Consider the following 57,671-nt stretch of genomic DNA (forward strand, 5'->3'; position numbering starts at 1 on the left):
GTTCGGCCGGGGGAGCGAAGACCTCGGGCATCCGCACCCCGGCGAGTTCGCCGAGCAGCTCCTGGAACAGGTCGGTGAAGAAGCTGGTCGCCACCCCGCCGTTGGTCAGCAGCGCGGCCACGACCCCGCTGCCGGGCACGACCCGCAGGTACGAGAACTGCCCGCCCGAAGCGCCGTCGTGCCCGTAGCCGGGAACGCCGTCCCAGTCGTACAGCGCCCAGCCATGGCCCCAGCCGGTCGCCATGAAGGACCAGGTGTCCAGGCAACTTGCGACCTGCTGCCGCATCAAGGCCGCCGATCCGGCGGACAGCACGCGCGTGCCGTCGGGCGCGACACCGTCGTCGAGGTGCATCCGGGCGAAGCGCACGACATCGGCGGCGGTGACGAGGACCCGGCCGTACGGTCCGGCCGAGCGCGGCATCATGTCCCACGCCGGCGCCGGTTCCGGATCGGTGCCCAGCTCACCGAGGTGGCTCATCGCCACCCGGAACCGCAGCGCCTCCTCCGGCAAGGTCATCGACTGTTCCAGACCCAGTGGCGTGAACAGCCGGTCGCGCAGCGCGTCGTCCCAGGTCTGGCCGGTGAGCACCTCCACGATCCGGCCGAGGATGGCGTATCCGGTGCTGCTGTAGGAGATCACCGTCTCCGGCGGGCAGTCCTGGCCGACGTCGGCGCAGGCTTCGACGTACCGCGCGAGGCAGTCGTCACCGCGGCCGGTGTCCAGGGTGAAGTCCCCGGCGATCCCGCTGGTGTGGCTGAGCAACTGACCGATCGTCACGGTCTTCGCGACTTCGGCGTCGGCGACCGCGAAGCCCGGCAGCACGTCGGCGACCCTGGTGTCCAGCCGCAGTTCCCCGGCGTCGACCAGCTGCATCACCAGCGTCGCGGTGTACACCTTGGCGACCGAACCGGACTGGAACACCGAGTCCGTGGTCACCTCCACGCCGGTCCCGCGGTGCAGCACCCCGCTGGCCAGTTCGTGGAGTTCGCCGTCCACGAACACCGCCAGCGCCGCCCCCGGCACGTGGTGTCCGGTGCGCAGCGCGTCGAAGCGCGCCTGCCAGTGAGCGTGGTCGAACGGCATCTCGTCCCCCTTGGTCTTTTCCCCGTTCTAGCAGGGGAGCGAAGTCGCCCGCCGGTCACTGACAGAAGATGTCAGTGATGGGCGGGCAGCATCAGCGGCGTGAACGATTTCGATTTCCTGCTCGGGTCCTGGAACGTGACCAACCGGCGGCTCAAGACGATCCTGTCCGGCGCCGGCGACTGGGTCGAGTTCCCGGGCACCAGCATTTCGCGGTCCCTTTTCGACGGTGGCGGGAACACCGACGAGATCATCTTCCCGACCCTGGGCACCCGGGGGTTCACCCTCCGGTTGTTCGACGTCGAGCGGCAGCAGTGGGCGCTCTACTGGTCCAACAGCCAGACCGGCCGCCTCTTCCCGCCGGTTCTGGGCACCTTCACCGACGGCCGCGGCGACTTCTACGGCGACGACGAGCACGAGGGCAGGCCGATCAGGGCGCACTACACCTGGTCGGGCATCACCCCGGACTCGGCGCGGTGGGAACAGGAGTTCTCCGCCGACGGCGGCCGGACCTGGGAGTCCAACTGGGTCATGGAGTTCGCCCGGGCCTGAGGGCGCGCGGGGTCACTTCCGCCAGAAGAGGTGGTGGGTGACCCCGCTCGGGCTGGGCACGACGTCGACGTGGAAGCGGTCGCGCAACTCGTCGGGGGACTCCCAGAGCCGCGAACCGGCGCCGAGCTTCGTCTCCGCCACCGCCACGTGCAGGGTGTCGACGAGGTCGGCGTCGAGGAAGGCGCGGATGGTGGCCGCGCCGCCGCCGAGGCGGACGTCCTTGCCCTGCGCCGCTTCCTTCGCCCGCTCGAGCACGGCGGCCAGGTCACCGCCGACGAAGTGGAAGGTGGTGTCGGACAGGGTGAACGACGGCCGCTCGTGGTGGGTCAGCACGAAGACCGGGGTGTGGAACGGCGGCTCGTCGCCCCACCAGCCGAGCCAGTCGTGGTTCTCCCACGGGCCCCGCTGCGGGCCGAACTTGTTGCGGCCCATGATCTCCGCGCCGATGTTGTGGTGGAAGTCCCGGGTGAGGTAGTCGTCGAGGCCGCGGCTGCCGCCCGGCTCGGTGCGGTTGGGCCAGCTCGCCGTGGCCCCGGCCCAGGCGAAGATCTCGCCGGGGTCGGCGTGGCCGAACGGCCGCTCCAGGCTCTGGCCCTCCCCGGCGCCGTAGCCGTCGGATGAAACGTTGAAGTTCTGGACTCTCAGCAGCTGGCTCATGCGTTTTCCTCCGGAAGTCGCTGTTCGAAGAAGCAGACTCCACCGGAGAACCGGACTCATCGCGCTACGGGTGAGACGTGGATCACACCTTGAGGGGCCGATCACGCATGGCGGGCAGGACCGGGGTCAGCACGGCGATCGCGAGCATGAACACCGCGATGCCGACGAACGCGTCGCCGTAGTGCGACGCCAGCGTCGCGGGCGTGCCGGAGGTGCCGCTGCCGGTCACCGTCAGCAACACGGCCAGCCCGAACGCGCCGCCGAACTGCCGGGTGGTGTTCATCAGCCCGGAGGCGGCGCCGGCGTCGAGCGGCCCGACGCCGGAGGTGACCGTCCTGGCCAGCGGCGTGCCGACCAGCCCGCCGCCGATGGAGATCAGCACCGCCGGGCCGAGGATGCCGCCGAGGTAGGCGCTGTCCGGGGTGAGCAGGCTCTGCCACCAGAACCCGAGCGCGCCGATCGCCGCGCCCGCGGCGATGAGCACCCTGGCCTGCACGCGCCGCATCAGCCACGGCACCACCCGCAGGCCCACCACCAGCATCACCAGCGCGTGCGGCACGAACCCGAGCCCGGCCTGCGCGGCGCTGTACCCGAGCACGTGCTGCATGCTCAGGGTGAGGAAGAACCACACCGGGACCTGGCTCGCCCCGGCCAGCAGCATGGCCAGGTTGCCCCAGCCGACGCCGGGCAGGCCCAACAGCCGCGGCGGGATCAGCGGTGACGCGGCGAACTTCGCCTCGACCACCACGAACGCGAGCAGCGCGACCAGCCCGCCCGCCAGCGGCACCGCCACCGCGGCCTCGCCCCAGCCGTGCTCGTGGGTCTGCGAGACGCCGAGGGTGAGCAGCGTCAGCCCGGCCGTGGCCAGCACCGCACCCGGCAGGTCGAGCCGGACGCGGCCCCACGGCGTCTGTGCGGGCCGGGCGAGCACGCGCGCGGCCAGGAACAGCACCGGGATGCCGATCGGCACGTTGACCAGCAGCACCGACCGCCACGACAGGAACTCGGTGAACACCCCGCCGAGCAGGTTGCCCGAGGCCCCGCCGACCAGCGCCACCGCGGTGGAGATGGTCAGCGCCCGCGTCCGCCGCGGCCCCTCGGGGAACGAGGTGGTCAGCATGGTGACCGCCAGCGGCGCGAGCACGGCCGCGCCCGCGCCCTGCCCGGCCCGCGCCGCGATCAGCATCGCCGGTGACGTGGCCAGCCCGCCGATCAGGCTGGTCACGGTGAACACCGCCAGGCCGCCGAGGAACACCCGCCGATGGCCGTGGATGTCGGCGAGCCTGCCGCCGAAGAGCAACAGCCCGGCGAAGGCCAGCGTGTAGCTGTTGACCACCCACTGCAGGCTCGCCGGGGCGAAGCCCAGTTCCGCCCGCACCGACGGCAGCGCCACGGTGATCACCGACGTGTCGAACACGACCAGGAAGTGCGCCGTGCACGCCAGTACCAGCGCGGTGGTCGCGGTGCCGGTCTTGCCGGCTCCGCCGGACCCGGAAGCCCCCCGGACGCTGGTCACCGGGCGGCGGCGGTCTTCCGGATGTTGATGTAGTTGCCACCGATCCAGTCGTCGAAGGTGGCGGTCTCGGCCGGGATGCTGACGTCGAACCCGCACTCCCTGGCCCGCGGCACCGAGAAGCGGAAGTCCCCGTTGGGGCGCAGGAAGAACACGCTGGAGGTGCGGCTGCTGCCCACCCGCTTGTCCGCGCCGGGCGCGGCCACGTGGTGCTTGGGCGCCTTGATCGCGCCGTCGGCCACCAGCGTCGCCACCGCGCCGCAGAACACCAGCACCGCGCCCGGCTGCGCCGGGATGTCCACATAGGACCCGTCCACCTCGACCTGCAGGCTGACGAACCCGTTCGCGCACGGGGTCTGGTGGATCAGGGTGACGATCGAGAGGTCGTAGTGCGGGGCCATCCGCAGCGGCTGCTCCTCGGCCACCCGGTCCTCGGGGACCTCGGGGAAGTAGCGCAGGCGCAGCAGCGGTTCGCAGTCGAGGAAGGCGTCCATGCCGCCCTGGGGCTCCGCTCCGACCGAGGTCAGCACCTGCCGCGCGACGTCCTGCGAGGCGCGGTACATCCGCGCGAAGTAGTCCTCCCACGCCTTCTCGAACTCCGCGCTGGGGAACAGGTTGTCCGCGGTGCCCATCGAGTACGACATCGAGTAGTCGGTGTACTTGCCGGTGTTCGTGATCTGCGCGGTGCTCTCGGACTCCAGCCCGGCGTACCCGCGCCGGATGGTCGGGATCGGCGTCATCACCGCCTTCTTCTCGGCCTCGGTGCCGTGGTCGAAGAAGTCCACCGCGACTTCCCGCGCCGAGGCGTGGTCGGCTTCGGCGAGCCCGGTGCCCTTGAGGTAGAACACGCCCTTCTCGCGCAGGCAGTGGCGGAACTCCTCCTGGTGCAGGCCCTCGCGCAGCTCGGCCAGATCGAAGGTCGGCACGGTCGCGTCCGTCATGTGCTCAGCTCCTTAAGCGCCTCCGCCAGGCGCTCGACGTCGGTTTCGGTGTTGTAGAAATGCGTGGACACCCGCAGCAGCGGGCCATCCGGCCGGTCGAGCACCGGCACGTCGATCCGGAAGCGGTCCCACAGGCCGTGGCGCAGTCCGGCGGTGTCCGTGCCCGGCGGCAGCCGGAACGCGGTCATCGCACCGGACAGCCCGGGGTGCTCCGGGGTCACCGGTTCCAGGCCGTGCCGGCCGCTGAGGCGCTCGCGGGTGAAAGCCGCCAGCTCCCGCATGCGTTCCCGCACGCGTTCGTGCCCGAACCCGGCCTGGAAGTCGATCGCCGACGGCACCGCGAGCCACGGGCACAGGTCCCGCGTGCCCTCGCATTCGAGGTTGCGCAGGCGGTCGGTGCTGCCGAACTGGTTGCGCTCGTCGGAGGCGTTTTCGCCGTCGGGGCGATAACCCCAGCTCACCTGCGGCGGGCGGAGCACGCCCGCCTGGTCCTCGGCGAAGTGCAGGAAGCCGACGCCGGTGGGCGCCAGCAGCCACTTGTGCCCGCTGCCCGCGTAGTAATCGCAAGGCAGGGCCACCAGGTCCAGTTCGGTGAACCCGGGGGCCTGCGCGCCGTCGACTACGGTCAGGATGCCGCGGCGGCGGGCCTCTTCGCACAGCCGCGCGGCGGGCAGGACCAACCCGGTGGGCGAGATCACGTGGCTGAAGAAGAGGAGCCGGGTGCGCGGGCCCATCGCGGCCGTGGCCGCCTCGACGACCTCTTCGGGGTCCAGTGGTTGAACCGGGAGGTGAAAGGTCCGGACCACCAGGCCCTGGTGTCGTGCCACCCGCTCCCAGCACCACCGCATGGGGGCGTACTCCTGGTCCGAAAGCAGGATTTCCCCGCCCGCGGCCAGGTGTGGCTGTACCGACGAGGCCACCAGGTTGACCGCGCCGGTCACGTTGGTGGCGAAGGCCAGCCGCTCCGGCCGTGCGCCGAGGTAGCCGGCCAGGCGCTCGCGCGCGGTCCACAGCAGCGGCGGCAACTGCCGCGAGAGGAAGTCCATCGGCCCGGCGGCCATCCGCGTGCGCAGCGCGGTGACCCGGTCGAACACCGGACGGGGGAGCGGACCGCAGGAACCGGCGTTGAGAGAGGTCACCGCGGGATCGAGCGACACCTGCTCACGGGCGTTCGCCCAGGCGGTCGCGACCATGCGCAGGTCTCCCCGAAGAGTATAAGGACTTGCAGGCGGAAAAATGGTCGGCCGGGCATTCGGCTAAAGCACGGAGCGCCGCAGCCGGTATGTGCGGATGAAAGCATTCCCCAGGCGGCGCGGTGCCCGCAGCCGATGTGGAAAGGCTACCAGCCGTCGTCGCGGGTTGGCAAAGAAAAACCGCCCGGTATGGCGTAGCGCACCCCGGGAGCCGGGTGGCCCATCTGTGAAAATCCCTTGTGTGTCAAGGATTGCCGCGCTCCATCCGACGAAGGTCGGGGTCACGGGCGAGGTGGGCGGTAGTCACTCCAATGGCGGTTCACGGACCGGCTCGCGCTGTTAGCCTCGGTCCTGTGGCGAGTTCACCGCTACCCGTTGATGTGCGCTGATCATTTTCGCGGCGGCTTCCTTCGGCGTCAACCGGGCAAGCAAAACCGATTAATCACGGAGCATTGTCGAGCAGTATTGTCGAGCATTGTCGAGCAACCGGGTGGCGGCCGAACGCCGCCCGACCGAATTCGCCGACCCGGCCTTTCACCGTCCGTGCGCCCCGCTGCGTCCGGACGGGTGGCGGGGTCCCCCGAACGGCCCTTCTTTCCGACCACCACTGACACACGCTGGGGGACAGCAATGGTTCTCGAGATGCCCGCCGCCCGCGTACCGGCGGGCCCGGACGCTCGCGACGTGCGCCAGGCGCTCGCCCGCCACGTGCTCACCGACGGCTACGACCTGGTGCTCGACCTCGAGGCGAGTACGGGTCCCTGGCTCGTCGACGCCGTCACCGGTACCCGCTACCTCGACCTGTTCTCATTCTTCGCCTCCGCGCCACTCGGGATCAACCCGTCCTGCATCGTGGACGACCCGGCCTTCGTCGGCGAACTCGCCGCGGCCGCGGTGAACAAGCCGTCGAACCCCGACGTCTACACCGTGCCCTACGCCAAGTTCGTCACCACCTTCGCCCGCGTGCTCGGTGATCCGCTGCTCCCGCACCTGTTCTTCGTGGACGGTGGCGCGCTGGCGGTGGAGAACGCGCTGAAGGCGGCGTTCGACTGGAAGGCGCAGAAACTCGGGCTGGACGACCGCGCGGTGAACCGGCTGCAGGTCCTGCACCTGGAGCGCTCGTTCCACGGCCGCAGCGGCTACACCATGTCGCTGACGAACACCGACCCGTCGAAGACCGCGCGCTACCCCAAGTTCGACTGGCCGCGCATCCCCGCCCCCGCGCTGGAGCACCCGCTGACCGCGCACGCCGAGGCGAACCGGGAGGCCGAGCGCCGGGCGCTCGAAGCGGCGGAGGAGGCGTTCCGGGCCGCGGACGGCATGATCGCCTGCTTCCTCGCCGAACCCATCCAGGGCGAGGGCGGCGACAACCACTTCAGCGCCGAGTTCCTCCAGGCGATGCAGGACCTCTGCCACCGCCACGACGCGTTGTTCGTGCTCGACGAGGTGCAGAGCGGGTGCGGGCTGACCGGCACCGCCTGGGCCTACCAGCAACTGGGCCTGCGCCCGGACCTGGTGGCCTTCGGCAAGAAGACCCAGGTGTGCGGGGTGATGGGCGGCGGCCGGATCGGCGAGGTCCAGGACAACGTGTTCGCCGTGTCCTCCCGGATCAGCTCGACCTGGGGCGGCAACCTGGCCGACATGGTCCGCGCCACCCGGGTGCTGGAGACCATCGAGCGCACGAGCCTGCTGGAATCGGTGGTGCAACGCGGGAAGTACCTGCGCGACGGGCTGGAAGAACTGGCCGAGCGGCATCCCGAGGTGGTCACCAACGCCCGCGGCCGCGGCCTGATGTGCGCGGTGGACCTGCCGGACGCCGAGCGGCGTGACGCGGTCCTGCGCCGGATGTACACCGGGCACCAGGTGATCGCGCTGCCGTGCGGGACGCGCGGCCTGCGCTTCCGGCCCCCGCTGACGATCACCGAGAGCGAGCTGGACCAGGGCCTCGAAGCGCTGGCGGCCAGCCTCGCACCCCGCGGCTGACGCGATCAGAAATCTCCCGCCACGAACCCGGCGAGCTCGACGAGAAGACGAGAAGGAATTCCCTCGATGACGTCAGCACGACACCTGAAGTCGGCCGCGGACTGGTGCGCGCGCATCGACGCGATCGCCGGTCAGCGCTGTGACCTTGAGATGCTGCTCAAGGACGAGTGGCGGCACCGGGTCGCCGTCCGCGACGGCGACCCGGCCGTCCGAGCCACCCAGGACCAGGAACTCGCCATCTCCGGCCAGGACTACACCGCGCTGAAGCAGGCACTAGGCGCTTTTTCGATCGAAGCGTTCGCGCTCGCCACGCTGCACAGCGTGCTGCACGCCTACGGGCACGGCCACCAGACCGTGGTCGCGTTCCTGCGGGACGGCAAGGTGCTGCCGATCATCGTCGACCACCTCGAGCAGGCCGAGCTGACCTGCGCCGAGGCCGCCGAGCAGATCGAGGACGGCGTCGCCCGCGAGGACATGTACCTCCCGCCGGAGGAGTTGCTGCAGCGCGGGCTGTTCGACGCGCTGCTCGTGCTCGCGGACAGCCACCTCGGCTTCACCGAACTCCCGCCCGCGCCTCTGGTGACGATCGTGCGGGACGACCCGGCGGCCGGCTGCCTGCGCTGGCGGATCGCCTACGCCGGCGAGTTCTTCGAGGACAAGATCATCGCCGGCGTGCTCGACGTGGCCCGCGAGGTGCTCGGCCAGTTCATCGGCCGGCCCGAGCAGCTGGTCGCGGACATCGACCTGGTGTCGGCGGAGCAGGAACTCCAGCTGCACCAGTGGAACGGCACCGACGGCGAGTTCGACGAGGACAAGCGGCTCAACGAGCTCTTCGAGGACGTGGTGCGGCGGGCGCCGGAGCGCGAAGCGGTGGTGTGCGGGGACGTCCGGCTGACCTACCGCGAGGTCAACGAGCGGGCCAACCAGTTCGCCCACTGGCTGATCGAGGGACCGGTGCGCGTGCGGCCCGGCGCGCTGATCGGGCTGTACCTGGACAAGAGCGATCTCGGCGTGGTCGCCACCTTCGGCATCTGGAAGTCCGGCGCGGCCTACGTGCCGATCGACCCGGCCTACCCGGCCGAGCGCATCCGCTTCCTCGCCGGCGACACCGGGCTCTCGGGCATCGTGACGAACCGGCGGCACGCCGAGCGCCTCCACGAGGTCCTCGGTGACGAGCACGCCTCGGTGCACGTCATCGAGGTCGAGTCGGTGGTGGCGGGGCCGCACCCCGAGCAGGCGCGCGAGAACCCCGGCCTCGCTTTGAGCAGCCGGGACCGCGCGTACGTCACCTACACCTCGGGCACCACCGGTGTGCCCAAGGGCGTGCCGAAGTACCACTACAGCGTGGTGAACAGCATCACCGACCTGTCCGAGCGCTACGACATGCGCCGGCCGGGCACCGAACGCGTCGCGTTGTTCGCCTCCTACGTCTTCGAACCGCACCTGCGCCAGACCCTGATCGCGCTGATCAACGAGCAGACGCTGGTGATCGTGCCCGACGACGTCCGGCTCGACCCCGACCTCTTCCCCGAATACATCGAGCGCCACGGCGTCACCTACCTCAACGCCACGGGTTCGGTGCTGCAGCACTTCGACCTTCGCCGGTGCACCAGCCTGAAGCGGCTGCTGCTGGTCGGTGAGGAGCTGACCGCCTCGGGGCTCCGGCAGCTGCGCGAGAAGTTCGCCGGGCACGTGGTCAACGAGTACGCCTTCACCGAGGCCGCGTTCGTCACCGCGGTCAAGGAGTTCGGCCCCGGCGTGATCGAGCGGCGCGACCGCAGCATCGGCAGGCCGCTGCGCAACGTCAAGTGGTACGTGCTCAGCCAGGGGCTCAAGCAGTTGCCGATCGGCGCGATCGGCGAGCTGTACATCGGTGGCTGCGGGGTCGCGCCCGGCTACCTCAACCGCGACGACCTGACCGCGGAACGCTTCACCGCCAACCCGTTCCAGACCGAGGAAGAGAAGGCACGCGGGCGCAACGGCAGGCTCTACCGGACCGGCGACCTCGCGCGGGTGCTGCTCAACGGTGAAGTCGAATTCATGGGGCGCAGCGACTTCCAGCTGAAGCTGAACGGCGTCCGCGTCGAACCGGGGGAGATCGAGGCGCAGGCCACGGAGTTCCCCGGGGTCAAGAAGTGCGTGGTGGTGGCGAAGGAGAACGCCACCGGCGACCGGCACCTCGTCGGCTACTACCTCGTGGAGGACGGCGCCGAGGTCGCCGAAGCCGACCTGATCGCCTTCCTCGAACAGCGCCTGATCCGGATCATGGTCCCGGCGCGCATGGTGCGGCTTTCGAGCATCCCGGTCAACGTCAACGGCAAAGTGGACTGGCGTGCCCTGCCCGACGTCAGCCTCCACCCCGCCCCCGCCCATGCTATGAGTGGGGCATTACTAGCGTTCAATGCAAGTAATGCCCCACTCATAGCGGTCACCGAGCAGCTGCGGGGGATTTGGAGCGAGGTGCTCGGCGTTCCGGAGAACCGGATCGGGGAGCGCGACGACTTCTTCCGCCTCGGCGGCCAGAGCATCTCCTGCATCCTGCTGATCGCCCGCGTGCGGCAGCGGCTCGGGCTTTCTCTTGGCGTGGAGGATGTTTTCGCCCTGCGCACGCTCGACGCGCTGGCCGGTCACCTCGAATCGCAGGGCCACGTCGAGCCGGAGGTGGTGGTCGAAGAGGTCACCACCGGCAGCGAACCGGTCCGCATGCTCGCCAACGGGCTCCAGCAGGGCCTGCTCTACCACCACCTCAAGACCGCCGGCGGCGACGACGCGTACGTGGTCCAGTCGGTGCACCGCTACCACGCGCCGATCCGCCCCGAGTTGATGAAGGACGCGTGGCAGGCCGCCCGCCAGAGCTACCCCGCGCTGCGGCTGCGGTTCGACTGGGCCGAGGAGCCGGTGCAGATCGTCGACAACGACGACAAGCCGTTCGACTGGCGCTTCGTCGACCTGAGCGCCACGGCCGACGACGCCGAGCAGGAGGCCCGGGTCCGGGAACTGCAGGAGCGCGACCGCACCGAACCCTACGACCTGGCCGGTGGCCGGCTGTTCCGCGTCTACCTGATCAAGCAGCGCGAGGACCTGTTCTCGCTGATCTTCAGCTGCCACCACATCATCCTGGACGGCTGGAGCCTGCCGGTCCTGCACGACGAGGTGCACCGCAACTACCTGGCGCTGCGGGCCGGACAGCCGATCGAGGCCGATGTGGACAATGCTTATGTGGCGGCGCAGCGGTACTGGGAGGCCCACCGCAACGACCACGCCGCCTACTGGGTGGAGCAGCTCGGCCGGATCGACGAGCGCGGCGACTTCGCCGGGCTGCTCAACGAACAGAGCCGGTACCGCGTCTCGCTCGGCGACTACGACCACGTCCAGCGGCACCGGACCAGGAAGCTGTGCCTGGGTACGGAACTCACCGGTGCGCTCAAGGCCGGTTGCGCCGCCGACCAGGTGACCCTGCACTCGGTGCTGCAGTTCGTCTGGCACAAGGTGCTCCACGCCATCGGCGGCGGCAACACCACCGTGGTGGGCACCATCGTGTCCGGGCGCAACCTGCCCGTGGACGGCATCGAGAACTCCGCCGGGCTGTTCATCAACACGCTTCCGCTGATCGTCGACCACGACCAGCAGGCCGGCCAGAACGTGGCCGAAGCGGTCCGGGACATCCAGGCCGCGGTGAACACGATGAACAGCAAGAGCATCGTGGAACTGGGCAGGCTGCAGAGCGGGGAGATGAAGCGCCGCCTGTTCGACACGCTGCTGGTGCTGGAGAACTACCCGCGGCTGCTGGACGAGGAAGAAGAACTCGCGCACCAGGAAGCGCTGCGCTTCGAAAAGGCCTACGACGCCGACAAGGTCGACTACCCGATCGCCGTGGTGGCGCGGGAAGAGGGCGACGAGCTGACCGTCACCCTCTGGTACGCGGGTGAACTGTTCGACGAGGACACCATCGACACCCTGCTCGACGTCGCGCGGACGTTGTTCCGCCAGGTGACCGAGGACATCGCGCGGCCCGTCCGCGAACTGGACCTCATCTCGCCGTCGATGCGTGCGCAGTTCGATTCGTGGAACGAGACCGCCGAGGAATTCCCCGCGCACAAGACATTGCACGCGGTGTTCGAAGAAATGGCCGAGCGCTGGCCGGACGAGATCGCCGTGGTGTACCGGAAGAACCGGCTGACCTACCGCGAGCTGAACGAGCGGGCCAACCGCCTGGCGCACTACCTGCGCTCGGTGGTCGAGCTGCGCCCGGACGACCTCGTCGCACTGGTGCTGGACAAGAGCGAGCTGATGATCACCGCGATCATCGCGGCGTGGAAGACCGGCGCGGCCTACGTGCCGATCGACTCCGGCTACCCGGACGACCGGATCGCGTTCATGCTCTCCGACACCGCCGCCCGCGTGGTGGTGACCAACGAGATCCACAGCGACCGGCTGCGTTCGCTGGCGGACACCGGCACCCCCGTGCTGGAAATCGAGCTGCTGCACCTCGACGACCAGCCCGCGGAGAACCCGGTCACCGAGACCACCAGCACCGACCTCGCCTACGCGATCTACACCTCCGGCACCACCGGCAAGCCCAAGGCGGTGCTCGTCGAACACCGCGGCGTGGTCAACCTCCAGGTGTCGCTGGCGAAGCTGTTCCGCCTGGACAAGGAGCACCGCGACGAAGCGCTGCTGTCGTTCTCGAACTACATCTTCGACCACTTCGTCGAGCAGATGACCGACGCGCTGCTCAACGGGCAGAAGCTGGTGGTGCTCGACGACAGCATGCGCACCGACCCCGAGCGCCTGTGCCGGTACATGAACGACGAGCAGGTCACCTACCTTTCGGGCACGCCGTCGGTGCTTTCGCTCTACGACTACTCGTCGGCGACCTCGCTGACCCGCATCGACGCGATCGGCGAGGACTTCACCGAGCCGGTGTTCGCCAAGATCCGCGGCACCTTCCCCGGCCTGATCATCAACGGCTACGGGCCGACCGAGATCTCGATCACCAGTCACAAGCGGCCGTATCCGCCGGACGTGCACCGGGTGAACAAGAGCATCGGCTTCCCGGTCGCCAACACGAAGTGCCACGTGCTGAACAAGGCGATGAAACCGGTGCCGGTCGGCGGGATCGGCGAGCTCTACATCGGCGGCATCGGCGTGACCCGGGGTTACCTCAACCGCGAGGACCTGACCGCCGACCGGTTCGTGGAGAACCCGTTCCAGACGGCGGAGGAACGGCGGCTGGGCGAGAACGGCCGCCTCTACAAGACCGGCGACCTGGTGCGCTGGCTGCCCAACGGCGAGGTGGAGTACCTCGGCCGCACGGATCTCCAGGTGAAGATCCGCGGTCAGCGCGTGGAACTCGGGGAGGTGGAGGCGGCGCTGTCGTCCTACCCCGGGGTGGTGCGCTCGCTGGTCGTGGCCCGTGAGCACGCGGTGGGGCAGAAGTACCTGGTCGGGTTCTACGTCGGCGAGCAGGAGTTCGACGAGCAGGACCTCAAGCAGTGGATGCGCAGGAAGCTGCCCGAATCCGTGGTGCCCGCGCGCGTCCTGCGGATCACCGACATCCCGGTGACCCCGAGCGGCAAACTGGACGCGCGACGCCTGCCGGAGACCGACTTCGGTGCCGGTGAGGGCGCCGAGTACGTCGCGCCGGTCAGCGAGTTCGAGCTGAAGCTGTGCGGCATCTGGGCCCAGGTGCTGGAGATCGCGCCGGACCGCATCGGCGTGCACGACGACTTCTTCGCGCTCGGCGGCGACAGCATCCGCGCGATGGCGCTCGCGCAGGCGATCACCACCGGCTTCGGCCAGGGCCTCGGCGTGGCAACCGTGCTCCAGCACACCACGTTCGCCGCGCAGGCCGAGCACATCCAGGCGGCCGCGCTCGAGCACACCGCGTGGACGCCGCCGCCCACCGCGGTCGAGCACCCGCCGGTCTCACTGGCGCAGGAACGCCTGCTGTTCATCGACGACTTCGAAGGCGGCACGGCGGCCTACAACATCCCGTTCGTGCTCCGGCTGCCCGCGCACACCCGCGCCGCGCTCCCCGGCGCGCTGGGCACGCTCGTGCGCCGCCACCCGGCCCTGCGCACGCTGCTCAAGACCGACGACCAGGGCGTGCGGCGGCAGTACCCGATCCCGGCGGACGACGTCCGGTTCGAGGTGCCGTCGACCACAGTGGACAGCCGGGCCGAGCTGGACGAGGTGCTGACCGAGCGCGCCGGGTACGTCTTCCGGCTGCACGAGGAACTGCCCATCCGCGCCGAATCGTTCGACCACGGCGACGAGATCTACCTCAGCGTCGTGGTGCACCACAGCTGCTTCGACGGCTGGTCGTGGGACATCTTCCGCCGCGAGCTGGCGGCACTGCTCGACGGCGTCCCCGAGTCGGAACTCGGCGCTCCGCGCGGCACCTACGGCGAGTTCGCGGTGTGGCAGCGGCAGTACCTGACCGGCAAGCGGCTGGCCGCGCTGACCGAGTTCTGGACCGGCGCGCTCGGCGGCTTCGAGACCATCGCCCTGCCGCTGGACCACCCGCGCCCGCCGCGGTTCGACTACCGCGGCCGCGAGCTGGAGTTCGAGCTGGACGAGCGCACCACCGAGGCGCTGCGCGAGCTGGCCAGGACCGCCAGGGTGAGCCTGTACAGCGTGCTGCTCGGCGCCTGGTGCCTGATGCTCAACATGTACACCGGGCAGCACGACCTCGTGGTCGGCACGCCGTCGGCGAACCGGGGCCGCCCGGAGTTCGACAAGGCGATCGGCTTCTTCGCGAACCTGCTCGCCCTGCGGGTCCGCATCGACCCGGCCGCGACCCTGCCCGCCTACGTCCGGTCGGTCGGCGAGGCGGTGGTGGCCGCGCAGGTGCACGGCGAGCTGCCGTTCGAGCAGCTGGTCAAGGAACTGAAGGTGGAGAAGGACCCGAGCCGCCACCCGATCCTGCAGCTCAACTTCACCCTGCAGAACGTCTCGGACCACACCAGCGCGCTGACCGGGTACCAGCCGGACAGCGGTGGCTGGACCACCACCAAGTTCGACCTGTCCGCGACGATGACCGAGACCGCGACCGGGCTGGCGGGCAACCTGACCTACGCCGCGTCCCTGTTCGACGACACCAGCGCGAGCGGGTTCATCGCCACGTTCAAGCACGTGCTGGCGGAGTTCGCCTCGGCCGCCGCGCAGACCCCGATCGCCCGGCTCACCGCGCTCGACGAGCCAGGGCAGGCGGCGCTGCTGACACCGCCCGCCGAGCCCGCCGCCGGGCGGACCCGGACGCTGCACGCGGTGTTCGAAGAGGTGGCGGCGACCTGGCCGGACAAGGTCGCCGTGGTCCACGGTGACGTGCGGCTGACCTACCGCGAGCTGAACGAGCGGGCCAACCGCCTCGCGCACCACCTGCGCTCGGTGGCCGCGCCGCGGGCCGACGAGCTGATCGCGCTGGTGCTGGACAAGTCCGAGCTGACCCTCGTCGCGATCCTCGCGGTGTGGAAGGCCGGGGCGGCGTACCTGCCGATCGATCCGGGCTACCCCGACGACCGGATCGCGTTCATGCTGTCCGACACCGGCGCCGAGCTGGTGCTCGCCGGGGAAGCACACGGCTCGCGGGTGCGCGGCCTGACCTCGGGCAACGTGCTCGATCTCGAACAGCTCGACCTGACCGGTGAACCCGCCGGGAACCCGGTCACCGAGACCACCAGCACCGAACTGGCCTACGCGATCTACACCTCGGGCACCACCGGCAAGCCCAAGGCGGTGCTCGTCTCGCACGGCTCGGTCGACAGCTTCCGCGCGCAGCTGAGCGGGCGTTACTTCGGCTCGCCGGACGAGTCGGCCGAAGCCGTGTTGTTCCTGGCGAACTACGTGTTCGACTTCTCCGTCGAGCAACTGGCGCTGTCGGTGCTCGGCGGGCACAAGCTGATCGTGCCGCCGCCCTCGGCAGCCGACGACCCGGCGTTCTACGAGCTGGCGAACCGCGAGGGCCTGAGCTACATCAGCGGGACGCCGACGCAGGTGGAGCGCTTCGACCTGGCGCGCCTGAGCCACCTGCGGTGCGTGCTGGTCGCCGGTGAGGCGTTCCAGCCGCAGCACTTCGAGAAGATGCGCGGCGAGTTCGCCGGGCCGATCCTCAACGCCTACGGCACCACCGAAACCACCGTGTACAACACCGTGCACCGCTTCGAACCCCGTGAGGCCTACCGGAACACCCTCGGCGCGCCGCTGGGCAACACCCGGCTCTACGTGCTCGGCGACGGGATGAAGCTGCTGCCCACGGGCGCTGTCGGCGAGCTGTACCTGGCGGGCGACTGCGTGACCGAGGGGTACCTGCACCGGCCCGAGCTGACCCGCGAGCGGTTCCTGCCGAACCCGTTCGCGGCGGAAGCCGGCCGCTTCCCGATGATCTACCGGACCGGCGACGTGGTCCGCCGCGGCCCGGACGGCGAGCTGCAGTACCTGGGCCGCAACGACGCCCAGGTGAAGATCAACGGCCTGCGGATCGAGCCGGGCGAGGTCGAAGCGGCGCTGGCGGGCTGCTCCGGCGTGCGCCAGTGCGCGGTCGTCGCGGGCGCGGACCCGCAGGCACCCGAGCGCAAACGGCTCGTCGGCTACTACCTGCCCGAGCCCGGCGCCTCCGTGGACGAAGCCGACCTCTTCGCCGCGCTGCGGGCGCAGCTGATGCCGAGCATGGTGCCGTCATTGCTGGTGCGGCTCGACCGCCCGCTGCCGATGACGATCACCGGCAAGCTGGACGTGGATGCCTTGCCCAGCGCGGACTTCTCCCCGAAGCGGGCGGCCTACGCGGCCCCTCGTGACCGGGTGGAAGCGCGGCTGTGCCACCTGTGGAGCGCGCAGCTGCCGGGCGGCACGGTCGGCATCGACGACGACTTCTTCCGGTGCGGTGGCGACAGCATCAGCGCACTGCACCTGGCAGGCCAGGTGCAGCGGGAGATCGAGCGCAAGGTCAGCGTCAAGTACCTCTTCGACCACCCGACGGTGCGATCCTTCGTCGACAACGTGCTTTCCGGTCTCGCCGAGAGCACCGGCGACGACGAACCCGAGCAGGGCAGGCTGACCGGCGAATGCCCGATGCTGCCCATCCAGGAGTGGTTCTTCGCCAAGCCGCTGGCCGACCGGCACCGCTGGAACCACAACTTCGCCGTCCAGACCCCGCCGCTGGACCCCGGCGAGCTGCGGATCGCGCTGGACCGGCTGGTCGAGCACCACGACGCTTTCCGGCTGCGGTTCCCGGAAACCGGCGGGCAGGTCTACGCCGAGGACGCCGCGCCGATCACCCTGCACGAACTCGATGTGCGCGGCCTGGCCGGCGCCGACCTCCGGCAGCGGCTGGTCGACTGGCAGAGCACCTTCGACCTGGCACACGGGCCGACCGCCTGCGCGGCCTACCTGCACGGGTTCGACGACGGCACCGCGCGCGTCTGGTTCGCCCTGCACCACCTCGTGGTCGACACGGTCAGCTGGCACATCCTCGCCCAGGACCTGGAAATCCTGTACAACGGCGGCGACCTGGGCGCGAAGACCGGCAGCTACCGGCAGTGGGCCCAGGCGGTGCGCGACTACACCCCGGCCGAGGGCGAACGCGCGTTCTGGGCGGAGACCACCCGGGACATGGAGTCCGCGGAACTGCTGGCGCAGACCGAAGGCACCACGAGGCGCCGCGAGGAGTTCGCGCTCACCGCCCCGGACACGCGGACGCTGCTGGCGGAGAGTCCGTGGGCCTACGACACCGAGGTCAACGACCTGCTGCTGACCGCGACCGGCTTCGCGCTGCGGTCGATCACCCGGCAGGCGACGAACCACATCACCGTCGAAGGCCACGGCCGCGAGCTGTTCGAGGGCGCGCCGGACGTGCGGGACACCGTCGGCTGGTTCACCACCATGCACCCGTTCGCCGTCGAGGTGGATCCCGGCGACCTCGGGCGCAGCGTGCTCGCCACCAAGGCGAACCGGCGCCGGGTGCCGCACCACGGCATCGGCTACGGCGCCCTCTTCGGCGGCGAGGCCCCGCTGCCGGCGGTCAGCTTCAACTACCTCGGCAGGCTGGGCGAGGGGGACGGGCAGCCGACCGAGGCGTGGCAGCTCGACCCGGCGTTGTCCGGCAGCCACACGGTGGACGGCAACCGCCTGGCGAACCGGTCCAGCATCGACGTGACGATGAGCTGCACCCGCGGCCGCCTGGTCGCGGTGGTGGAAAGCCTGCTCGGCGAAGCGGCCACGCGCCTGTTCGCCAGCGAGTTGAAGGTGTGGCTGGAGCGGCTGATCTCGCACACCGCGACCCTCGCTCGCAACGAACCGGCACGCGAAGCCACCACCGAGCTGTTCGACCCGTACATCCTGGTCAACGAGGACGCCGAGCGGACGCTCTTCGTGCTGCCGCCCGGTGAAGGCGGCGCGGAGAGCTACCTGAGCAACCTCGCGCGGCAGCTGCCGGACCAGCGGCTGGTGCTGTTCAACAACGTCCACCTGCACACGCCCATGGGCTCGTTCGAGGAGCTGGGGCGCTACTACGTCGAGCACATCCGGCGGCTGCAGCCGTCCGGGCCGTACCACCTGCTCGGCTGGAGCTTCGGCGGCGTGCTGTCGCTGGAGATCTCCCGGCAGCTCGTACGGGCGGGTGAGCGGATCGCCGACCTGTTCCTGATCGACCCGTACTTCGGCATGCGGCAGGCTTCGGCGGGCATCGGGCTGCCCGAGGTCGAGGACATCCTCGACCCGATCAACTACCACTACCGCCCGGACGAGGCCGACCTCGCGCGGCTGGCCGGGCAGCTCGGGAACCTGGTGCTGTTCAAAGCCGGTGAGCCGAACGACGTGGTGAACGGCCCGCACCAGCCCCGGTTGTTCGAGTACTACCACGGGACGCGTTTCAACCACCTCGACCTGCTGCTGCCCGCGGCCGCGATCGAGGTCTGCGAACTGGCAGGGGAGACGCACCACTCCTGGGTGCGCAACGAAAAGCTGGTGCGGCTGATGTGCGAGCGGATTTCGACGAGCCTAGGGAGCGACTGAATGAAAATGCCGTCAGCGGAAGTGCCGACCATCGACGTTTCCCCGTTGTCCGGGGACGACGCGCAGGAGAAGGTGCGGGTCGGCCAGGAGATCAACAAGGCCTGCCGCGGTTCGGGCTTCTTCTACGCCGCCAACCACGGCGTGGACGTCCAGCGGCTGCAGGACGTGGTCAACGAGTTCCACCGGAACATGTCGCCGCAGGAGAAGCACGACCTGGCGATCCACGCCTACAACAAGAACAACCCGCACGTGCGCAACGGGTACTACATGGCGATCGAGGGCAAGAAGGCGGTGGAGTCCTTCTGCTACCTGAACCCGTCGTTCTCCGAAGAGCACCCGGAGATCAAGGCAGGCACCCCGATGCACGAGGTGAACATCTGGCCGGACGAGGAGAAGCACCCGCGCTTCCGCCCGTTCTGCGAGGAGTACTACTGGACCATGCACCGGCTGTCCAAGGTGCTGATGCGCGGGTTCGCGCTGGCGCTGGGCAAGGAAGAGGAGTTCTTCGAGCCGGAGCTGAAGGAAGAGGACACGCTTTCCTCGGTCTCGCTGATCCGCTACCCGTACCTGGAGGACTACCCGCCGGTGAAAACCGGGCCGGACGGGGAAAAGCTGAGCTTCGAGGACCACTTCGACGTCTCGATGATCACCGTGCTGTACCAGACCCAGGTGCAGAACCTCCAGGTCGAGACCGTCGACGGCTGGCGTGATCTGCCCACCTCGGACACCGACTTCCTGGTCAACGCCGGCACCTACCTCGGCCACCTGACCAACGACTACTTCCCGTCCCCGCTGCACCGGGTGAAGTTCGTCAACGCGGAACGCCTTTCGCTGCCGTTCTTCTTCCACGCCGGGCAGCACACCCTGATCGAGCCCTTCTTCCCCGACGGTGCCCCGGAGGGGAAGCAGGGCAACGAGGCGGTCCGCTACGGCGACTACCTCAACCACGGCCTGCACTCGCTGATCGTGAAGAACGGCCAGACCTGATCGAGGAGCACGCATGACTGACACCACCCGCGAGGACTTCCTGGACCTCAACCTGTTCCGGGGACTGGGGGAGGACCCGGTCTACCACCCGCCGGTGCTGGCCGACCGCCCGCGCGACTGGCCGCTCGACCGGTGGGCCGAGGCCCCGCGCGACCTCGGGTTCTCCGACTTCGCCCGCTACCAGTGGCGCGGCCTGCGCATGCTGAAGGACCCGGACACCCAGGCGGCCTACCACGACCTGATGGTCGAACTGCGTCCCCGCACGGTCATCGAACTCGGCGTGTACAGCGGGGGTTCGCTGGTCTGGTTCCGGGACATGGCTGAGCTGATGGGCTTCGACTGCCAGGTGCTCGGCATCGACCGGGACCTGTCGCGCTGCCAGATCCCCGAGTCCGAGATGAAGAACATCTCGCTGCGCGAGGCCGACTGCTCGGACCTGGCGACCTTCGAGCAGCTCCGCGACCTGCCGCACCCGCTGGTGTTCATCGACGACGCGCACGCGAACACCTTCAACATCCTGCGGTGGTCGGTGGACAACCTCCTGGCCGAGGGCGACTACTTCATCATCGAGGACATGATCCCGTACTGGTACCGGTACAGCCCGAAGCTGCTCACCGAGTACCTCGCCGCGTTCGCCGGGGAGCTGAGCATGGACATGGTCTACGCCAACGCCAGTTCGCAACTGGACCGCGGTGTGCTGCGCCGGTCGGCGCCGAAGGCGTAGGTGGATCGTGCCGACCGTGTCGAGTCCGCTGTACTACGCCGCCCCGCTGACCCCGGACGGCGGGGACGGGGACTGGTGCATCGACGCCGTGACCCGGCCACCGGAGGTGCTGTTCAACTTCCGCAAGGTGGGCGTGGAGACGACCATCACCGACCTGCGAGAGGGCTCGATCCGGCCGGCGCTCGACGAAACGGGGTTCGAGAAGGTCACCGCGCCCACCGGCGCGTCCCAGCGGGGCCTGCTGGACAGCGAGGAAGCCGCGCTGGAGCGGTACCGGCGGGAAACCGGTGAGCTGCTCCGGTCGCTCACCGGCGCGGCCGTGGTGGAGTTCTTCGACGCCACCCTCCGGCGGCAGGACGCGGCCGACGACCCGGCCGCGCAGTCCCCGCACCAGCGGGTGCACGTGGACCAGAGCCCGGGCAGCGCGCGGGCCAGGGCCGAGCGGCACCTCGGCCCCGGCCGGGAGTTCCGGCGGTTCCAGATCATCAACGTCTGGCGGCCGCTGCTCGAGCCGGTGCGCAACTTCCCGCTGGCGCTCTGCGACTACCGGTCGCTGGACCTCGCCGCCGACCTGGTGCCGACCCGGCTGGACTTCCCGGACTGGCTGAAGGACCGCGAGAACTACTCGGTCCGGCACAACCCCGCGCACCGCTGGTACTTCTGGGATTCGCTGACGCCGGAAGAAGCGCTGGTCTTCAAGTGCTACGACAGCGCGAGCCGCGGGCTGGCCATGGCCGGTGGCGAGCAGACCGGCGCCGAACTGCGCGACGTGGCGGGTCTCTGCCCGCACACGGCCTTCTTCGACGAGAACGGGCCGTCGACCGGCCACCTGCGCACTTCGCTGGAACTGCGCGCGCTGGCCTTCCACGAATGAACGACGAACAAGGAGCAGGGGAAATGTCGGACAAGACGGTACCGGTCTTCAGCATGGCCGAACTGCGCGACGGCTCGCGCCAGGACGAGTTCCGCGAGTGGGCCCGGCGCGGGGTCTTCTACCTCACCGGGTACGGCGCCACGGAACAGGACCACCGGGTGGCCACCGACACCGCGATGGACTTCTTCGCCCAAGGCACGGCCGAGGAGAAGCAGGCCGTGACCACGAAGGTGCCGACCATGCGGCGCGGGTATTCGGCGCTGGAGGCGGAAAGCACCGCCCAGGTCACCAACACCGGCACCTACACCGACTACTCGATGTCGTACTCGATGGGCATCGGCGGCAACCTGTTCCCGTCGGAGGAGTTCGAGTCGGTCTGGACGAACTACTTCGACCACCTGTACCGCGCCGCGCAGGAGACCGCGCGCCTGGTGCTGACCGCCGCGGGCACCTACGACGGCGAGGACCTCGACACCCTGCTCGACTGCGACCCGGTGCTGCGCCTGCGGTACTTCCCGGAGGTCCCGGAGCACCGCGCCGCCGAGTACGAGCCACGCCGGATGGCGCCGCACTACGACCTGTCCATCATCACCTTCATCCACCAGACCCCGTGCGCCAACGGTTTCGTCAGCCTGCAGGCCGAAGTGGACGGTGAGATGGTGAGCCTGCCGCACGTCGAGGACGCCGTGGTGGTGCTGTGCGGCGCGATCGCGCCGCTGGTCACCCAGGGCGCGGTGCCCGCGCCCAACCACCACGTGGTCTCCCCGGACGCGAGCATGCTCAAGGGCAGCGACCGCACCTCGAGCGTGTTCTTCCTGCGCCCGTCGACCGATTTCACCTTCTCGGTGCCCGACGCCAGGAAGTACGGCCTCGACGTCAGCCTCGACATGGAGACGGCGACCTTCGGCGACTGGATCGGGACCAACTACGTCACGATGCACGCGGTCACCTCGTAGCCACCGTGCCCGCGACCCCCGGCCCACGAGGCCGGGGGCGCGGTCCCGACCCTCGTCACGCGTTGGAGGAACGAATGCTCATCGTCGCGTTCAAACCGGGGCACGACGGTGCCGTCGCCGCGATCGGCGATCGCCGGTTGCTCTACTCGCTCGAATCGGAGAAGGACTCCCGGCCGCGGTACTCGCCGATCCTGGCCACCACCGTGCTCGACCTCGCCGAGCGGCTGGGCGAGGTGCCGGACGTGGTCGCCCTCGGCGGCTGGAGCGACCTGCGGCCCAACCGCATCTCCTACACCGGCGCCGGGTACTCGGGCATCGAAGAACCCACCGTGACCACCTCGCGTTTCTTCGGCAAGGAGGTGAAGTTCTTCAGCTCCACGCACGAACGGTCGCACATCTACATGGCGCTGGGCATGGCGCCGAGGGACGACAGCCCGGTCCAGACGGTGCTGGTCTGGGAGGGTGACGTCGGCGCCTTCTACGTGATCGACCGGCACCAGCGGATCACCCGCAAGGTCCAGGTGATGTCGGGTCCGGGCGCGCGCTACTCGTTCCTCTTCGGCCTCGCCGACGCCACTTTTCCCACCACCGGCGGGAAACCGCGGCTGAACGACGCCGGGAAGCTGATGGCGCTGGCGGCCTTCGGCGACTCCGCCGACGCGGACGCCGACATCACGCACGTGGTCGAGCGGATCCTCAAGCAGGACTCGATGTACCCGGCGCCGAAGGGCGAATACCGGGATTCGGTGCTGTACAACGCCGGGGTCGAGTCACCCGAGTGCAAGATCGCCGCCGCGCTGCTCACCGAACGCCTCTTCGAGACCTTCGCCGAGGTCGCCAGGCAGGAGATGCCCGAAGGCAGCCCGCTGTACATCTCCGGCGGCTGCGGGCTGAACTGCGACTGGAACAGCCTGTGGGCACAGCTCGGCCACTTCTCCTCGGTGTTCGTCGCGCCGTGCACCAACGACTCCGGCTCCGCGCTGGGCACCGCCATCGACGCGCTCACCACCTTCACCGGTGACCCGCACATCGACTGGAGCGTCTACAGCGGACTGGAGTTCGTCACCGACACCCAGCCGGACCCGGCCAGGTGGACCTCCCGCCCGCTCGACCACGATGAGCTTTCCGGCGCGCTGGCCGCCGGCCGGGTCGTCGCCTGGGTGCAGGGCCGCTGGGAGATCGGGCCGCGCGCGCTGTGCAACCGCTCGCTGCTGGCCGAGCCGTTCGGCGCGGTGACCAGGGACCGGCTCAACGAGATCAAGCAGCGCGAGGACTACCGCCCCATCGCACCCGTGTGCCGGGTCGAGGACCTGGGCAAGGTCTTCCACGAGGACTTCGAAGACCCGTACATGCTCTATTTCCGGCGGGTGCGCGAGTCCAGCGGCCTGCGCGCGGTGACCCACGTGGACGGTTCGGCCCGCGTGCAGACCGTGCGGGAATCGGGCAACCCGCAGATGCACCGGCTGCTCTCGGCCTTCGCCGCCCAGCGCGGTGCCGGCGTGCTGTGCAACACCTCGCTGAACTTCAACGGCGAGGGGTTCATCAACCGCATGTCGGACCTGGTGCTCTACTGCGAATCCCGCGGCATCCCGGACATGGTCGTCGGCGACACCTGGTACCAGCGTGCCGAGGGCTGATCCCGGCGCCAGACGGCCGTGAGCGCGAGCGTCCGGCGGCGGCCGGGCCGGCTCGACCACCGGGAACTCGCGAGCCGGATCGCCGACCTCGGCGGCCTGTACCTCGCGCCACCGGTGCGGTTGCTGGCACTGGAACTGGGCTCCCCGGCCGATCGGCCGGTGCTGCCGATGGACCCGGGCACGGCGAACCTGTTCGACCTGCTGGACGTGGCAGGCGGGCGGCGGGCGGTGGCGCGCCCGGCTGCCTGCCGTCAGTTCCTCACCCGGCTCCAGCACGCCGTGGCGCCCGAGCGCGACATCCACCTCATCTGCCTGGCGCCCCCGGAATCGGTGTTCCGGGACTGGCTGGCCGCCCACCCGCGCTTCACCGCTTCGTGCCCCGGCACCGAAGCACGCTGGGCCGACGAGGTCAGCCAGTGCCTGGGGCACCGGGGTGCCCGGGGGCTGCGGCGCCGGACCCGGGAGCTGGAAGCCGGGCTCCGGCGGTGGCAGCACACGCGGGAGCCCGCCTTCACCTGGCTCCCGGCCCGGCGGGAGTCGGTCAGCCCAGCGCGGTGACGGCCACGCGGGCGGCGTCGGCGAGCAGCGCGTCGGCCCGCTTGGCCCGCGGTTCCTCGCGGCTGGTCATCACGGCCATCACGATGGGCGCGCGGTCCGGCGGCCAGAGCACGGCGATGTCGTTGCGGCCGCCGTAGTAACCGCTGCCGGTCTTGTCCCCGACCACCCAGTCGGCGGGCACCCCGGCGCGGATCACCGTCCCGCCGGTGGTGTTGCGCCGCAGCCAGTCGGTGAGCAGGGCGCGGTCGTCCTCGGCCAGCGCGTCACCGAGCACGAACTGCCGCAGGTCGTGGGCGAGCGCCCGCGGGGTGCTGGTGTCGCGCACGTCCCCGGGCACGGCCGAGTTCAGCTCCGGTTCCCAGCGGTCGGCGGAGGTGACCTCGTCGCCGATGGCGGTCAGCGCGGCGTCCAGCCCCTGCGGGCCGCCCACGTGCTTGAGCAGCAGGTTGCCCGCGGTGTTGTCGCTGTAGCGCACGGCGGCGTCGCACAGCTCGCGCAGGGTCAGTCCGGTCGCGACGTGGTCTTCGGTGATCGGCGAGTTCTCGAGCAGTTCGTCCTTGCTGTAGCGGACGACCTCGTCGAGTTGCTGCGGGGTGGTGGAGTCGAGCACCGCGGCGGCGGCCAGCGCCTTGAAGGTGGACGCGAACGCGAAGCGCTCGTCGGCGCGGAAGGCCACGGACTCACCGGAGCCGGTGTCCACCGCGTAGAGACCCAGCCGGGCGTCGTACTGGGTTTGGAGCCGGGTGAACTCCTGCTCGACGGCCGGGTCGGGCGGGGTCGCCGCCGGACTGGGGGCCGCGCTGGGCGCGGCCGGGGCCGCCGGCGGGGTGGGCGGCGCGGGTTCCGGCGCCGCGGGCGCGCACGCGCCCAGCGTGAACGCGGCGGCGATCAGCCACGCGTGCCGCTTGGGAATGCTGAGCAATGATCCGGTCCTTCGGTAGTGCGGAACTGCCTTTCTCACACGGGGGATGAGTCACTATGGCACGGCGGTGACCGGGCGGTGCGCGGGCCGCGCGGCGAACCACCGAAAAGTGTCCCTGAGCTGGCAGTCTGCTTTACCGGGAATTCACCCGCGTTTTGTTCTTTTCCGCGGTGGGATTCGCCTTCGCGTGTATTCGGTGGTTTTCCGGCGTCAGGCCGTCCGCCGCCGCGCCGGGCTTTCGGCCATGGCGGTGACCAGGTCCTCGCGGGCCCTGGCCAGCCGGGACCGGATCGTGCCGACCGGGCAGCCGCAGACCGCCGCGGCATCCACATAGGACAGCCCGAGGGACTGGGTGAGCACGAACGCGTCCCGGCGCTCGGGCCGGAGCCCGGCGATGAGCTGGTGCAGGGCCACGCGGTCCTCGAACACGGGTGCGGTGTGCCCGGCACCTTCCGCGGCGGCCTGCCAGTCGGCCAGCACGGCCAAGCGTGGCCGGGACGCGGCGGAGCGGAGGTGGTCGGCGGCGACCCGCCGGGCGATCGAGAGCAGCCAGGTGCGCGCGGACGACTCACCCCGGAAGCGGCTCAGCCCGCGCAGCGCGCGCAGGTAGGTCTCCTGAGTGAGGTCGTCGGCGCTCTGCTGGTCGGTCAGTCCGGCCACGAAGCGGCGCACCTGCGGCTGCGTCGCCCGCAGGAACCGTTCGAAGGCAGGCTGATCGCCGCGTGCGGCGAGCCGCGCCCAGCGGGTGATCTCGGTGTCGTCCGTCGGCCTCACCCCTGGGGATACGGGTGCGGCGGGTGCCCGGTTGACCCCGGGCACAAAAAGGACCGGGCACAAAGCTGGGCACAAAAAAGGGGAAGGAGCTCCTGCTCTCTTCCCGTGCTCAAGGTATAGCGCACCCCGGGGCTTGCGGCAAGACCCCGTGCCTGCCCCACACTTCAGCGCTGTAGCCAGGACCCGCGGAAAGAGGAGTACCGAAGTGCGTGTGGAAGTCGACGTGATCATCGCGGGGGCCGGCCCGGCCGGGCTGATGCTGGCCGGTGAGCTGCGCCTAGCCGGGGTGCGGCCGCTGGTGCTGGAGCGGCACGCGGAGCGCTCGGAGGTGCCGAGGGCGAACGGCCTCGGCGGGCACATCCTGGAGATGCTGCGCTACCGGGGGGTGCTGGAGGAGTTCGAAGCGGCCAGCATCGGCATGGCGCACCCCGCGCCGAAGTACCCGTTCGGCGACGTGCACCTGGACTTCTCGAACCTGGCGGATCCGCCGCTGCGGGGCCTGTACCTGCCGCAGCAGCGGCTCGAGCGCCTGCTCGAGGAGCGGGCCGCCGGACTCGGCGCCGAAGTCCGCCGTGGACACGAGCTCACCGGGTTCACCCAGGACGACACCGCGGTGACCGTCCAGGTGACCGGTCCGGACGGGGCGTACGAGGTGACCGGGCGCTACCTGGTGGGGTGCGACGGCGGGCGCAGCCGGGTCCGCGAACTGGCCGGGATCGCCTTCCCCGGCACCACCTACCCGGAGGTCAACCGGCTGGGCCAGGTCACCTTGCCCGACTCGGTGACCACTTCGGACAACGGGGATCTCGAGGTGCCCGGGCTGGGCCTGGTCCGCGCCGGTTTCACCAGGACCGAGCGCGGGCTGTTCGGCTTCGGCTGGCTGAGTCCCGGGCTCGCGCTCATCCAGACCACCGAGAAGGAGCCCACCGAGATCGGGGAGGGGCCGCTGACCCTGGCCGAACTGGGAGACAGCATCGAGCGGGTGCTGGGCGGGAGGCTGCCGCTGGGCGAGCCGATCCGCTTGTCCCGCTACCAGTTCCAGGCACGCCAGGCCGAGCGCTACCGCAATGGGCGGGTACTGGTCGCCGGGGACGCGGCCCACCTGTTCCCGGCCACGGGCGTCGGGCTCAACGCGGGCCTGTACGACGCGGTCAACCTGGCCTGGAAGCTGACCGGGGAGCTCGACGGCTGGGCGCCGCCCGGCCTGCTGGACACCTACCACGGCGAACGGCACTACGCGGGCGCGCGGACGATGATGCACACCCAGGCCCAGGTGGCGTTGCGGCGGGGACTGGACCCGGCCGCCGACGCGCTGCGGGAACTGTTCCTGGAGATCGTCACCGACGAGCAGCCGTTGCGGCGCATCGGTTCCCTGCTCGCCGGTGCCGACCTCCGCTACCCGATGCCGGGTGCGGACCACGCGCTGGCCGGTGTCTTCGCCCCCGACCTGACCCTGCACACCGACCAGGGCACCACCAGCGTCGCGGAGCTCATGCACCCCGCCCGGCCGGTGCTGCTCGACCTCGCCGACCGCGCCGACCTGCGCGAGGTCGCCCAGGACTGGAAGGAGATCGTCGAGATCCGCACGGCGAAGGCGGAGGACCGCCCGGCCGACGCGCTGCTGATCCGCCCGGACGCCCACGTCGCCTGGGCCGCGGCCACCGGCGAACCGGCCGAGACCGCCGCCCCCGCCCTGCGGGCCGCCCTGACCACCTGGTTCGGCTGACGCCCGCCGCCACGCCGGCGGCCCGGAAAACGGTGTGCGGCAGGCCGGCGTGGTGGTGTTGGATCGCCGGTATGGCGATCGAGTTGGGCAAGCCGGGCCCGGACGGCCCGGACGGCCTGGACGGCGTGGTGGGCGTGCTGCGGGAGTGGCAGTACGACGGCGCGCCGATGCAGTTGCACCCGGGGGACGTGGGCTGGTTCTGGCGGTTCGGCGCGGAGGCGACGGCCGCGGCGATCCGGACCTGGAGCCGGGACGGGCGGGTGCTCGCCATCGGGCTGCTGGACGAACCCGACCTGCTGCGGCTGACGATCGCACCGGACGCCGTGCGGGACGAGGAACTGGCGCGGCGAGTGGCCGAGGACGCGGGTGAGCCGGAGCGCGGTGTGCTGCCCGCGGGCAAGGTGTTCATCGAGGCGCCCAGCGGCGCACTGGTGCAGGAGCTGTTGTCCGAGAGCGGCTGGGATGCCGACGAACCGTGGACGCCCCTGCGCCGCGACCTCACCGAGCCGGTGCCGGACCCCGGGGTGCGGATCGAGGTGATCGGGCCGGAGCAGGCGCACGTGCGGACCGCCGTCCAGCGGGCCGCGTTCGGCCGGTCCACCTTCACCGACGAGCGCTGGCACGCGATGGCGGCCGGTTCGCCGTACGCCGACGCCCGGTGCCTGGTCGCCTACGACGACCAGGACACCCCGGTGGCCACGGTGACGGTGTGGTCGGCCGGGCCGGGCAAGCCCGGGCTGCTCGAACCGATGGGCGTGCACCCGGACCACCGCGGCCACGGCCACGGCCGGGCGATCACCGTCGCCGGCGCGGCCGCGCTCCGGGACCTGGGCTCGGCTTCCGCGATCGTCTACACCCCGAGCCGCAACGCCGGCGCGGTCGCGACCTACCGGGCGGGCGGTTTCGAGGAACGGCCCGTGATGCGGGACCTCTGCCGATCCTGACCGTGGCGTCGCGGGGAACTCTTCCGCCGCGTCAGCCGCCGGTCAGCAGGACGTCAGCGGCGGCCGTGACCCTTGGGCACTATGACCTCGCTGGTAGCGGTATCCGCCTATCTGCCGTCGGCTGTGCCGATCGAGTCGCTGCAGGGCGAACTCGAGCTGACCGACGCGCAGTTGCGGCGCCTGCGCCGGTTCTACGGATTGTCCGAGGTGTGCCGCTCCGGCGAGTCCGAGGTGGAGACCCTGCTCGCCGCGGCCGGGAAACTGACGGCGCTCGCCGGGCAGGAGAAGCGCGTCCGCTACCTGGTGCGCGCGAAGACCATGCCCGGTGCGACGCCGTACCCGGTGAACCCGATGCTCGAGGTGCGCGAGGCGCTGGGCCTGTCCCAGGCGACGATGTTCACCCTGACCGACCACGCCTGCGCCTCCGGCCTGCTCGCGGTCGACCTCTGCGGCACGCTGCTCGCCGCCGACGGGGATCCGGACGCACTGGCGCTGGTCCTGTGTGGTGAGAAGGCGTTCACGCACACCGCGCAGGTGATCCCCGACGTCGCGATCATGGGTGAGGCCACCGCCGCGGTGCTGGTCGCGCCCGGCGGTGACCGCGACAGGGTGCTCGGGTTCGCCACCGCGACCCACGGCGGCCCCGGCGGCGCGGTGATCCTGTCCGATGAGGAGGCCACCGAGTTCCGCCAGATCTACCCCGACGCGCTGGCCGAGGTCACCCACGCGGCGGTCGCCGAGGCCGGGCTGCGGCTGAGCGACATCGACCTGGTCCTGCCGCACAACGTCAACCGCGTCTCGTGGATCCGCGCGGGCGGCGCGCTGGGCCTGCCGAAGGAGAAGATCTTCCTCGGCAACGTCGGGTCCACCGGGCACTGCTTCTGCGCCGACCCGTTCCTCAACCACGCCACGGCGACCAGCCTCGGCCTGCTCACCCCGGGGTCGAACTACCTGATGGTCTCGGTCGGCCTCGGCTCGACCTTTTCCGCCATGGTCTGCCAGCACTAGCCAACCCCCAGAAGGAGTTCCGAGCATGACTGCTGAGTTCGAGGTCGGCGGGATCGGCATCACCGAACTCGCCGAGCGCTACGGCACGCCGGCGTTCGTCTACGACGGCAACGAGCTGGGTTCGCGGCTGGACGGGTTGCGCGCACGGCTGCACCCGGAGCTGGAGATCTTCTTCTCGCTCAAGTCCAACCCGAACGTGTCGATCTGCGCGCTGCTGCACGCCCACGGCGCCCGCGCGGAGGTCTCGTCGATGGCGGAGCTGCTCACCGCGCGCCGGGCCGGGGTCGCACCGGAGAACATCATCTTCCTCGGGCCGGGCAAGAGCCGCGCCGAACTGGCCGCGTGCCTGGACGAGGGCATCTACACCGTCGTCTGCGAATCCTTCGGCGAGCTGTCCACTTTGGACGAACTGGCCGCCGAAAAGGGCATCGTGGTACCGGTGTCGTTGCGGGTCAACCCGAGCTTCGCGGTCAAGGGTTCCGGGCTGACCATGGGCGGCAAGCCCCGCCAGTTCGGCATCGACGAGGAGCAGCTGTTCGCCGCGGGGGGCCTGGCCGAGCGCCATCCGCACGTCCGGCTGATGGGCGTGCAGGTCTACATGGGCACGCGCATCCTCAGCGAGGACCCGATCGTGGAGAACACGCGCCGGATCTTCGACCTCGCCGAACGCCTGTCCGCGCACCTGGGTTTCCCGCTGGAAATGGTGGACATCGGCGGCGGCCTCGGCATCGCCTACTTCGACGGTGAACGCGATCTGGACCTGGACGTGCTGGCCGCGGGCCTGAACCCGGTGCTGGCGGACTTCGCCGGACGGCACCCGGCGACCCGGCTGGTGATGGAACTGGGCCGGTTCCTCACCGCGGTCTCCGGCACCTACGTCGTCCGCGTCCGGTACGTGAAGACCTCGCTGGGGCAGAACTTCGCCGTCACCGACGGCGGCACCAACCACCACATGGCCGCGGTGGGCATCGGGTCCTACGTCAAGCGCGACTTCCCGATGCGCCTGCTGAACCGGTACGACGAGCCCGCGCGGGAGAGCTGGCACGTGACCGGGCCGCTGTGCACGCCGAACGACGTGCTGGGCAAGAAGATCGCGCTGCCGCCGGTCCGCCCCGGCGACCTGCTCGGGGTGTTCCGCTCCGGCGCCTACGGCCCGACGGCCTCCCCGGTGCTGTTCCTGAGCCACGGCTACCCCGCCGAAGTACTGGTGCACAATGGACAGTCCTATTTGATCAGTGAGCGCGATCGGCCCGCGGACCTGATGCGCCGCCAGCACCTGCACCACGTCGCGGGCCTGGCCGCCGCCGGGCTGGAGGCGTAGCGGTGTACCGGACCGCGGCCCCGACTCGGCCGGCCACGACCTGCCTGCGGCTGGGCAAGGTGCTCCACCGCGAGTTCCCGGCGGGGGAGCACCGGATCGACGTGCCCGAGTTGTACCGGTACTTCGCCGACCTGACACGCGGGTACGGCATCGGGCACGGGCAGGAAGACGTGGATCGGGCACGCGGCAACACGTTCACGTCGATGGCGCACGCGCTGCTCGACGGCGAACTGTCCGCCGGGGAGCCGATCGACCTGGCGATCGTCGCGCACGCCACGCCGGACTTCGACCCCCGCCTGTCCGCCGCGGTCAGCCTGACCGCCGTGCTGCCCGGCGGGCCGCTGGTGTTCTCGTTGTCCGGCCAGGGGAGTTCGGTGGCGTTCACCGCGTTGCGGGTGGCCGCGGCCCACGCCCGGCGGCACGGCAGCCGCCGGGTGCTGGTGCTGGTGGCGGACCAGACGGGAATGCCGTACGAGAGCGACCGGCCGGTGCGGGATGCCGCGGTGGCGTTGCTGCTGGAGGCCGGTGAGCGCGGCTTGGACGTCCGTACCCGGCCCGGTGTCGCGCCCGAGGCGGTGCCCGGGGCGCTGGCTGATCTATTGGCTGAGCTCCCGGAGCCCGCCACGGTGATCGCCGGGCGGGGCGTCGGGCCGCTGGCCGGTGCGCGGGAGGTGGCGCCCGGCTTCCCGGCCACCGGCCTCTGGGCGGCGCTCGCCGAGCAGGGCCTGGCCTCGCCGGTGCTGCTGGCCGACCACGACCCGGTGCACCGCGACCTGAACGTGTGCGTGGTGACCGGCGCGGGGTCCCCGGTCCTATGATGGGTGCCGTCCTGGCAGCCCATCGGAAGAGGATCGCGTGCGTGTCGTGATTGGCGAGGACCAGTTCCTGCTGCGGGACGGCCTGGTCCGGCTGCTGGAGGCGCACGAGTTCGAGATCGCCGCCGCCGTCGGCAGCGGCCCGGACCTGCTGGAGGCACTGGTCGGCGAACGCCCGGACGTGGCCGTGGTCGACATCCGCCTGCCCCCGTCGTTCACCGACGAGGGCCTGCGCGCGGCCATCGAAGCCCGACGCCGGATCCGCGGGCTGCCGGTGCTGGTGCTCTCGCAGTACGTGGAACGCCTGTACGCCAACGAATTGCTGGCCGACGGCGTCGGTTCGATCGGCTACCTGCTCAAGGACCGGGTCTTCGACGGCGACCAGTTCATCGACGCCGTCCGCCAGGTCGCCACCGGAGGTACGGTGATGGACCCCGAAGTCATTTCGCGGCTGCTGAACCACAACACGCGCGACGCCGGCCTGGACTCACTCACCGCGCGGGAACGGGATGTGCTCAAGCTGATGGCGGAAGGCCGGTCGAACAGCAGCATCGCCGGCGCCTTGTTCGTTTCGGAAAAAGCCGTTTCGAAGCACATCAACAACATCCTCGCAAAGCTGCACCTACCCCAGTCAGAAGACGACAACCGCCGAGTACTCGCCGTCCTGGCCTACCTAAAACACTAACCCCCGAACCCCACGTTCAGGCACCCGAGTTCCACGTTCAGGAAGCCGAACTCCACATTCAGGAAGCCGAGTTCCGCACTCGGGCAGCCGAGTTCCACGTTGAGGCGGCTGAACTCCACACTCAGGCAGCCGAGTTCCACATTCAGGCAGTTGAACCCCAGATTCAGGTAGCCGAGTTCACGTTTATGGCCTCGGGTCAGGCCTATTGTGTATGGAGCCCGCCCCGGTTTTTTAGTGTGACTACGGCGAGGATGCCCTTGTCAAGGCGGGAAAGATGCCTTGACAAGGGCATCCTCGCCGTGTTTTTGGCTGTGGACCGGGGTGGGGTGGGGGGTCTGGGCGGCTGCTTGCGGTGGGTGCCTCGGGTGGCGGTTCGCGGTGGTGGGGTTTGGGCGGATGCTCGCGGTGGGTGCCCCGGGTGGCGGTTCGAGGTGGGGGTTGGGCGGCTGCTTGGTTTGGGTGCCCGGGCGCCGGTTCGTTGGTGGGGGTGGTGGGGTGCCGTGAATGTGGCTTTCACGGCGGAATCGGCCGTGAATGTGGCTTTCACGGCATGGTGGGTGTCACGAAAGTGGCATTGGGGGCCGAATCCGCCCCCGAAGCCACATTCGTGACAGTGGGGGGAGGGCGACACTTAGTCTGTGGTGATGAGGTCGCAGGGGATTTCGATGGCGACCATGGTGGGGCCGCCCAGGGGGCTGAGGACGGTGAGGAAACCGTCCAGGGGGGCCAGGCGGCGTTCGATGCCGCGCAGGCCGGTGCCCAGGTCCGGGTCGGCGCCGCCGCGGCCGTGGTCGCTGATGTTGATGAGCAACCGGCCGCCTTCGTGGCGGACGTCGATGGCGCCGGTTTCCGCGCCCGAGTGCTTCATCGCGTTGTTCAGGACTTCCGAGACCGTGAAGTAGGCGGCGGACTCCACCGCCGGCGTCGGGCGGCCGGGCAGGTCGATGGTGGTTTCCAGGCGCAGCGCGTTCTCCATGGCCAGCGTCCGGATGGCGTCGGCGATGCCGCGGTCGACCAGCACCGGTGGCTGGATACCGCGCACCAGGTCCCGCAGTTCCTGCAACGCCTTGGCCGAACTCGACTTCGCTTCGGCCATCAGGGATTTCGCGGCTTCGGGGTGCTCGTCGACGATGCGGCTGGCCGCGTCCAGGGTCATGCCCATGGCCACCAGCCGAGCCTGCGCGCCGTCGTGCAGGTTCCGCTCGATCCGCCGCAGTTCCCCGGCCTGGCTGTCGACGGCTTCACCGCGGGTTTCGGTGAGGTGCTGGACGCGGTGGGTCAGGCGGGTGTTCTCGGTGGGGGAAAGCAACAACCCCGCCAATCTGCCGTGCACACGCAACAAGCGCGGCGCGAGCCAGAGTGCCAGCGGGAAGTGCGCGACGCCGAGCGCGGCGGCGGCCCAGGCGGTGGGCTGGTCGACCACGGGCACCACCACGTACCAGTTTCCCAGCCAGGCGTCGTCGGGCGAGGACTCCAGGAACGGCATGGCGATCCCGCGCAGGCCGTGCAGCATCAGCGCCAGCGGGGTGAAGGTGAGCAGCAACCCGCCGCACGAGTCCACCAGCAGCCACAGCGCGTCCCGCCAGTTCGCCCGGTCGCCGAGCAGCCGGTGGCAGCGCTGCACGGCCGTGGTGGCGCCGGTGTCCGGCAGGTACGGCACCGGAATGCGCACACCGGACCAGCTCAGCGCCAGGTTCCGCTGCAGGTTCATCACCCGCTGGACGGTCAGCACCACCGGTGGCAGCAGCAACAGGCCCAAGCCCACCCCGACCAGCGAACCGGCGAAGACCACCAGCACGAACAGCACCAGCTCGACCAGCGCGAGCCCGGCCAGTGCGGTGCCACGCAGGGTGGCCGTCCAGCCGTCCCGTAACGCTGAATCGCTGCTCGTCATGCCATTCATTATGGGCCGGGGAACCGCCTCGGTCGGTAGTGCTAAGCCCCGTACGGAATGGGTGTCTACCACCATCGGAAACCGCGCGCGCCCTCCGTAGCGTCCTCCACGGGCAGTACCGAGACCGGTGATTCCAGGGGAGTGGCGAAAAATGCGGCAGCACCAAGGCGTACCGGACGCGGTCCGGCTCCTGTCCGTGCGGAAGGTCCACGGCAAGCAACGCGGGGTCGTCGCGCTGAACGGGGTGACCGTCGGCTTCGGCCGGGGCACCTTCACCGCCGTGATGGGCCCGTCGGGCTCGGGCAAGAGCACGCTGCTGCACTGCGCGGCCGGCCTGGACCGCCCCACCTCCGGCGCGGTCTTCCTCGGCGAGCAGGACCTCAGCGGGCTCAGCGAGATCCGGCTGACCACCCTGCGCCGGGACCGGATCGGGTTCGTCTTCCAGGCGTTCAACCTGCTGCCCGCGCTGACCGTGTGGCAGAACGTCACCCTCCCGCTGCGCCTGGCCGGGCGCAAGGCCGACCGGGACACCGTCGCGCGGGTGATCGACCGGGTCGGCCTCGGCGACCGCCACCGCCACCGCCCCGGCGAGCTGTCCGGCGGCCAGCAGCAGCGGGTCGCCATCGCCAGGGCGCTGGTCACCCAGCCGGAGGTCGTCTTCGCCGACGAGCCGACCGGCGCGCTCGACACGCGGGCCGCCCGCGAGGTGCTGGGCCTGCTCCGGGAAGCGAAGGAACTGGCCGGGCAGACCATCGTGATGGTGACGCACGACCCGGTCGCCGCCGCCTACGCCGACCGGGTGCTGTTCCTGGCCGACGGCGAGGTCGTCGGCGAACTGCTCGAGCCGACCGCCGACGAGGTGGCCCGGCGGATGACCCACCTGGGCGCCTGGGCCGACGAGCGGCCCCAGGACGGGCCGCGGCTGACGGGATCGGTGCGCTGATGTTCGGGCTCGCGCTGAGCACGCTGCGCTTCCGCAAGGGCGGCTTCGTGGCCACCTTCGTCGCGTTGTTCCTCGGCACCGCCGTGGTGATGGCCTGCGGCGGGCTGATGGAGACCGGCATCGGCACGGTCATCCCGCCGCAGCGGCTCGCCGCGGCGCCGATCGTGGTGGCCGGGGACCAGACCTACCACCTGCCCTCGGTCTACGCCGGCACCGAGGACGAGTACCACGAGACGGCGGTGCTGGCCGAACGGGTGCGGCTGGACGCCGGGCTCTCGGCGGCGATCGAACGCGTCCCAGGGGTCGCGAAGGTCGTCGCCGACGTGTCCTTCCCCGCCTCGGTCCCCGGAGACGACGGCGCTCCCGCCGTCCCGGGGACCCAGCGCGGGCACGACTGGAGCTCGGCCGAACTCGCGCCCTACGGGCTGCGGGAAGGCCGGGCGCCGGAACGGGAGGGTGAGGTCGTGCTCGACGAGACCATCGCCACCCGGACCGGCCACCAGGCGGGCAGCGCGCTGCCCATCGCGGTGCCCGGTGGCGTGCGGTCCTTCGAAGTCGTCGGCATCGCTTCGACCGGAAACCCCCTCGCGGTCGAGTCGATGTTCTTCGCCGCCGCGGACGCCCAGCGCTTCGCTGTGGCGCCCGGCCAGGTGGACGCCTTCGGAGTGCTGCCCGCCCCGGGCACCGACCTCACCGCCCTGCGCGGGCTGGTCGACGCCCAACTCCAGGGCCGGGGCGCGGTCACGCTGGTCGGCGACGACCGCGGTCTCGCCGAGTTCGCGCAGGCCGCTTCCGACGGGGAGCTGCTGATCATCCTGGCCGCGGTGTTCGGCGGGCTGGCGATCCAGGTCGCCATGTTCGTCGTCGCCAGCACGCTGGGCCTGTCCGTGCAGCAACGCCGCCGTGAGATGGCCCTGCTCCGGGCGGTCGGCACCACACCGGGGCAGCTCAGCCGGATGATCACCGGCGAGGCCATGGTGGTCGGCGTGCTGGCCACCGGGCTCGCCTGCATCCCTGGCGCGTTCCTGGGCAGCTGGCTGTTCGACCGGCTCACCGGCTTCGGCGTGTTCCAGCCGGTGCTGAAGTTCCACCAGAGCTGGCTGTCCGCCGCGGCGGCGATCGTCGTCGGCCTCGGGTCCGCCTGGGGCGCCGCCTTCGTCGCGGCCCGGTTCGCGGCGAAGGCCCGGCCGGTCGAGGCGATGCGGGAGACCGCGGGCCCGGCCCGCTGGCTGACCGCGTTCCGGCTCTGGTGCGGGGTGTCCAGCCTGGTCTGCGGCCTGGTGCTGGCGTACCTGACGATCACCGTGATGGACGGCCCGCTGGCCGCCAGCACGGCCGGACCGGCGGTGACGCTGGTGGCGACCGCGGTGGCGCTGTTCTCGCCCGGCCTGACCAAGGTGCTGGTCGCCGTGCTGCACCTGCCGGTGCGGGCGGTGTCCGGGCTGTCCGGGTACCTGGCGACGCTGAACGCCAGGGCGCGGTGGCTGCCGATGTCCGGCGCGGTCACCCCGATCATGCTGGCCACCGGGCTGGCCGTGTTCATGCTCTACTTCCAGACCACCCAGACCGAGGCGGCCAGGCAGGAGTACGACCAGGCGCTGGTCGCCGACGCGGTGGTCACCTCGGCCACCGGGGAGATCTCCGACGAGCTGGTCGGGCAGGTGGGCGCCACGCCCGGCGTCGGCACCGCGTCCGCCTTCGTGACCAGCAAGGGGTACAACGAAAGCCCGTCGGACAGCTCGCAGGACGAGGACGGTGTCGAGCTGAACGGCGTCACCGCCGCGGCCGCCGCGCAGACCCGCCAGGGCGACGTCGTCTCCGGACGGCTCGACGCACTGGTGGGCAACACGATCGCGCTGCCGGCGGATCGCGCGGAACGGCTCGGGTCGGGCGTCGGCGACGTCATCACCATGCGCCTCGGGGACGGCGCCAGCGTGCCGCTGGAGATCGTGGCGATCCTGCGCACCCAGTCCGACTTCTCCACCGCGTTGATGCCCGCGAGCACGCTGGCGCCGCACACCACGGCGGGCGTGGTGACCCAGTTGCTGGTCACCGCCGCGCCCGGCACCGGCACCGACCAGCTCTCCGCCGCGCTGACCGCGTTCGCCGCAGGCAAGCCAGGGCTGACCGTGGCCGACCGGTCCTCGCTCACCGAGGCCTACCTGGCCGAGGAACAGGCGAACGCCTGGGTCAACTACCTCATCGTGGGCCTGCTGCTGGTCTACGCGGCCATCTCCGTGGTGAACACGCTGGTGATGGCGACCGCGCACCGCCGAAGGGAATTCGGCCTGCAGCGGCTCACCGGGGCCACGCGCGGGCAGGTGCTGCGGATGATCACCGTGGAGGCGCTGATGGTCGCCGCGATCGGGGGCCTGCTGGGCAGCCTGGTCGCCGCGTCGATGCTGGTGCCGTTCAGCGCGGCGGTGTCGGACAGCTGGCTGCCCGCGGGTCCACTGTGGATCTACCCGGCGGTGCTGGGGCTGGCGGTGCTGCTGACCGTGGTGGCCACGCTGGTCCCGGCCTGGCTCACCCTGCGCACGCAGAACTCGGCGGGCGTGCTCGCGGCCGAGTAAGGGGTGCGGCTTGACCGCGCACTGCTGTCAGTGCGCGGTCAGCCCCAGGTCACCGCCCCGTTCTAGCGTTCCCCTCGTGAGCACAGCAACGGGCGGGACCGCAGGCGACTGGGACGCCATCGTGGTGGGATCGGGCATCGGCGGCCTGGTCTGCGCCGGGTACCTGGTCGCCGCCGGGCGCCGCGTGCTGGTGCTCGAACAGCACGACGTGGCGGGCGGCAACAGCCACGTCTTCCGCCGCCGCCGGGCCTACGAGTTCGACGTGGGCGTGCACTACCTCGGCGACTGCGGCCCCGGCGGCCTGCTGCCGTCGATCCTCGGCGGGCTGGGCCTGGCCGAGCGCGTCCGGTTCCACCCGATGGACCCGGACGGCTTCGACCGGATCGTGCTGCCGAGCGTCACCGTGGACGTCCCGGTCGGCTGGCCGCGTTACCTCGACCGGCTGCGGCAGGCACTGCCCGCCGAGGCCGAGGGACTCACCCGGTACATCGGAATCTGCGAGGCGGTCGCGCGAACCTGCCGCACCAACGCCACTTCGGCGCCGGGCGGCAAACTGCCCGCGGTGATGCTGCGCTGGAGCAGGCGCACGCTGACCCAGCTCTTCGACCACTGTGGACTGTCGGCGCGGGCGCGGACCGTGCTCGCCGCCCAGTCCGGGAACTACGGTTCGGCACCGGCGAGCACCCTGGTCGTCGCGCACACCATGATGATCGACGACTACCTGCGCGGCGCCTACTACCCCGAGGGCGGGGGCCAGACGGTGGCCGCCGCGCTGGTGGAGCTGCTCGAATCCCACGGCGGGACGCTGCTGACCAAGACCAGGGTCGGGCGGGTGCTCGTGGAGCACGGGCGCGTGGCCGGGGTGGAGCTGACCGACGGCACCGAGTTCCGCGCGCCGGTCGTGGTGTCCAATGCGGACTACCGGCGGACCGTGCTGGAACTGTGCGGTGGCAACGAGAACCTGCCGGACGCGGTGGTGGACCGGGCCAGGGACGCACGGATGCGCCTGCCCACCGCGGTTTGCTACGTCGCGCTCGACCGCGAACTGCCCGAGCAGCCGAACTCGAACATCTGGTACTGGCCGGACGAGGACGTCGAAGGCGCCTACGCCCGCGTCGAAGCGGGCGACCTGGACGAACTGCCGTTCGCCTTCCTTTCCTTCGCCTCCATCAAGGATCCCGTTCCCGGCTCGTGCTGCCCGCCGGGCCACACCAACTTCCAGATCATGACCGCCTGCCCGCCCGGCTACCGGCACTGGGGACTGGACGAGGGCCCGGCGCGGGGTGCCCGGTACCGCCGCGACGCGGCCTACCTCGCGGCCAAGAACCGCCTCACCGACCAGATGCTGGACCTCGCCGAGGCGGCCATCGGGCCGTTCCGGGAACACCTGGTGCACCTGGAAACCTCGACGCCGGTGACCCAGGAGCGCTACACCCTGTCCACCGGCGGCAGCGCCTACGGGCTGCAGAGCTGGGGCCGGACCGGGCAGCGCCCGGACGTGCGCACCGGGATCGAGGGCCTGTTCCTCACCGGCCAGAACATCCACCACGGCGGCGGCATCGTCGGGGTCGCCACCAGTGGCGCCGCCTGCGCGTCGGCGATCCTGGACCGCGCGGTGCTGCCGGAGGTCTGCCGGGGCGCGGTCTACGGGAACCCGGAACTGCTGCCCGCCCGCGGCGCCGACTGGGACCCGCTTCGGGTTTCCCGTGGCGCGAGGCGCCGGGACGCCCGCGGCCTGGCGAAGCTGGACCACGTGGCACCCGCGGGTTCCTGAAGCTCCACGAACAGAGTTTTTTGTCCTGTCCGGAAAGGAAAGTGAGCGTCATGACGGAAACCGTCGAGAGCGTGCGTGAACAGGTGGTGGCCGGGGTGATCACCGCGCTGGGCGTGGTGCTCGAGGAGGAGATCCCCGACCTGGCCGAGGACACCCGGCTGGCCGACGTCGGCCTGGACTCCACCGGGGTGCTGGAACTGCTGATGCAGCTGGAGGAAACCCTCGGGGTGGAGTTCGACACCGACAACCTCGAGATGAGCCACTTCGAGTCGGTCCGGTCGCTGGCGGGCTTCGTCAGCGCGGAAATGGCCGGCTGAAGCCATGACGGCGATCGCGGGGGCGGACACCGGGCTGTGGCGCCGGTGTCACGGCACGGCCAGGGAACGCGGGCTCGCCCCCGCACTCGCCGCCCTGCTCTCGGCGCTGCCGCCCGGCGCCTCCGCCCTCGGGCCCGGTGGTTGTGCCGTGCTGCCCGCCGGGACGGACACCGGCGGCGTGGTGGTGCGGGAAGCGAACCCGCCCGGCGGCCCGGTGGTGCTGGTGCGGGGTGAACCCGGTCCCGGCGAGCCGGTGCTGGCGGTGGGTGCGGTCTGGCTGCGGCTCGGGCTTTCCCAGTACCTGCTGGACCGCTGCCTCGAACACCTGGGGGAGCGGTGGACCGGCGACACCACGGTGCTGCGGCAGCAACTGGTCCAGGGCGCGATCGCCGAGGTGGTGACCCTGCACCTGCAGGTGCGCGCCGAACTGGCCGTGGCCGGGGATTCCCCGGACGAAGGACAGCTGCACGCCAAGCTCACCGAAGCCGATCGTGGCCTGTTGCGCCTGCTGGGCGCCGCCGGCTTCCTGGCGGGCGGGCCGGGCGAGGTCGCCGACCTCTCCGAACTGCTCGCCGGTGCCTTCACGGGAGAAACCGCATGACCGCCACCGTGCTCGACGACCGGCTCCGGGAACTGCGGGCGCAGGCCCGGCACTGGAGCCAGGACTTCCGCGCCTTCGGCACCGAGCTGGACCGCGATCCCGACGCGGTGGCCCGGTGCACGGACCTGCCCGGCGTCCGGTGCCTGGCCGAGATGATCATCCCGGCCGAGTACGGCGGTCGCGGCGTGGCGGCTGGTGGACACCGGTTCTTCGGCATGTCCGCGCTGGAACGCGCGGTGGTGCTGGAGGAGTTCGCCTGCGGTGACGCGGGGGTGCTGCTCGCCGCGCCCGGTGCGTCCATGTCCGGCGTGCTGGTCGACATGCTCGGCGACGAACAGCAGAAGGAATGGTTCTACGGTTCCCTACTGGAAAGTCCGAAGTGGACGTTCTTCGCGGTGACCGAACCGGCCCGCGGGTCCGACGCGAACGCGCTGGAGACCGCGCTGGAACCGGCGGAGGACGGCGATTTCGTGTTGTCCGGCCGGAAGAAGTACGTCGGCAACGCCGCCCGCGCGCGGCTCGGTGTGGTCTTCGCCCGCACCCGCCCAGGTCCGCTGGGGGTGACCGCGGTGCTGGTCGACACCACCACGCCCGGCTTCCACGCCGGGCCACTGGACATGATCGGCCTGCGTGGCGCGCGGATCTGCGCGATCGACCTGGATTCCGTCGCGATCCCCGCCGGGCGCGTGCTCGGCCGTCACCTTTCGCCCACCCGGCGCGGGATGTGGGCCTGCGCGCGGACGTTCAACCGGCTGCGGCCCGGTGTCGCCGCGATCGCGCTGGGGATCGCCCGCGCCGCCCACGAGTACGTGCTGACCCACCGGCGTTCGCTCGGTCACGCCGAACGGGACCGGCTGGACCGGCTCGGCCGCCGGATCGACGGTGCCCGGCACCTGGTGCACCTGTCGGCCGTCGAGGTCGACGCCGACGCGGGCAACGGTTTCCTCGCCTCCGCCGCGAAGGCGGACGCGGCCCGGCTCGCCGAGGACGCCACCCTGCTGGCCGCCGGGTTCTTCGGCCCGCGTGCCCGCTGGGAACACCCGGCGCTGGACAAGCTCACCCGGGACGCCAGGGGAGTGGAGTTCATGGAAGGCACCGGGAACATCCAGAAGCTCAACGTTTTCCACGGCGTGCTGACCGGGAAGCTCGGCCGGGACGATCCCTTTCCCGCCTTCGGGCGCGCGCTTTCGACTGGAGGATCTTCGTGCGGGTGATAACCAGGCCGGAGGAGTTCGACGTCTCCGATCTCTACCTCGATCTCCACCGGTTCGCCGGACGGCGGCTGTTCCTCAAGTGCGAGGGCTTCAACTTCGCCGGCTCGGGCAAGCTGAACCCCGCCGCGGAGATGGTGGCCGCCGCCGAACGGGCCGGCACGCTGCGCCCGGGGGCGACCATGGTGGAGACCACCTCGGGCAGCACCGGGGTGGCGCTGAGCATGCTCGCGGCGAGCCGGGGCTACCGGTTCGTCTGCGTCACCGACTCGCGGTGCACCCTGACCGCGCGCCAGCTCATGCAGAACCTCGGCGCCGAGGTCCACGTGGTCACCGAACCGCATCCGGACGAGGGCCTGCTGGGCGCCCGGCTGCGGCTGGTCCGGCGGCTGTGCACGGACAACCCGGGGTACGTCTGGCTCGACCAGTACGAGAACCCGGAGAACTGGCTGGCCCACTACCGGACGACCGGACCGGCGATCCTGAACACCTTCCCGGAACTGGACGTGCTCTTCGTCGGCACGGACACCGCCGGGACCCTGACCGGCTGCGCCCGCTACTTCCGTGAGGTCCGGCCGTCCACGCGGATCGTCGCGGTGGAAAGCGCCGAGCCGGCCCAGCGCATCCCCGGGCACGGCGAGTGCCGGCCCGGCCTGCTCGAAGAGTCCCTGGTGGACGCCGTGGTGCGGGTCGGCGAACCGGCCGCGGTGCGTGCCTGCCGGCGACTGGTGCGGCAGGGCTTCCTGCTCGGCGGGCCCACGGGCACCGTGCTGGCCGGGGCGCTGAACTGGCTGGCCGCGCACGGCGACGAGGACCTGACCGCCGTGGCGATCTCACCCGACCTCGGCGACCGCTACCTGGACACCGTCTACCAGGACCAGTGGGTGGCCGACAGCTACGGGCCCGGCGCACTCCTCGACGACACCCTGACCGCCGAAACCTTCTCCGAGGTGCCCCGATGACCGCTGTCGACGCGACCCTGCCCCTGTCCACCGCGCAGACCGACGTCTGGTTCGACGAGCAGCTCTCCGGCGGGGGCCTCGCCTACGCGATGGCCGACTACTTGGACATCCGCGGCCCGCTCGACACCACTGTGTTCGAAGCCGCGCTGTGCAGGCTGGCCGAGGAGGCGGAGTGCTTCCGGGCGCGGTTCTTCGAGGTGGCCGGTGAACCCCGGCAGGTCATCGAACCGCTGCCGGAGCTGCCCGTGCGTTACCCGGATCTGACCGGGGAGGCCGATCCGGTGACGGCGGCCGTGGCGTGGATGCACGAGGATCTGCGCAAGCCGTTCGCGCTGACCGACTTCCCGCTGTTCCGCGGCGCGCTGCTCAAGCTGGGCCCGCGGCGGCACTTCTGGTACCTGACCACGCACCACCTGGTCGGCGACGGGTACAGCGCGGCGATCTGCCACCGGCGCCTCGGTGAGCTGTACAACGCGCTGCTGACCGGTAAGTCCATTGAGGACGGAAGACTGCCGTCGTTCCGGCACCTGCTGGAAGCCGACCTGGCCTACCAGGACTCGACCCACCGGGTGCGGGACAAGGAGTTCTGGAGCGGGCACTTCGAGTCCACTCCGGACCTCGTCAGCCTTTCCGGCTCCGAACCGGCGCCCGCGCGCGGGTTCCTGCGCCGCAGCCTGGTGCTGCCCGGGCGGACCGCGAGTGCGGTGCGGGCGGCCGTGGCGGCGGCGAAGGTGACCCTGCCGACGTTCGTGATCGCCGCGATGGGCGCCTACACGCAACGGGTTTCCGGGCTCACCGAGCTGCTGCTCACCGTCCCGGTGGCGGCACGGGCCGGCGTGCGCTCCCGGGCCACGCCCGGCATGGTGGCGAACTACCTGCCGCTGCGCATGGTGGTGGAACCGGACATGACGCCGGGTGAACTGCTGGCGCGGTCGTCGCGTGAGCTCGCCAGGACCCTGAAGCACCAGCGCTACCACGTGAACCAGATCCGCCGCGACATCGGCGTGCGCAGCGACGAGCGCAGGCCGTTCGGCGGGCCGTTCGTCAACGTGCTGCCGCCCGACCCCGGGCTGCGCCTCGGCGAGTGCGAAACCCGGCTGAACAACCTGTCCACCGGCATCACCAACGACCTGTCGGTGACCGTGCTGGACGCCGTCGACGGTGGCATCGAGCTGCACCTGAACGGCAACCCCGACCTCTACGACGGCCCCGGCGTGCAAGCCCACCTGGACCGCTTCGCCGCCTTCCTGGAGCGGTTCGCGCTGGCCGACCCGGACGGCTTCCTCGGCCGTGTGGACGTGCTCACCGAGGACGAGGCAGGTGCCGCGCTCGCGCTGGGCGTGGGTGCTTCCGGAACGGTGGACGCCGACCTGCTGACCCGGTTGCGGGCGGTCGCCGAGGCCACGCCGGACGCGGTCGCGGTGGTCGACGACGGTGGCGCGGTGACGTACTCGGCGTTGCTGGGCCGGGCGAGCGCGTTGTCGCGGCGCCTGCCGGGCGGTCTGGCCGGGGTGCTGGCCGAGCCCGGGATCGGGTTCGTCACGGCGGTGCTGGGCGTGCTGGGTTCCGGTGGGGCGTATGTGCCGCTGGACCCGTCGATGCCGGTGGCGCGGCTGGCCGGGTTGCTGGCCGACAGCGGTGCCGGAGCGTTGGTGGTCGGCTCCGGCCACGAGGAGCTGGCGGCCCGGATCGCCGGGCGATCGCCGTTGGTGCCGCTGGACGACGCCGAGGACGCGGCGGGCTCGTGGTCGCCGGTTTCCGGTGCGGAGGACGACCTGGCGTACGTGATCTTCACTTCGGGTTCGACCGGCAAGCCCAAGGGCGCGATGGTGCACCGGCGCGGCATGGTGAACCACCTGCTGGCCAAGGTCGAGGACCTGGACCTGCGGGCGTCCGACGTGCTGGTGCAGAACGCGCCGCTGACCTTCGACGTGTCGGTGTGGCAGATGCTCGCGCCGCTCCTGGTCGGCGGACAGGTGCGGGTGGTGGACCGGGCCACGGCCGCCGACCCGGACGCGTTGTTCGGCCTGATCCCCGCCGAGGGCGTGTCGGTGCTGGAAGTGGTGCCTTCCCTGCTGCGGGCCGCCTTGGACGCCTGGGACATCGCGGGCGGCGAAGTCGCGTTGCCGGGGTTGCGGTGGCTGGTGGTCACCGGGGAGGCGTTGCCGCCGGACCTGAGTGCCCGGTGGTTCGCGCGGTTCCCGGAGATCGCGCTGGTGAACGCCTACGGCCCCACGGAATGCTCGGACGACGTGACGCATGCCGTGCTCAGGTCCGGCGAAGAAGGCGCCCGGGTGCCGATCGGCCGCCCGGTGCGGAACTGCCGGCTGTACGTGCTGGGTGACGAACTGCGCCCGGTGCCGGTCGGCGCGATGGGCGAACTCTACGTCGGCGGGCTGGTGGTCGGCCGGGGTTATGTGAACGCGCCCGAGCGGACGGCTTCGGTGTTCGTGGCGGATCCGTTCGGTGAGCCGGGTGCGCGGATGTACCGCACGGGGGACCGGGTGGTGTCGCGGCCGGACGGTGCGCTGGAGTTCGTGGAGCGGCGGGACTTCCAGGTGAAGATCCGCGGCCACCGCATCGAACTGGGCGAGATCGAGAGCACCCTGCGGTCGCTGCCGGAGGTCGCGGACGCCGTGGTGCGGGTGCTCACCGACCCCGCCGGGACCACCCGGCTCGCCGCCTACCTGACCAGCGCCGGGACCGGCGCGCTCGACGCGGCGGCGGTGCGCAGCACGCTGCAGCAGCTCCTGCCGGACTACATGGTGCCCTCGGCGATGTTCGCCCTGGACCGGCTGCCGCTGACCGAGCACGGCAAGGTCGACCGGGAGGCGCTGCCCGAACCCGACTTCGGCGCCGAGCTGGTCGGCCGGGCCCCGCGCGACGCCGCCGAGCAGATCCTCTGCGACGTGCTGGCCGAGGTGCTGACCGTGCCCCGGGTCTACATCGACGACAACTTCTTCGCCCTCGGCGGTGACAGCATCAGCGCCATCCAGGTGGTCAGCCGCGCCCGCAAGGCGGGACTGGTGATCACCCCGCGTGACATCCTGGAGAACCGGACCCCCGCGGCGATCGCGGTCGGCGCGACCCTGTCCGGCGCCACGGCGGAGTTCGTGGCGCCCGAGGGCCCGCTGGTCGAGGTGTCGGCGGACGAGCTGGCCGAACTGACCGCCGACGGCACCACCGTCGAGGACCTGCTGCCGCTTTCCCCGTTGCAGCAAGGACTCCTGTTCCACTCGGAGTTCGATCCGGACGGGGTGGACGTCTACACCGTGCAGGCCGTGGCGAACCTCGAGGGGGCTCTCGACGTGGCCGCCGTGCGGGCCGCCTGTGCCGCGCTGCTGCACCGGCACGCCACATTGCGCGCGTATTTCCGTCACCTCCGGACCGGTGAGGCCGTGCAGGTGATCGCCGCCGGGGTGGACCTGCCCTGGACCGAGCTGGACCTGAGCCACCTCCCGGCGGCGGAACGCGAAGCGGAGCTGCGGCGGATCCTCGACGAGGACCGCGCCGGCCGGTTCGACCTCGCCCGGCCGCCGCTGGTGCGGTTCACCCTGATCAAACTGGCGGCGGGGGAGTTCCGCTTCCTCTGGACCGCGCACCACATCGCCACCGACGGCTGGTCCGTGCCGATCCTCATCCGCGAGCTTTCCGAGCTGTACCAGCACGGTCCGGATGCCGGGCTGCCCGCGGTGACCCCGTTCCGCGACTACCTGGCCTGGCTGGCGGGCCAGGACCAGGTGGCGGCGCGGCGGGCCTGGCGCACGGTGCTGGACGGGCTCGCGGAACCGACCCGGATCGCGCCGCCCGCCGCCGAACCGGCGCGGTCGCTGCCCGCCTCGGCCGAGCTGGCACTGTCCGAATCGGACACGGCCCGGCTCTCGGCCTGGGCCAGGGGGCACGAACTGACGCTGAACACCCTCGTCCAGGCGTGCTGGGCGATCCTGGTCGGCAGGCTCGCCGGGCAGCGCGACGTGGTGTTCGGTTCGGTCACTTCAGGGCGCCCGGCGGAACTGCCCGGCGTCGAGACGATGGTCGGCATGTTCGTCAACACCGTGCCGGTCCGGGCGCGGCTGGACCCGGCCCGGCCGATCGCCGAGCTGCTGGCCGAACTCCGGCGGCAGCAGTCGGCGATGCTGTCCTGGCAGCACGTCGGGCTCGCCGAGGTGCAGAACGAGGTCCCGGGACTGGCCGGGGTGGGTGAGCTCTTCGACACCGCGGTGGTGTTCGAGAACGTGCCCGCCGACGATCAGGGCCCGCAGGTGACGCTCGGCGAGCACGTGCGGGTGGTCGACGCGGTGACCCTCGACTCGCGGCACTACCCGCTCAGCCTGGTGGTGGAACCGGGGCGGCGGCTGATCTTCCGCTTCGACTACGCCACGGAACTGTTCGCCCCCGCGGAGATCGAGCTGCTGACCCGCCGTTTCTCGGCGCTGCTGGACGCGGTCACCACCGATCCCGCCGCACTGCTGGGCCGGGTCGACGTGGTGACCCGCGACGAGCACGCCGAGCTGCTGGCGCGGGGCACCGGGACGATCGGCGAAGTCGGCGAGCCGCTGCTGACCCGCCTGCGTGGGGTCGCCGCGGCCACCCCGGATGCGGTCGCGGTGGTGGACGACGGTGGTGCCGTGACGTATTCGGCGTTGCTGGAGCGGGCGAACGCGCTGGCCCGGCGGCTGCCCTCCGGGCTGGTCGGTGTGCTGGCCGACCCGGGCATCGGGTTCGTCTCCGCCATCCTGGGCGCCTGGAGCGCCGGCGGCGCCTACCTGCCGTTGGACGCGTCGATGCCGGAAGCGCGGCTGGCGGGCTTGCTCGCGGACAGCGGTGCCGAGGCCTTGGTGGTCGGACCGGGACACGGTGAGCTGGCGGCAAAGATCGCCGGGCACCTGCCGTCGGTCACGCTGGACGACGCAGAGGAAACCACGAGCCGCGCTGTGTCCACAGAGGACGACGCGCTGGCGTACGTGATCTTCACCTCCGGGTCCACGGGCAAGCCCAAGGGCGCGATGGTGCACCAGCGGGGCATGGTGAACCACCTGCTCGCGAAGGTCGAGGACCTGGACCTGCGTGCCACGGACATCGTGGTGCAGAACGCGCCGCTGACCTTCGACGTGTCGGTGTGGCAGATGCTGGCGCCGCTGCTGGTCGGCGCGCAGGTGCGCGTGGTCGGCCGCACCACGGCCGCCGATCCCGACGCGTTGTTCGGGCTGATTCCGGCCGAGGGTGTGTCGGTGCTGGAAGTGGTGCCGTCCCTGCTGCGGGTGGCTCTGGACGCGTGGGACATCGCGGGCGCCGAGGTCGCGCTGCCGGGATTGCGGTGGCTGGTGGTCACCGGGGAGGCGCTGCCGCCGGACCTGGGTGTCCGCTGGTTCGCGCGTTTCCCCGGAATCCCGCTGGTGAACGCCTTCGGGCCGACCGAATGCTCGGACGACGTCACCCACGCCTTCCTGTACTCCGGCGAAGACTGTGCCGGGGTCCGCGTGCCGATCGGCCGCCCGGTGCGCAACTCCCGGCTGTACGTGCTCAGCGATGAGCTGCGCCCGGTGCCGGCCGGGGTCCCGGGCGAGCTGTACGTCGGCGGGCTGGTGGTCGGGCGCGGTTATGTGAACGCACCCGAGCGGACGGCTTCGGTGTTCGTGGCGGATCCGTTCGGTGAGCAGGGTGCGCGGATGTACCGCACCGGCGATCGGGTGGTGTCGCGGCCGGACGGTTCGCTGGAGTTCGTGGAGCGCCGGGACTTCCAGGTGAAGATCCGCGGCCACCGCATCGAACTCGGTGAGATCGAAGCCGTGCTCGCCGCGCATCCGGCGGTCGGCGAGACCGTGGTGCTGGTGCGTGGTGAGAAGAGCGACCAGCGGCTGGTGGCCTACGTGGTGCCCGCCGAACCGGTCGACCCCGCCGCGCTGCGCGAGCACCTCGGCGACCGGCTCCCGGCCTACATGGTGCCCCACGCGCTGGTGGTGCTGGAGAAGTTCCCGCTCACCGCCCACGGCAAGGTCGACCGCAAGGCACTGCCCGCGCCCGAAGAAGAGGCACGGCAGCAGGCCAGGGGACCGCGGACGCCGGTGGAGGAAACCCTCTGCGGGATCTACGCCGAGGTGCTCGGCCTGGCCGCGGTCGGCATCGACGAGGACTTCTTCACCCTGGGCGGGCATTCGCTGCTGGCGACCGCGGTGGTCAGCCGGGTGCGGTCCGCGCTGGACGCCGAACTGCCGGTGCGGGACCTGTTCGAGGCCCGGACCGTCGCCCGGCTCGCTGAACGGCTCGCCTCCGCCGGTCAGGCCCGCGCCGGTTTCCGGAAGCTCGACCGCCCCGAGCGGCCGCCGCTGTCCTTCGCACAGCTGCGCATGTGGTTCCTCAACCGGCTCGACGGTGACGGCGGCGCCTACAACATCTCCCTGGCCGTCCGCCTTTCCGGTGACGTGGAGCCCTCGGCGCTGGTCGCCGCGGTCGAGGACGTGATCGCGCGCCACGAGATCCTCCGCACCACCTTCCCGGACCAGGACGGCGTGCCGTACCAGCGGATCCTGGACACCGGGCTCCCGCTCGAAACGACCACGCTCCCCGAAACCGGCCTGACCGCGACGCTCTCCGCGGAAGCGGCCCGTGGCTTCGACCTCGCCGTCGACCGTCCATTCCGGACCCGGTTGTTCCGGCTCGGCGACGAGTACGTGCTCCTGCTGGTGCTCCACCACATCGCCGGCGACGCCTGGTCGGTGGACGTGCTGGCCCGCGACCTCGCCACCGCCTACCAGCACCGGCTCGCCGTCCGGGCACCCGGCTGGGCCGAGCTGCCCGCGCAGTACGCGGACTACGCCGTGTGGCAACGCGAACTGCTCGGCGACGCGGACCGGGACGAGAGCGTGCTGAACCGCCAGCTGGACTTCTGGCGCGGCGCGCTGGCCGGGGTGCCGGACGAACTGGCCCTGCCCGCCGACCTGCCGCGGACGGCCGCGACCGCCTACCGCGGTGGCACGATCGAATTCGACCTGCCGCCCGAGGTCCACAAGGGACTATCCGACCTGGCTCAGCGCGCCGGGGCCAGCGTGTTCATGGTGCTCCAGGCCGCTGTCGCCACCCTGCTGGCGAAACTCGGTGCCGGTTCCGACATCCCGCTGGGCAGCCTGGTCGCCGGGCGGACCGACGAAGCCGTGCACGACCTGGTCGGCTTCTTCGTCAACACGGTGGTGCTGCGCACGGACACCGGCGGCGACCCGCGGTTCACCGAACTGGTGGAGCGCGTCCGTGACACCGACCTGGCCGCCTACGCCCACCAGGAACTGCCGTTCGAGCACCTGCTCGACACGCTGCGCCCGGCCCGGTCGCTGTCCCGGCAACCGCTGTTCCAGGTGATGCTGGCCCACTACGAGGTTCCGGAAGCCGGGTTCGAACTCGGTGGCCTGCGGGTGCGGCCGGAGCCACTGCCCGCCACCCACGCCAAGTTCAAATTCGACCTGACCTTCCAGTTCGGCGAACGCCGCGCGGGCGGTGGCCTGGAAGGCACCGTCGAGTACAGCGCCGACCTGTTCAGCGCCGAAGCGGCCGGGCAGCTCGGCGCCCGCCTCACCCGCCTGCTCACCGCGGTGGCCGCCGACCCGGACCGGCCGCTGAGCCGGATCGACGTGCTCACCACCGCCGAACGCGGCCGGGTGCTGAACGAGTGGGGTGGCCTGGCCGCCGGGCCGCAGGGCGATCTCGCCCGGCTGCTCACCGGCCGCGCCACCGCGACGGCGTTGACCGGCGACGGGATTTCCCTGACCTACACGGAACTGCGGTCGCGGGTGCACCGGCTCGCCAGGGCACTCATCGCCGCCGGGGCCGGGCCGGAGAAGGTCGTCACGATCGCCTCGGCGGCTCGGGTGGACAGGCTGATCGCCGTGCTGGCGGTGCTCACCGCGGGCGCCGCCTACCACCTGCCCGGCCCGTCGGCCGAGGTCGAGCCGTTCCTGGTGCTCGACCGGGAACCGGACACGGCGGAGTTCTCCGCCACGAGACCGAAAACCTCCTCGCTCCCGGGGCATGCCGCGTCGGTGACCGGAGACGGTGTCGTGCTGTCGCGCGGCGCGCTCGCGGACGTGGTCGCCGGTTTGCGGGACCAGATCCGCACCCGGGACCGGGTTTCCCTGCCCGGCGACGACTACGCGATCCCGGCGGCGCTGGCGACCTTCCTCGCGGGTGGCGCGGTGCTGCTCGACGACTCCGGCGACCCGACTGTCCTGCTGGCCACGCCGACCCGGCTGAAGTGCCGCCCCGGGTTCGAGGGCGTGCGGGTGCTCGCCACCGGTGAACCCCTCAGCGGCGCACTGGCCGAACGCGTGCACGACCACGGCGGGAGCGTGCTGAACCACTACGGCCGCCGGGAAACCGGCTACTTCTCGGTGGCCGCCGAGCCGACGCCTGGCGAGGCGGTCGCGGCACTGGGCGAGCCGATGCCCGGCGTCCGGGCCTACGTGCTGGACGAGGGACTGCGCCCGGTCGCCCCGGGCGTCCGCGGTGAGCTCTACCTCGGCGGCGCACGCCTGGCGCGGGGGTACCTCGGCCGCACTTCCCGGACGGCACGACGGTTCGTCGCCGATCCGTTCGGGCCGCCGGGTGCGCGGATGTTCCGCACCGGCGACCTGGTGCGCTGGCGGGCCGACGGCACCCTGGACTTCCTCGCGAAGGCGGGGGAGGAGGCCCGCGTGCGCGGGTTCGCCGTCCGGCCGGCGGAGATCGAGACCGCGCTGGCCGGGTACCCGGCGGTGGCGGCGGCCGCGGTGGTGGTGCGCGACGACCGCCTGCTCGCCTATCTGACCGCAGACGGCGTGGACCTGGTCCTCCTGCGCGAGCACCTGGCGCAGGTCCTGCCGGACTTCGCCGTGCCGTCGGCCTTCGTCGTGCTGGACGCGCTCCCGGTCACCCCGGACGGGCGGCTCGACCACGCGGCCCTGCCCGAACCGGCACCGCAGGCCCGCACCGGGCCGGGCACACCGGCCGAGCAGGTCCTGCGGGCGGCGTTCGCCGAAACCCTCGGGCTGGCCACGGTCGACGTCGACGCCGACTTCTTCGAGCTGGGCGGCGACAGCCTGCGCTCGGTCCGGCTGGTCGCCCTCGCCCGCAAGGCCGGGCTGCCGCTCACCGTGGCCGACGTGCTGACCCACGGCACCATCGAGCGCCTGGCCGCCACGGCGGGCCGGGCCGAGGTCACCGGCGCGCTGGTCGAGGCGTTCGCGCCGGTGCTGCCCATCCGGCCCACCGGCGACCGGGAGCCGTTGTTCTGCGTGCACGCCGGGCTCGGGCTCAGCCTGCCCTACCTCGGCCTGGCCCGGTACCTCGACGCCGGCCGCCCGATCTACGGCCTCCAGTCGCCGAACATCGACGAGGACCGGGAGTTCCCGGCCAGCGTGGAGGAAGTGGCGGCGGAGTACCTCGGCCGGATCACCGAGATCCAGCCCGAAGGGCCGTACCACCTGCTCGGCTGGTCGTTCGGCGGCCTGCTGGTGCACGAGATCGCCGTCCAGCTCCAGGCCGCGGGCCACCAGGTCGCGCTGTTGTCTATTTTGGACAGTTACCCGGTGGACGACGAGACCGAGGCCGTGCCGTCGGAACGGGAACTGCTGACCAGCTTCCTGGAACACGTCGGGTTCGACGGCGAGCAGTTCGCCGGAGCCGAGCTGACCGCCGAGGACGTGCTCGAGGTGCTGCGCCGCGGTGACTCGCGGCTGGCCGACATCGGCGAGGAACGGATGAAAAGGGTGCTGGCGGTGATGAACAACAACGCCCGGCTCGCCCACCGGTACCGGCCGTCGAAGTTCACCGGCGGCCTTCAGCTGGTCATCGCCACCGACGGGCTCAGCCCCGGGGAGATCGCCGGACGGGCGAGCCGGTGGGCGCCGTTCACCGGCGGCGCGGTCGAGAGCCACGAGCTCGACTGCGGTCACGAATACCTGATGCATTCCGCACCACAGGGCCGGATCGGTGCCCTGCTGGCCGCGCGGCTCGACCGGTCCACGTCCGCCGAAGGGGAGCTATGAGCACCGCGTCCACCATCCCAGCGTCCACCAGCCCGGGGCCCGCCGATCCGGCACCCACGGGCCCGGAGCCCGCCGGCCGGGTGCCCACCGAGGACCGGAAGAGCGTGCCGTTCACCGCGGCGGTGGAGACGCTGGCACTGGCCGGGCGCCGCCTGGTGCACCTGCGCAAGGCCCCCGGCAGGCTGCTCGCGGTCACGCTGAACTCGCTGATCACCATGCTGGCCATCGGGTACGTGTTCAAGGACGCGGTGATCGTCCCCGGCGGCGGCAGCTACCCCGAGTTCCTGCTGCCCGCGGCGCTGATGCAGGTTGGGCTGGCCAGCATCGCGCCCACCGCGATCGCGGTGGCGATGGACCTCAAGGGCGGGCTGACCGACCGGTTCCGCTCCCTGCCGATCACCCGGCCCAGCGTGCTGATCGGGCACAGCATCGGCGACCTGGTGGTCGGCCTGATCGCGCTGGTGCTGGTGGTGGGCGCCGGGGTGCTGGTCGGCGGCCGCGTGCACACCGGCTTCCTGCCGCTGCTGGCCGGGCTCGGCCTGCTGGTGGTCTTCCTCTACGTGATGATCTGGGTGGGCGTGCTGCTCGGGCTCACCATGCGCAACCCCGAGTCGATCGACGGCATCGGCGCGGTGATGACCCTCGGGCTTTCCTTCCTCTCCAACGCCTTCATGTCCATCGACCGGCTGCCGTCCTGGCTGCGCCCGATCGCCGAGTGGAACCCGGTCAGCTCGGTCACCAACGCCGTGCGCCAGCTCTGGGGCAACCCGGTGGCCGTCGGCACCGACTTCCCGTCCCGCCACCCCGGCGTGGTGATCGCCGTCTCGCTGACGGTGGTCTTCGTGCTGGCCACCCTGTTCAGCTTCCGCCGCTACCGGGTCGCCTGAGGCAGGCGGAAACCCCTCTACGAAAGAATCGGAGTGCCGACGTGACAAACCCTTTCGACGACCAGGACGGGACGTTCCTGGCGCTGGTGAACGCCGAAGAGCAGTACAGCCTCTGGCCGGTGTTCGCCGAGGTGCCCGTGGGCTGGACCGTGGCGCTCGGCGAGTGCACGCGGGAGCAGGCGCTGGCCTTCGTCAGCGCCAACTGGACCGATCTGCGCCCGAAGAGCCTCCGGGAAGCCCGCTGATGCGCGCCGGGGCGGACCTCGCGATCGAGGCCGAGGGCCTGCGCAAGCGCTACGGCAAGCACGACGCGCTCGGCGGGGTCGACCTGTCCGTGCGCGCGGGCACCGTGCTCGGCCTGCTCGGGCCGAACGGCGCCGGGAAGACCACCACCGTGCGGGTGCTCGCCACCCTGCTGCGCCCGGACGGCGGCACCGCCAGGGTGGCCGGGTTCGACGTGGTCAGCGAGGCCAAGCAGGTGCAGCGGCGGATCGGCCTGGCCGGGCAGTACGCCGCGGTGGACGAGCTGCTCACCGGGCGGCAGAACCTGGTGCTGCTGGGCACGCTGCTGCACCTCGGCCGCAAGGCGGCCAAGGCGCGGGCAGGCGAACTGCTGGAGCGCTTCGGCCTGAGCGCCGCCGCGGACCGGTCGGTGCAGACCTACTCCGGTGGCATGCGGCGGCGCCTCGACCTGGCGACCTGCCTGCTCGCCCGCCCGCCGGTGCTGTTCCTCGACGAGCCGACCACCGGGCTCGACCCGGCCAGCCGGATGACGCTGTGGACGCTGGTGCGCGAGCTGGTCGACGAGGGCGTCACCGTGCTGCTCACCACGCAGTACCTGGAGGAGGCCGACTTCCTCGCCGACCACATCGTGGTGATCGACACCGGCCGGGTGATCGCCGAGGGCACCGCCGACGAGCTGAAGCGGAAGGTGGGCCAGGAACGGCTCGAGGTCTCGGTGACCGGCGGGCTCGCCGAAGCCGTCGCCGCGCTGTCCCAGGTCACCGCGAGCGCGCCGGTGGTGGACGAGCGCAAGCGGAGCATCGCGATCGAGCTGCACGACAACGCCACCGGGATCGCCGCGGCGGCCACGGCGCTGCGGGAGGCGGGGGTGGAGTTCAGTGATTTCGCGCTGCGCCGCCCGACCCTGGACGAGGTCTTCCTCGACCTGACCGGGAGTGCGCCCGCGGAGTGATCCGCCGCCACCAGCTCAGCTGCCCGCCCAGCGAGATCAGGACGGGCAGCACGAGGGTGCGCACGAGCACCGCGTCCACCAGCAGCGCGGCCGCGGTGCTCCAGCCGAACGCCCGGAACTCGCCGGTGCCCGCCAGGCCGAAGGCGATGCACGCGCCGAACGCGACGGCCACCGCCCCGCCGATCGCGCTCGCGCTGCGGCGGACCCCGCCGGTCATCGCGTGCCGCGCGGACATCCCGGTCAGCGCCTCGCTGCGGAACCGGTGCAGCAGGTAGACGTGGATGTCGGTGGACGGCCCGGACAGCACCACCAGCAGCACCATCGGCGCCCACTCGGGGATGTGCGCCACCTGCATGGCCAGCAGGCCCAGCGCCACCAGCACCGAGAGCACGCCCAGCGCGACGCTGGCCAGTGCGACCAGGATCGGCCGGAACGCGATCAGCAACACCAGCACGGTCAGCGCCAGCATCAGCACCAGGGTCAGCACCGCGTCGCCGCTGAGGTAGGGCGGCGCGCCGGGCAGGTCGTGCAGGCCGGCCGAGCGCAGCAGGAAGTGCAGCAGCCCGAGCAGCGCGAGCAGGCCGACCACCGGTGCCGCCAGCCGCGCGGCCAGGCGCGGGGTGTCGCGGTGCACCCGCAGCGCGGGGACGCGGCCCGGCCACCACCGGCGGATCCGCCGGGGTGCCGGGACCGGCAGGAGCGCGAGCAACGCGGGCAGCAGGGTGAGCGCGGCACTGGTCGACACGGCCACCACCACGATCGCGCCGAACGCCACCGGCGCCAGCAGCGCGTCGCCGACCAGCCACAACCCGGTCATCGAGACCGCGATGGCGATGCCGGAGACCAGCGCCGTGCGGCCCGCGGTCGCGGCGACCACCTGCGCGGTGTCCGGGATGTCCCGCCCGTCCGTCACCGCTTCCTGGTGCCGCCGCACGGAGAACAGCACATGGTCCGCCGAGACCACCACTCCCAGCAGCACCACGACGTCGCAGGCCAGGTGGGAGGTCGGCAGCACCGAGGACAGGGCGGTCACCAGGCCGAGCGCGGTGGCGAGCACCGCGCCGAGGAACAACGCCGCGGCCAGCGTCACCAGCGCCGAGCCGAGCACCAGCCACAACAACGCCAGCACCACCGGCGCCCCCAGCACCAGCACCTTCGCCGGATCGGTCGCCACCACCGCGGAGACCGCGCCGGGGAGGCCGGGTGCCAGGCGCAGCCCGGTCCCGGCACCCCCGAGGGCGGCCACCGAGAGGAACACCAGCCAGACCGCCAGGGTGCCGTGGGGGTGACCGGCGCACCAGCGAGCCGCCCGGGCTGTCAGTGGCATTTCCAAGACCGCTCCCTCATCCGGCGCCGCCGGCAGGTGCGGCACAGGGATCGACGACGGTTCTCAGAATGTCGTACCGTGATCGCCCGCACACGGGGCGTGCCACCCCGGTTTGGGGTGGTGCTAGGTCCCGAGCCGGATGCCGTGCCGGGGTGCTTCCGGACGCAGCACCGCCTCGCCGTAGAGGTCGGCGGCCCACTGGTCGTGGTAGACGGTGTCGAGGTACCGGTCGCCGAGGTCCGGGGCGATCGCCACCGCGGTGGCCCCCCGGTCGGAGCGGTGCTTCGCGAACCAGCTCAGCGCCCCGCTCACGACCGTCCCGGTGGAGCCGCCGAAGACGAACCCGCGCCCGGCCAGCAGACGGCAGGTGCGCACGGTGTCCGCCTCCGCCACGTGCACCACGTCGTCCACATAGGACATGTCGAGCAGGGGCGGGCGCACACCGGTGCCCAGTCCGGGGATCATCCTCGGCGCGGCCGGGGTGCCGAAGGTGACCGAGCCGACCGAGTCGACCGCCACCACCCGCACACCGGGCCGGTGTTCACGCAGGTACCGCGCGCAGCCCATCAGCGTGCCGGTGGTCCCGGCGCCGATGAACACCACGTCCGCGTCGGGGAAGCCACCGGCGATCTCCGGGCCGGTGGTCCGGTAGTGCGCCTGCCAGTTCCCCGGATTGGCGTACTGGTTCAGCCAGACGTACCCGTGGCCGGCGCGGAGCTGTTCCACCCGCGCGATCCGGGCGCCGAGCAGGCCGCGTTCCGGGTGCGGTTCGGTGATCACCTGCACCCGCGCGCCGAGCGTCTGCATCAGCTGGCGGGCGCCGAGCGTGCACCGCGAGTCGGTGACGCAGACGAACCCGTACCCGCGGCCCGCGGCGACCAGGCTCAGTGCCACGCCGAGGTTCCCGGACGAGCTTTCCACCAGGGTGGAGCCGGGGCCCAGCTCGCCCCGGCGCTCGGCGGCGGCCACCATTTCGGCGGCCGCCTTGATCTTGATCGACCCGGCGAAGTTGAACCCCTCGCACTTGAGGAAGAGGGACCGCCCGGCGAACTCGGTGAGGTCGACGAACAGATCGCCGACGTTGAACTCCTGGGGCGTGGTTATGATCGG

General features: G+C 71.3%; 36 protein-coding genes (2 of these 36 only partly in view). 26 read left to right on the plus strand and 10 right to left on the minus strand.

What is annotated here, in order from left to right; genetic code table 11:
- On the minus strand, positions 1–1,084 hold the 5' portion of the coding sequence (locus tag L3Q67_RS29015; protein WP_499184605.1) for a serine hydrolase domain-containing protein. It extends 311 nt beyond the left edge of the window; 1,084 of the gene's 1,395 nt are visible here — the first part of the coding sequence; it begins with the start codon at positions 1,082–1,084; the stop codon falls past the left edge of the window.
- A 99-nt stretch (positions 1,085–1,183) separates the two neighbouring features.
- Here L3Q67_RS29015 and L3Q67_RS29020 point away from each other — a divergent pair, with 99 nt between their 5' ends.
- Positions 1,184–1,633 carry a hypothetical protein gene (locus L3Q67_RS29020; protein ID WP_499184606.1) on the plus strand — a complete coding sequence of 150 codons (450 nt, stop codon included), beginning with the start codon at positions 1,184–1,186 and terminating at the stop codon, positions 1,631–1,633.
- 12 nt (positions 1,634–1,645) lie between these two features.
- Here the strand turns inward: L3Q67_RS29020 and L3Q67_RS29025 are convergent, their stop codons facing one another.
- The 4 genes from L3Q67_RS29025 to L3Q67_RS29040 all read right to left on the minus strand — a co-directional run bounded on the left by L3Q67_RS29025 (position 1,646) and on the right by L3Q67_RS29040 (position 5,937).
- Positions 1,646–2,290, minus strand: a complete 645-nt coding sequence (locus tag L3Q67_RS29025; protein WP_499184607.1) for a dihydrofolate reductase family protein — start codon at positions 2,288–2,290, stop codon at positions 1,646–1,648.
- Positions 2,291–2,372: 82 nt separating this feature from the next.
- Positions 2,373–3,806, minus strand: coding sequence for an MFS transporter (locus L3Q67_RS29030; protein ID WP_499184608.1), 1,434 nt, complete (start codon positions 3,804–3,806; stop codon positions 2,373–2,375).
- A complete protein-coding gene (locus L3Q67_RS29035; RefSeq protein ID WP_499184609.1) occupies positions 3,803–4,744 on the minus strand; it encodes an isopenicillin N synthase family oxygenase in 942 nt (313 codons plus the stop codon). The genes L3Q67_RS29030 and L3Q67_RS29035 overlap by 4 nt, the downstream gene beginning before the upstream one ends.
- A complete protein-coding gene (locus tag L3Q67_RS29040; protein WP_499184610.1) occupies positions 4,741–5,937 on the minus strand; it encodes an aminotransferase class V-fold PLP-dependent enzyme in 1,197 nt (398 codons plus the stop codon). Before L3Q67_RS29040 ends, L3Q67_RS29035 begins: the two co-directional genes overlap by 4 nt.
- A gap of 642 nt (positions 5,938–6,579) precedes the next feature.
- Here L3Q67_RS29040 and lat point away from each other — a divergent pair.
- From lat to L3Q67_RS29080, 8 genes are all read left to right on the plus strand, one after another.
- Complete coding sequence (gene lat / locus L3Q67_RS29045) at positions 6,580–7,920, plus strand: PLP-dependent aminotransferase family protein (protein WP_499184611.1); 1,341 nt, start codon at positions 6,580–6,582, stop codon at positions 7,918–7,920.
- A gap of 66 nt (positions 7,921–7,986) precedes the next feature.
- The gene (locus tag L3Q67_RS29050) at positions 7,987–18,933 is read left to right on the plus strand and encodes an amino acid adenylation domain-containing protein (RefSeq protein ID WP_499184612.1); all 10,947 of its coding nucleotides are present in this window, start codon (positions 7,987–7,989) and stop codon (positions 18,931–18,933) included.
- The gene (locus L3Q67_RS29055; protein ID WP_499184613.1) at positions 18,934–19,920 is read left to right on the plus strand and encodes an isopenicillin N synthase family oxygenase; all 987 of its coding nucleotides are present in this window, start codon (positions 18,934–18,936) and stop codon (positions 19,918–19,920) included. It abuts the gene before it with no gap.
- Positions 19,921–19,933: 13 nt separating this feature from the next.
- A complete protein-coding gene (locus tag L3Q67_RS29060; protein WP_499184614.1) occupies positions 19,934–20,644 on the plus strand; it encodes a class I SAM-dependent methyltransferase in 711 nt (236 codons plus the stop codon).
- 16 nt (positions 20,645–20,660) lie between these two features.
- Positions 20,661–21,518, plus strand: coding sequence for a CmcJ/NvfI family oxidoreductase (locus tag L3Q67_RS29065; RefSeq protein WP_499184615.1), 858 nt, complete (start codon positions 20,661–20,663; stop codon positions 21,516–21,518).
- 23 nt (positions 21,519–21,541) lie between these two features.
- Positions 21,542–22,474 (plus strand): 2OG-Fe(II) oxygenase family protein, encoded by a 933-nt coding sequence (locus L3Q67_RS29070; RefSeq protein ID WP_499184616.1) that lies wholly within the window; start codon positions 21,542–21,544, stop codon positions 22,472–22,474.
- A gap of 74 nt (positions 22,475–22,548) precedes the next feature.
- Positions 22,549–24,111, plus strand: a complete 1,563-nt coding sequence (cmcH, locus tag L3Q67_RS29075; protein ID WP_499184617.1) for a 3'-hydroxymethylcephem-O-carbamoyltransferase — start codon at positions 22,549–22,551, stop codon at positions 24,109–24,111.
- An 18-nt stretch (positions 24,112–24,129) separates the two neighbouring features.
- Positions 24,130–24,669 (plus strand): hypothetical protein, encoded by a 540-nt coding sequence (locus L3Q67_RS29080; RefSeq protein WP_499184618.1) that lies wholly within the window; start codon positions 24,130–24,132, stop codon positions 24,667–24,669.
- Here the strand turns inward: L3Q67_RS29080 and bla are convergent.
- The gene (bla, locus tag L3Q67_RS29085) at positions 24,653–25,561 is read right to left on the minus strand and encodes a class A beta-lactamase (protein ID WP_499191672.1); all 909 of its coding nucleotides are present in this window, start codon (positions 25,559–25,561) and stop codon (positions 24,653–24,655) included. The genes L3Q67_RS29080 and bla overlap by 17 nt on opposite strands.
- Positions 25,562–25,801: 240 nt before the next feature.
- The gene (locus L3Q67_RS29090) at positions 25,802–26,365 is read right to left on the minus strand and encodes a sigma-70 family RNA polymerase sigma factor (protein ID WP_499184619.1); all 564 of its coding nucleotides are present in this window, start codon (positions 26,363–26,365) and stop codon (positions 25,802–25,804) included.
- Positions 26,366–26,570: 205 nt separating this feature from the next.
- Here L3Q67_RS29090 and L3Q67_RS29095 point away from each other — a divergent pair, with 205 nt between their 5' ends.
- The 6 genes from L3Q67_RS29095 (at position 26,571) to L3Q67_RS29120 (ending at position 32,864) form a co-directional block, all read left to right on the plus strand.
- Positions 26,571–28,091: an FAD-dependent monooxygenase gene (locus tag L3Q67_RS29095; RefSeq protein ID WP_499184620.1), complete on the plus strand. Its 1,521-nt coding sequence runs from the start codon at positions 26,571–26,573 to the stop codon at positions 28,089–28,091.
- Between the two features lie 71 nt (positions 28,092–28,162).
- Positions 28,163–29,035: a GNAT family N-acetyltransferase gene (locus tag L3Q67_RS29100; protein WP_499184621.1), complete on the plus strand. Its 873-nt coding sequence runs from the start codon at positions 28,163–28,165 to the stop codon at positions 29,033–29,035.
- 81 nt (positions 29,036–29,116) lie between these two features.
- Positions 29,117–30,043 carry a beta-ketoacyl-[acyl-carrier-protein] synthase family protein gene (locus L3Q67_RS29105; RefSeq protein ID WP_499184622.1) on the plus strand — a complete coding sequence of 309 codons (927 nt, stop codon included), beginning with the start codon at positions 29,117–29,119 and terminating at the stop codon, positions 30,041–30,043.
- 25 nt (positions 30,044–30,068) lie between these two features.
- Positions 30,069–31,364, plus strand: a complete 1,296-nt coding sequence (locus tag L3Q67_RS29110; RefSeq protein WP_499184623.1) for a type III PLP-dependent enzyme — start codon at positions 30,069–30,071, stop codon at positions 31,362–31,364.
- A 2-nt stretch (positions 31,365–31,366) separates the two neighbouring features.
- Positions 31,367–32,182, plus strand: coding sequence for a beta-ketoacyl-[acyl-carrier-protein] synthase family protein (locus tag L3Q67_RS29115; protein WP_499184624.1), 816 nt, complete (start codon positions 31,367–31,369; stop codon positions 32,180–32,182).
- 37 nt (positions 32,183–32,219) lie between these two features.
- On the plus strand, positions 32,220–32,864 hold the full coding sequence (locus L3Q67_RS29120) for a response regulator transcription factor (protein WP_499184625.1): 645 nt from the start codon (positions 32,220–32,222) through the stop codon (positions 32,862–32,864).
- A 631-nt stretch (positions 32,865–33,495) separates the two neighbouring features.
- Here L3Q67_RS29120 and L3Q67_RS29125 read toward each other — a convergent pair.
- Positions 33,496–34,758: a sensor histidine kinase gene (locus tag L3Q67_RS29125; RefSeq protein WP_499184626.1), complete on the minus strand. Its 1,263-nt coding sequence runs from the start codon at positions 34,756–34,758 to the stop codon at positions 33,496–33,498.
- Between the two features lie 151 nt (positions 34,759–34,909).
- Between L3Q67_RS29125 and L3Q67_RS29130 the strand changes: the two genes are divergently transcribed.
- The 11 genes from L3Q67_RS29130 (at position 34,910) to L3Q67_RS29180 (ending at position 55,234) form a co-directional block, all read left to right on the plus strand.
- Positions 34,910–35,701 (plus strand): ABC transporter ATP-binding protein, encoded by a 792-nt coding sequence (locus L3Q67_RS29130; RefSeq protein WP_499184627.1) that lies wholly within the window; start codon positions 34,910–34,912, stop codon positions 35,699–35,701.
- On the plus strand, positions 35,701–38,274 hold the full coding sequence (locus L3Q67_RS29135; RefSeq protein ID WP_499184628.1) for an ABC transporter permease: 2,574 nt from the start codon (positions 35,701–35,703) through the stop codon (positions 38,272–38,274). Before L3Q67_RS29130 ends, L3Q67_RS29135 begins: the two co-directional genes overlap by 1 nt.
- Positions 38,275–38,350: 76 nt before the next feature.
- A complete protein-coding gene (locus L3Q67_RS29140) occupies positions 38,351–40,048 on the plus strand; it encodes a phytoene desaturase family protein (protein ID WP_499184629.1) in 1,698 nt (565 codons plus the stop codon).
- A 50-nt stretch (positions 40,049–40,098) separates the two neighbouring features.
- Positions 40,099–40,365 (plus strand): acyl carrier protein, encoded by a 267-nt coding sequence (locus tag L3Q67_RS29145; protein ID WP_209667858.1) that lies wholly within the window; start codon positions 40,099–40,101, stop codon positions 40,363–40,365.
- Positions 40,366–40,369: 4 nt separating this feature from the next.
- A complete protein-coding gene (locus L3Q67_RS29150) occupies positions 40,370–40,966 on the plus strand; it encodes a DUF2786 domain-containing protein (RefSeq protein ID WP_499184630.1) in 597 nt (198 codons plus the stop codon).
- Entirely contained in the window at positions 40,963–42,180 is a 1,218-nt protein-coding gene (locus tag L3Q67_RS29155) for an acyl-CoA dehydrogenase family protein (protein WP_499184631.1), read from the plus strand. Before L3Q67_RS29150 ends, L3Q67_RS29155 begins: the two co-directional genes overlap by 4 nt.
- Positions 42,171–43,139, plus strand: a complete 969-nt coding sequence (locus L3Q67_RS29160; RefSeq protein ID WP_499184632.1) for a PALP domain-containing protein — start codon at positions 42,171–42,173, stop codon at positions 43,137–43,139. The genes L3Q67_RS29155 and L3Q67_RS29160 overlap by 10 nt, the downstream gene beginning before the upstream one ends.
- Positions 43,136–53,152, plus strand: coding sequence for a non-ribosomal peptide synthetase (locus tag L3Q67_RS29165; RefSeq protein WP_499184633.1), 10,017 nt, complete (start codon positions 43,136–43,138; stop codon positions 53,150–53,152). The genes L3Q67_RS29160 and L3Q67_RS29165 overlap by 4 nt, the downstream gene beginning before the upstream one ends.
- Positions 53,149–54,039, plus strand: a complete 891-nt coding sequence (locus L3Q67_RS29170) for an ABC transporter permease (RefSeq protein WP_499184634.1) — start codon at positions 53,149–53,151, stop codon at positions 54,037–54,039. The genes L3Q67_RS29165 and L3Q67_RS29170 overlap by 4 nt, the downstream gene beginning before the upstream one ends.
- 41 nt (positions 54,040–54,080) lie before the next feature.
- Entirely contained in the window at positions 54,081–54,284 is a 204-nt protein-coding gene (locus L3Q67_RS29175) for an MbtH family protein (protein WP_209667852.1), read from the plus strand.
- Positions 54,284–55,234: an ATP-binding cassette domain-containing protein gene (locus L3Q67_RS29180; protein ID WP_395899323.1), complete on the plus strand. Its 951-nt coding sequence runs from the start codon at positions 54,284–54,286 to the stop codon at positions 55,232–55,234. The genes L3Q67_RS29175 and L3Q67_RS29180 overlap by 1 nt, the downstream gene beginning before the upstream one ends.
- Here the strand turns inward: L3Q67_RS29180 and L3Q67_RS29185 are convergent.
- Both L3Q67_RS29185 and sbnA read right to left on the minus strand, forming a co-directional pair.
- Positions 55,158–56,561, minus strand: coding sequence for an MMPL family transporter (locus tag L3Q67_RS29185; RefSeq protein WP_499184635.1), 1,404 nt, complete (start codon positions 56,559–56,561; stop codon positions 55,158–55,160). The genes L3Q67_RS29180 and L3Q67_RS29185 overlap by 77 nt on opposite strands.
- Before the next feature lie 123 nt (positions 56,562–56,684).
- Positions 56,685–57,671 carry the 3' portion of a PALP domain-containing protein gene (gene sbnA, locus L3Q67_RS29190; protein ID WP_499184636.1) on the minus strand. Its footprint extends 3 nt past the window's final position, so the window shows 987 of its 990 coding nt (coding positions 4–990); its start codon lies beyond the right edge, outside the window — the gene reads right to left on this strand; its stop codon occupies positions 56,685–56,687.

This window comes from Saccharothrix sp. AJ9571, from assembly GCF_021725495.1.
In the GTDB taxonomy this organism is placed as follows: Bacteria; Actinomycetota; Actinomycetes; order Mycobacteriales; family Pseudonocardiaceae; genus Amycolatopsis; species Amycolatopsis magusensis.

Bases quoted from the DNA above. Each gene is read 5' to 3' on its own strand.
- L3Q67_RS29025 (WP_499184607.1), bottom strand. From the start codon at position 2,290: ATGAGCCAGCTGCTGAGAGTCCAGAACTTCAACGTTTCATCCGACGGC.
- L3Q67_RS29035 (WP_499184609.1), bottom strand. From the start codon at position 4,744: ATGACGGACGCGACCGTGCCGACCTTCGATCTGGCCGAGCTGCGCGAG.
- L3Q67_RS29040 (WP_499184610.1), bottom strand. From the start codon at position 5,937: ATGGTCGCGACCGCCTGGGCGAACGCCCGTGAGCAGGTGTCGCTCGAT.
- lat (WP_499184611.1), top strand. From the start codon at position 6,580: ATGCCCGCCGCCCGCGTACCGGCGGGCCCGGACGCTCGCGACGTGCGC.
- L3Q67_RS29050 (WP_499184612.1), top strand. From the start codon at position 7,987: ATGACGTCAGCACGACACCTGAAGTCGGCCGCGGACTGGTGCGCGCGC.
- L3Q67_RS29055 (WP_499184613.1), top strand. From the start codon at position 18,934: ATGAAAATGCCGTCAGCGGAAGTGCCGACCATCGACGTTTCCCCGTTG.
- L3Q67_RS29060 (WP_499184614.1), top strand. From the start codon at position 19,934: ATGACTGACACCACCCGCGAGGACTTCCTGGACCTCAACCTGTTCCGG.
- L3Q67_RS29070 (WP_499184616.1), top strand. From the start codon at position 21,542: ATGTCGGACAAGACGGTACCGGTCTTCAGCATGGCCGAACTGCGCGAC.
- cmcH (WP_499184617.1), top strand. From the start codon at position 22,549: ATGCTCATCGTCGCGTTCAAACCGGGGCACGACGGTGCCGTCGCCGCG.
- L3Q67_RS29100 (WP_499184621.1), top strand. From the start codon at position 28,163: ATGGCGATCGAGTTGGGCAAGCCGGGCCCGGACGGCCCGGACGGCCTG.
- L3Q67_RS29105 (WP_499184622.1), top strand. From the start codon at position 29,117: ATGACCTCGCTGGTAGCGGTATCCGCCTATCTGCCGTCGGCTGTGCCG.
- L3Q67_RS29110 (WP_499184623.1), top strand. From the start codon at position 30,069: ATGACTGCTGAGTTCGAGGTCGGCGGGATCGGCATCACCGAACTCGCC.
- L3Q67_RS29125 (WP_499184626.1), bottom strand. From the start codon at position 34,758: ATGACGAGCAGCGATTCAGCGTTACGGGACGGCTGGACGGCCACCCTG.
- L3Q67_RS29130 (WP_499184627.1), top strand. From the start codon at position 34,910: ATGCGGCAGCACCAAGGCGTACCGGACGCGGTCCGGCTCCTGTCCGTG.
- L3Q67_RS29135 (WP_499184628.1), top strand. From the start codon at position 35,701: ATGTTCGGGCTCGCGCTGAGCACGCTGCGCTTCCGCAAGGGCGGCTTC.
- L3Q67_RS29145 (WP_209667858.1), top strand. From the start codon at position 40,099: ATGACGGAAACCGTCGAGAGCGTGCGTGAACAGGTGGTGGCCGGGGTG.
- L3Q67_RS29150 (WP_499184630.1), top strand. From the start codon at position 40,370: ATGACGGCGATCGCGGGGGCGGACACCGGGCTGTGGCGCCGGTGTCAC.
- L3Q67_RS29155 (WP_499184631.1), top strand. From the start codon at position 40,963: ATGACCGCCACCGTGCTCGACGACCGGCTCCGGGAACTGCGGGCGCAG.
- L3Q67_RS29165 (WP_499184633.1), top strand. From the start codon at position 43,136: ATGACCGCTGTCGACGCGACCCTGCCCCTGTCCACCGCGCAGACCGAC.
- L3Q67_RS29170 (WP_499184634.1), top strand. From the start codon at position 53,149: ATGAGCACCGCGTCCACCATCCCAGCGTCCACCAGCCCGGGGCCCGCC.
- L3Q67_RS29180 (WP_395899323.1), top strand. From the start codon at position 54,284: ATGCGCGCCGGGGCGGACCTCGCGATCGAGGCCGAGGGCCTGCGCAAG.
- L3Q67_RS29185 (WP_499184635.1), bottom strand. From the start codon at position 56,561: ATGCCACTGACAGCCCGGGCGGCTCGCTGGTGCGCCGGTCACCCCCAC.